This window comes from Candidatus Chryseopegocella kryptomonas (genome assembly GCF_001536065.1).
GTDB lineage: Bacteria > Bacteroidota > Ignavibacteria > Kryptoniales > Kryptoniaceae > Kryptonium > Kryptonium kryptomonas.
Genome location: NZ_CZVW01000014.1, coordinates 1 through 57,671, shown reverse-complemented (window position 1 = coordinate 57,671; position 57,671 = coordinate 1). Strand labels below are relative to the sequence as shown.

Genomic DNA, 57,671 nt, shown 5'->3' with positions numbered 1-57,671 from the left:
CTTTGGTATAAAGGGCATCTTTATCAAATTGGAGATCAAATTGGGAATCATCTTTTTTTGCTTTACAACAAAAAACTTGTCCCCAAACCGCCGAAGACGATGAGCGAATTAATTGAAATAGGGAAAAAATTAACAAAAGACATTGACGGGGATGGTAAAATAGATCAATATGGGCTCGTCTGGAATTATACTGAGCCATTTTTCTTTATTCCGTTTTTGACTGGTTTTGGTGGATGGGTTATGGATTCGCTTGGGAATCCGACATTAAACACTGAGGCGACGGTTAAAGCTTTAAATTTTGTAAGAGAATTGAGAGATAAATACAAAATTATCCCACGCGAATGCGATTATAACACTGCCGATGCTCTTTTCAAAGAAGGAAGGGCTGGAATGTTGATAAATGGACCGTGGTCAATTGGTGGGTATAAAAAAGCAGGTATTGATTTTGGCATCGCAAGAATTCCAAAAGTAGATGAAACGGGACTTTGGCCTGCTCCAATGGTTGCAATAAAAGGTTATTCAATCAATGTTAATGTTGATGAAGAGAAATTGCCTTATGTAGTTGACTTGTTTAAATATCTTGTGAGCCCCGAAGTTCAACTTGAACACACAAAAGTTCTTGGCACAATTCCAACGCATAAAATTGCACTTGAAAATGAAATTGTAAAAAATGATCCATTGATACAAGCGTCAATTTCGCAAATGGAAGTTGGAAAACCTATGCCCGTTGTCCCGGAGCTGAGAGCCATATGGGATGCTATGAGACCTTATTATCAAGCGGTTCTTGGTGGAACGATGAACGCAGAAAAAGCAGCCGAGGAGATGCAGAAACTTGCACTCAAAAAAATTGAGGAGATGAATGAATAGGAAAAATTTATTCATTCTCGTGTTTCTTCTTCCAGCAATTTTGATTATGTTTGGGGTCATCGTTTATCCGTTTATCTACAACATCATTTTATCGTTTTCAAATATGAGTTTAAGGCATTTTAGGGATTGGAGAATAGTTGGTTTAAGACAATATGTTAAGGTTTTTTCAGAAAACACATTTTATGTTGTCTTTTTAAAAACGCTAATATGGACTTTTGTAAATGTGACTTTTCATGTCGTGATAGGTGTTTTCCTTGCTTTGCTTTTGAATAGAAAATCATTAAAGTTCAAACCTGTTTTCAGAACTCTTTTAATTCTGCCGTGGGCAATTCCGCAGGTGATAACTGCCTTGACATGGCGAAGTATGTTTAATTATGAATACGGGGCGATTAACATTTTCATTGCGAAGTATCTTAATATGTCTCCTGTTGAATGGCTTTTGAGACCTTTTGAAGCTTTTACAGCATGTATAATAACGAATATATGGCTTGGATTTCCATTTATGATGGTCGTTGCTCTCGGTGGATTGCAAAGCATTCCGAATGAACTTTATGAAGCAGCTGATATAGATGGTGCATCAGCGTGGCAAAAATTTAAAAACATAACCGTCCCATTTTTGCGACCTGTTATGGCGCCAGCAATTACGCTTGGGATAATATGGACATTTAACAATTTGAATATCGTCTGGCTTGTTTCAAATGGCGGAGAACCAAGCGATCAAACTCACATACTTGTTTCCTATGTTTACAAAGCAGCGTTCAATCTTTACAGATATGGCTACGCAGCTGCTTTATCCGTTGTGATATTTTTTATCTTGCTTGTCATTGGGATTTACTTTTTGAAGAAAACTCGTGCGGTTGAATCTGTCTATTGAAAAATAATTTTAAATCCAAAAAATGGACAAAAACAGGGCGAAAAAAATTCTCGTTGATGCTTTGATTTATGTTTTTCTGATAGTTTTCACTCTCGTGGTTATTTATCCGATTTTAAATGTTATAAGCATTTCGCTAAGACCTGCGGATAAACTTCTTTCAACATCTTTAAGGATTGTTCCTGAAAATGCGAGTTTAAACTCCTATGTTCAACTTTTCACAAGGACTCCATTTTTAAGATGGCTTTTGAATTCAACTTTGATTTCAGCTGTTGTGATGTTAACAGGTGTGACGCTTGCTTCAACCGCTGGTTATGCTCTTTCAAGGTTTAGATTTTTGGGGAAGAAAGCGGTTATGATCGGAATTCTTATAACGCAGATGTTTCCAGCGACTATGCTTCTTTTACCGCTTTATATTATGCTCATCAAGCTTCATCTTTTAAACAGTTATCTCGGTGTGATAATAATTTACACATCAACTGCGCTTCCATTTTGTGTCTGGCAGATGAAAGGTTATTATGATACAATTCCTGTAAGTTTGGAAGAAGCAGCGATGATTGACGGTTGTAACCAATTTCAGGCATTTTACAAAGTTGTTTTTCCGCTTGCTTTGCCAGCGCTTGTTATAACTGCGTTGTTTTCTTTTATGTCCGCATGGGCTGAATATGTCGTAGCTGCACAAGTTTTGCAAGAACCAGAACTTTACACTCTTGCTATAGGTCTTAAACAATTTGAATCAAGCATGGCTACTGAATGGGGATTGTATGCTGCTGGTTCGTTGATTGTGAGCATTCCAGCGGTCTTGCTTTTCTTGTTCCTCAGCAGATATCTTATATCTGGCTTAACGCTCGGAAGCGTTAAAGGTTAAAACAAAAACTCAAATCGTTATGAAAGTTAAAATTAATGGTCTTGAAATTGATTATAACTTTTATCAGCGTGAATCAACACCAATTGTGGCTTTCGTCCATGGTTTCCCATTTAATCAAAAAATGTGGAATCCACAGGTTGAATTGTTAAAAGACAAATGCTCGGTTTTAACATACGATATTCGTGGTCTCGGAAAAAGTGAAGTTGGAGACGGTCAATATATGTTTGAAAATCTGGTTGATGATTTTATTGAGTTGTTGAGAGTTTTAAAAATTGAGAAAGTCATCGCCTGTGGTCTTTCAATGGGTGGTTATGTTATTTTACGTGCTTATGAAAAACAACCATCGCTTTTTCACTCATTGATATTGTGCGATACAAGAGCTGAAGCGGATGGAAATGAAGCAAAATTAAGAAGAAGTCAAATGCTTCACATCTTAAAATTTCACGGCAAGGAAAAATTTGCAGATGAATTCATCAAAACTGTTCTATCGCCGAAGACATTTGAAAGTAAAAAGGATGTCGTTGATTTTGTGAAAAATATGATTCTTGAAAATGATGAGAAAGGAATTGCGGGGAATTTGATAGCGCTTGCGACAAGAACTGACACAAGCGATGTTTTGAGCAAGATAGATGTTCCAGTTTTAATCATCGTCGGTGAAGACGACGCCTTAACTCCACCTTCGCTTGCTCAATCAATTCAGAGCAAGATAAAAACAAGCGAAATTGCCATAATTCCTGATGCAGGTCATTTGAGCAACATTGAGAATACCGATGCTTTTAACGAGAAAATTTTAAAGTTTTTGGGCAAAATTTGTCAAATTCTTTAATCACCATATCTTTGGCGCATTATCCTCGCAACTTGAACCATGTTTTGAAGCGAAGGTATAACTTCTTCCCAGTTTCTTGTTTTCAATCCACAGTCGGGATTAATCCAGATCAAATTTTTATCAATCAATTTAACTGACCTTTCTGCAATTTCAAGCATTTCTTCAACGCTTGGAATTCTCGGTGAATGTATGTCGTAAACTCCTGGACCAATGCCGTGATCGTAATTAAATTTTTCAAATGCGTCAAGAATTTCACCCTTACTTCTTGATGCCTCTATCAAGATAACATCCGAATCCATCGCATAGATGTATTCAATGATCTCGTTAAATTCGGAATAGCACATGTGAGTTTGAATTTGTGTTTCTGGTTTGACTTTTTCATTTGTCAATTTAAACGCATTCACAGCCCATTCAAGATATTCTTTTTGTTTTGATTTTTTAAGTGGCAATCCTTCTCTAAATGCTGGTTCATCAATTTGAATTATTTTTATCCCCGCTCTCTCAAGGTCAAGGACTTCTTCGCTAAGGGCAAGCGCAATTTGATAGGCGATCTCTTTCTTTGGGATGTCTTTTCTGTAAAATGACCAGTTTAAAATTGTAACGGGTCCTGTGAGCATTCCCTTAACTGGCTTTGAAGTTAGAGATTGAGCGTATGTTATTTCCTTAACTGTCATTGGCTCTGGTCTTGAAACATCTCCGTAAATTATCGGTGGTCTTACGCATCTTGTCCCGTATGATTGAACCCAGCCGTTTTTTGTAAATGCAAAGCCCTTCATTTTTTGTCCGAAAAATTCAACCATATCCGACCTTTCAAATTCGCCGTGAACGAACACATCAAGTCCAAGATTTTCTTGTATCTCTATCGCATTTTTAATTTGATTTTTGATAAAGTTTTCGTAATCATCCTGTGAAATTTTTCCAGATGTAAAGTCAGCTCTTGCTTTTCTTACTTCTTTCGTTTGTGGGAAACTTCCTATCGTTGTTGTCGGAAACTTTGGAAGCCCGAGAAGTGAAATTTGTTTCACATACCTTTCTTTGAAACTTTCTTTCCTGCCGATATTTTTCTCGTCTATTTGTGCTATCTTTTTGCGAACTTCCTCGTCTTTGAATTCATCTCTTAGAGCTTGAAGATTTTGCTTTGGAATAGGCAAACCTTCGTTGAAGATTTTTTTCAATGTTTTAAGCTCGTCAAGGCGTTCGTTTGCAAATGAGAGAAGTTCTATCAATCTTTCATCAAGATGACCTTTCTCAGGTTCAAGCGAGACAGGGAGATGGAAAAGTGGTGAAGAATTTGAGAGAATTAATCTGTCTTCATCAACGAATTTTAAAATCTGATTTACGAAGTCAACCGTTTTCGCAAAGTCAATTTTCCACGGATCACGCCCAGAGACAATTCCTGCTATAAGTTTTTTATCTTTCGGGAAACCATACTTTTTAAGGTTTTCAAAGTTTTCATCATTGATTGTGAAATCAAGCCCAATGCCTTGAACAGGGAGATTAAAGACAATGTTTTCGTAATTTGATAAACTCTCGTAGTAAGTATGGACGAAAATTTCAAGGTTTTTAATTCCGTCTGTTAAGTTTTTATATGCTTCAATCAAAACTTCAACATCACTTTCATCAATATCAAGCACAAGAGCGGGTTCATCAAGTTGAATTGCTTTAACTCCATTTGATTCAAGTTCTTTCAAAATTTGATTGTAAACTTTTGAAACTGAATTCACAAGCTCTTTAAATTTATCACTTTCTCTTGCTTTAACCATATGAACGATGAGCGTTCCTTCCTGCTTTTGTGGGACTTTTCCAAGCCAGATGTAAGTAAATGGTCCGACGAGAACTGGCTTTGTTTCAATGCCGAGTTTTTCTTTTGCGAATTTATATGAATCAAGCGGACGATTTTTTAAAAGCTTAAATTCGTTTTCAAATTCTGGGACAATGTAATGATAATTTGTATCAAACCATTTTGTCATTTCACATGCAATTGCGGTTTTGCTTCCACGAGCCATCGCAAAGTATGTGTCAAGATCGTAACTATTTCCAAATCTTTTCGGTATTACGCCAAGCATTGTTGAAATGTCAAGGATAAAGTCATAGAGTGAAAAATCATTTGAAGGTATATAGTCAAGTTCAGCTTCTTTCAAAGTTTTCAAACGCTGTATCTGGATTTCTTCGGTTTGTTTGAAGAGATCTTCTTTTGAAATTTGCCCAGCCCAATAACTTTCAACAACTTTCTTTAATTCTCTGTTTGGTCCAATTTTTGGATAACCGAAAGCGCTCGTCTTTATTGCCATTCCCTTTGCAATTTTTGTTTTTTAATTTCAATTATACAAAAAAAGTGTGAATTTACAAAACCATCGTCAAAAGAGCCATTCTTATCAAAAGACCGTTTTTTGTCTGTCTGAAATAAACCGCCCGTGGATCTGAATCAACATCTGGTGAAATCTCGTTTAAGCGTGGCAATGGATGCATGATTATTGCTTTCTCTTTCATCTTTGAAATCGTTTCTCTATCAATGAAATAATTTTTAACGGTTTCCTCGTAAATGTCAGCTTTATCCCCAAATCTTTCCCGTTCAATTCTTGTCACATAAATTACATCAACTTCTGATATAATTTTGTTGAGCTCACTTTCAAGCGTGAACCAGACATTGTGCCTTGTCAGGTAATCCTGGATATCTTCCCTAATTTGTAGAAAATCTGGAGCGATAAAATAAAGCATAACTCTTTCAAATTTTCCGAGCAAATATGCAAGCGATCTTACAGTTCTTCCCTGTTCAAGGTCGCCAACAAAAGCAATTTTTAAACCATCAATATAACCGAGTTCTTTATAAATCGTGTAAAGATCAAGAAGTGCCTGAGTTGGATGTTGTCCGCCTTTTCCATCGCCAGCGTTTATTATTGGAACTGATGAGACAAAAGATGCTCTTTTAGCAGCACCAACTTCCGTGTGTCTTAAAACAATGACATCGCAAAAGTTTGATACAACTCTAATTGTATCTTCAAGCGTTTCGCCACCGATGACAGAGGAAAATAAATGTGCTTGCTCCGTTGAAATTACTTTCCCGCCCAATCTATACATTGCGGATTCAAAAGAAAATCTTGTCCTCGTTGATGGCGCATAAAATAAAGAAGCCATAATTTTGTTTTGATAATCAAGCGTTCCACCACGTTCAAGTATTTTTTCCATTTGATCTGCGGTTTGGAAAAGTTCGTGAATTAATGGAAGTGTGAATTGCTGTGCTTCAATTACATGTTGGAGTTTAGCCATCGCTTTGAAAAATTTATTTTGATTTTACAATTTTTGTCCCAGCATTTCCGAAAACAGCATCTTTTAAATTTTCTGGCGATGTTATAATCGCACATTTACCACCGTTTTCAATGAAATCAATCACTGCTTCAATCTTCGGTCCCATACTTCCAGATGGGAAATGTCCTTCTTCATAAAATTTTTTCGCCTCATCAACCGTGATTATGTCAAGTGGTTTTTGATTTGGTTTCTTAAAGTTAAGATAAACTTTGTCTGTGTCTGTTGATATGATAAAATAATCAACTTCAAGATATTTTGCCAGAACCGCTGAAGCACGATCTTTATCAATTACAGCTTCAACGCCGATGTATTCACCATCTTTTTTTATGACTGGAATTCCACCGCCACCAACTGCTATCACAACCATGCCATTTTTTAAACATTCTTTTATGGCTTCTTTTTCAACTATGTCAATTGGCTTTGGAGATGGAACAACTCTTCTATAACCACGTCCTGCGTCTTCAATAATTTCCCAGCCGAGTTTTTTCTTTTTTTCTGCTTCTTCTTGTGTATAAAATGGTCCAACCGGTTTTGTTGGTTTTTTAAAAGCTGGATCATCTTCTCTTACAACAACCTGTGTGACAATAGTTATCACGGGATTTTTGACTCCATTGTTCCAGAGAGCTTTTTGAATTGAATTTTGAAGAATATAACCAATTTCACCCTGCGTTGATGCAACGCATACATCAAGAGGCATTGAATAAACTTGTCCGGATGCAAGTTCTGATCTTATAAGTTGTGCTCCAACTTGCGGACCGTTGCCGTGAGTGATGACGAGATTGAAACCTGCTTTTATTAGTTCCGCTATATAATGTGCTGTCTTTTGAGCGTTTTCAAATTGTTCTTCTATCGTTCCTCTTTGCCCAGCTCTTATGAGAGAGTTTCCTCCAATTGCAAGCAGTGCTGTTTTTTCTGGCATAGAAATTCAAAATTTTTTTGTCAAAAATAAAAATCGGGGGCATTTTTAGCCCCCGCAAAATTTGTTAAGTTTTTGAATTAATCTTTATCTTTCATCAGTTCATACATAATCGCCTTTTGAACATGAAGACGATTTTCCGCTTCGTCAAAGACGACGCTGTTTGGCGAATCAATTACATCGTTTGTGACTTCTTCACCGCGATGCGCCGGGAGGCAGTGCATAAATAAAGCATCTGGCTTTGCAAGTGAAAAAAGTTCTTTGTTAACTTGATATGGCTGGAAAATTTTTTTTCTGATTTCTGCTTCACTTTCCTGACCCATACTTGCCCATACATCGGTATAAACCACATCTGCATCTTTGACCGCTTCTTTTGGGTCATTTACAACGGTTATTTTTGCTCCCGTTTCTTTCGCATCTTCAAGCGCAAGCTCGTAGATTTCCTTTTTCGGCTCATAACCTTTTGGAGTAGCAGCCCAGAAATTAACACCAAGTTTCGCAGCTCCAAACATCAAAGAATGACAAACGTTATTTCCATCTCCGACGAAGACAACTTTTAAATTTTTTAAATCGCCTTTCTTTTCAAGAATTGTAAAATAATCAGCCATCGCTTGACATGGATGAAGAAGGTCTGTCAGACCGTTTATCACAGGAATTTTCACCGCCCGCGCAAGTTCAAGGACAATTTCATGCCCAAATGTTCTTATCATTATTCCATCAACCATTCTTTCAAGTGTTTTTCCAACATCATAAACAGATTCGCGCTTTCCCATTTGAATATCCGAAGGCGCAAGATAAATTGCATCTCCACCAAGCTGACGAATTCCAACTTCAAAACTAACCCTTGTTCTTAACGATGGCTTCTCAAAAATTAAAGCAAGAATTTTACCCTCAAGCGACTTTGAAAATTTTTTCGGATTTGATTTCATTTCCTTTGCAAGTTCAAAAATATGATAAACTTCATCAACGCTCAAATCGTGAATTGAAATAAAATCTTTATGTCTCATTTTGCCGAACCCAAAGTTTATTTTCGTTTAACCTTTGATTTCACAAATTCGCTCAAAATGTCATTTAAATCAGGTTTCCCAATTTCTTGAAGCTCGTATCTTACACGAACGCTTGGTTTGTTAAGTTTTAAAACGCGTCTCAAATCAATCGGTGTTCCGATTATAACCACATCCGCTGGTGTTTTGTTGATTGTTTTTTCAAGCTCCTTTATCTGTTCTTTTCCATATCCAACGGCTGGCAAAAGATTTCTTATTTGGGTGTATTTTTTGAATGTCTCTTTTATTGAACCAACAGCATAATCACGAGGGTCAACGAGCTCTTTAGCACCAAATTTTTTAGCAGCAAGAACAGCTGCACCATAACTCATCTCACCGTGTGTGAGTGTTGGACCGTCTTCAACAGCAAGAGCTCTTTTACCTCGTATCAAAGAACCATCTTCAACAAAAATCGGTGAAGCTGCTTCAACAATTATCGCTTTTGGATTTACATCTCTTATATTGTTTCTTACGGTTTCAACATCTTCAGGTCTTGCTGAATCAACTTTATTGATAACGACGACATCCGCAATTCTAAGGTTTGAACTTCCTGGATAATATGTTAACTCATGTCCAGGTCTATGCGGGTCTGTGACTACAATTGTAAGATCAGGTCTAAAAAATGGCATATCATTATTTCCACCGTCCCAGATTATGACATCCGCCTCTTTTTCTGCTTCTCGTAGTATTTTTTCATAATCAACCCCAGCATAAACAACTCCACCATTTACAATGTGTGGTTCATATTCTTCCATTTCTTCAATTGTGCAATTTTGCTTGTGCATATCTTCAATTGAAGCAAATCGTTGAACAACTTGTTTCCTTAAATCGCCATACGGCATTGGATGTCTTACGACGACAACTTTTAAACCCATTTCTCTTAACAATCTTGCGACTTTTCGCGATGTTTGACTTTTACCGCAACCTGTTCTTACTGCAACAACCGCAACAACTGGGACTTTGCTTTCAAGCATTGTTTGATTTAATCCGAGGAGTCGGAAACTTGCCCCGGCTGAAATAACTCTTGAAGCTCTTTCCATCACATATTGGTGCGATACATCTGAATAAGAGAAAACAACTTCATCAACTTTATATTTTTTTATGAGTTCTTCAAGTTTTTCTTCTGGATAAATTGGAATTCCATTCGGATAGAGTTTTCCTGCAAGCTCGGGTGGATATTTTCTGTTTTCAATGTTTGGGATTTGTGTTGCTGTGAAAGCGACAACTTCGTAATTTTCGTTATCACGATAATACATGTTGAAATTGTGGAAATCTCTTCCAGCTGCGCCCATTATGATCACGCGTTTTCTGGGCATAAAACCTCCATAATTTTATTTTGAAGTGATTGATTTAAAGCATAAAGTGAGCGTATAAATTGAGAAGGTTAAAGATGCAGGCTAAGTTTTGTGATCTTTTGGAATATGGCGGGTTAAATTCTGGATTTTGTTTTTTGGCTTTTGCATAAAACGAATTGAAATTTTTTGAAGCGAAAAAGTTGCTTGAAATCTTCGTAATTCTTAAATTACATTGAAAATTTAGCAAGAAAAGAGCTCAAAAACAAATTTGAAAAATTTTAAACAAAGGAGGTGTTCTTATGTTCAAGGATTCAATTGAATTAAAAAACTATCTTGCCGGAATTGTTGAATTTGATGGTGATGTGAATGTGATTGACCCGATTAAGTTGAGAGAGAAAGCAATTGATGAGCTTGTTTATAACGCTGTTTTTTAACCCTGATGAAAATTTAAAAATGGAGATACGCAAATTAATCAACAAAATTGCCCGAAAACTTGGGGCTGTCCCCGCTTCTATACAGCATTTCTATGAAGCAATGGGAAGAGGCGAAGTCGGCGGATTTACAGTTCCAGCAGTGAATATACGAGGTTTAACTTATGATGTCGCGAGAGCATATGTTAGAGCGGTGAAAAAACATAATGTTGGTGCATTTATATTTGAAATTGCAAAATCAGAAATTGGTTATACTTTCCAGCGCCCGAGCGAATACTCTGCCTGCGTTCTTGCAGCGTGTATAAAAGAAGGTTATCAAGGTCCTGTTTTCATTCAAGGTGATCATGTTCAGGTCAATGCTAAAAAATATGCGGAAGACCCGCAGAAAGAAATTAATTCATTAAAAGCTCTTGTAAAAGAGGAAATTGAGGCGGAATTTTACAACATTGATATTGATAGTTCAACGCTTGTAGATTTGAGCAAACCGACGCTTGATGAACAGCAGAGACCAAATTATGAGGTCGCAGCCGAAATGACGGAATATATTCGCAAGCTTCAACCCGAAGGAATTGAGATTTCCGTAGGTGGTGAAATAGGTGAGGTTGGTGGTAAAAACAGCACGCCCGAAGAATTGCGCGCTTATATGGCAGGATATCTTAAACTTCTCTCCGAAAAAGGGAATTACAAAGGAATAAGCAAGATAAGCGTCCAAACTGGGACGACACACGGTGGAATCCCACTTCCAGATGGAACAATCGCACAAGTGAAAATTGATTTTGAAACTCTGAGAGTTCTTTCCGAAGTTGCAAGAAAAGAATATGGGCTTTCTGGGGCGGTTCAGCACGGAGCTTCAACATTGCCAGAGGAATTGTTTGACAAATTCCCACAAGTTGGGACAGCAGAAATTCATCTTGCAACGGAATTTCAAAATATGATTTATTCAATGTTGCCGGATGATTTCAAACGTGAAGTTTATGAGTTCTTGAAGAAAGAGTTTAAAGATGAATGGAAATCCGGAGATACGGAGGAGCAGTTTATCTACAAGACGAGAAAGAAAGGATTTGGTCCGTTTAAGAAAGAATTTTGGGATTTGCCACAATCTTTGAAAGATGAAATTGGCAATGCGCTTGAAAAGAAATTTAGCTTGCTTTTGCAAAAATTGAATGTTGTGAATACATACGATCTCGTTCGCAAGTATGTAAAAGTTTAAAAATTTTTCAGCGACCCGATCTCATTTCGGGTCGCTTTTTCAAAATATCTCCAACCAAGTTTAATGACCGAAATTAAATGAAACGATTTTTTCTTTTCCATTTTTTTCTCTTCTTGGTTTATCACACAATCTGTTTCGCACAAAAATTCAGCATAAAATTTTTTGATGGTGAAAATTCCAAAGTTATAAACTATGAATTGAAGCGTCCTAAAATTGCGCTTGTGTTAAGCGGTGGTGGTGCAAGAGGTTTAAGCCATATCGGTGTTTTGAAAGTTTTTGAAAAATATAATATCCCGATTGATTGCATAATCGGAACAAGTATGGGAAGCATTGTTGGAGGTTTGTATTGCGCTGGTTTAAGGGCTGATGAAATTGAAAAACTCGCACTTGAAACAAACTGGAACGATATCCTCTCTTTAGGTGAGGAAGAAAATAGAGCAAATCTCTTTCTTGAAAGAAAATATCTCGTTGAAAAAAGTTTTATCTATTTTCGTTTCAAGGGTTTTAAACCGCTTATCCCTTCTTATGTGACATCGGGGCAAAAGATAAATGAATCTCTTTTAAAAATTTTCTTTAAAACTCCATTTCATTTTGAAACCGACTACGAAAATTTAAATCCGAAATTTTATTCAGTTGCGACAGACCTTGTAAGTGGTCGGAGAGTGGTTTTCTCAAAGGGAAATTTAATTTACACGATAAGAGCAAGTGCAACCATTCCACTTGTTTTTCAACCTGTTATGATGGATTCGCTTGTCCTTGTTGATGGTGGGCTGATTTCAAATATACCTGCTGATATTGCAAGGGAATTGGGTTATGATGTTGTAATAACTGTTGATGCGACAAGCCCGCTTCGCACACCAGATGAAATTCAACTTCCTTGGAACACAGCAGATCAGATCGTCGGAATTATGATGCAACTTTCAAATAAATTTCAACTTGAAAAATCAGACATCGTTTTAAAACCAGACCTTGAAAATATAAGTTCGGCTGATTTTGACAAAGCAAAATTAATCATTCAAAAAGGTGAAGAGATTGCAGAAGAAAAAATTGAAGAAGTTATTTCGCTCATTGAGTCAAAATATCAATTGTTAAGCGACGCTGAAATTGGAGAAATTGAGAATTACAAATTGAAAGTTTATGGCGATGGATTACCAGCGGATTTTCTTGCTTCGTTTTATGAAGATAAATTTTCAATTGATGACTTTGCCTTGAAAATGGCTCTTCTTTTGTCAACTGGCGAATATAAAAAAGTTGATGTTGAAATTCGTAAAGACGATGAGCATAGCGAGATAAAAATTGAGACGGAACTTAACCCAGAGATAAAAATTGTCAATGTTTTTCCGCAGTCAATTGAAAATTTCAAGATTAAGTTTGAAGTGCCAACGAAAATCTTTCGCAATTTTTTTATCAGCGATTCGTGTTTTACTTTCATTCCAAAGGGAAAAATTTTGTTTTCGGAGAGAAATGTTTTTGATTTATCTCGTGAAATTTTGAGAATTTTTCATTCAAATGGTTTTCCTTTCGTCAAGGTGAAAAATGTTATTTTTAACGAAGGAAGTGGAATTCTTAACATTTACACATTGGATGGGTTTGTCTCTGATGTAAAAATTTATGGGAACAAGAAGACGAGAAAATCAATCATATTGAGAGATGTTTATTTTAAGCGTGGGGATGTCTTGACTCAAAAAAGCGTAATTGAGACGATTCAAAATCTCTGGGCGACAAATTTGTTCTCTCAAATTAGATTTAATTACAAGGTAAATGACAGCGTTGAGGTTGAACTTGATTTGAATGAATCCGTATCACAATTTTTGAGATTTGGTTTTAGAATTGATAATGAGCGTGGGACTCAAATTTTCTCCGATTTTAGGGATGAGAATACATTTGGATTGAACGACAATTTTGGGGCGACTTTTCAAGGTGGTATGAGAAATTCTTTATTAAAACTTGAATACAGGGTTGATCGCTTTCTTCAGACGATGCTAACTTATGGAGTTGGTTTATTTCATTCGGAGAGAAAGGTTTACACATATGGGACTAATTTCGGTGAGCGTGGTTTTTCAACAAAAAATGAGGGTGAAATAAAATTTATAGAGGCGGGTGCTGAAATATCTGTTGGCGGACAATTTGAAAAACTTGGGAATACGCTTTTGAAGTATCAAATTGAAAAAGCACTTGTCAAAAATGTCTCACGAATTAATTTTAAAGATGAGGAAAATTTGCTTGCAAAGTTGCAGTTGGGCATTTCAATTGATTCAAGGGACAGGGCTTATTTCCCAAGTCGTGGGGTTTATCTTAACACATATTATGAGATGGCTCAAAAGTTTCTCGGTTCTGATGTCTCTTATTCAAAAATTTTCTTCGCTTATGAAAATTACAACACATATTTCAAATACGGGACTTTGAAATTTAAATTTTTGTTCGGTCTTTGTGATGAATCAACACCTCTTTCACAACAGTTTTTCCTTGGTTCTGTTACGGGTTTAAATTCTTTTGCGGGGATGAGGGAAGATGAAATTTACGGGAGGCAGGTCATACTTGGTGGCATTGAGGTTAGATTCAGGAATCCGATTAAAATTTTGTTTAATAATTTTATCTCACTTCGCTATGATTTTGGCTCGGCTTGGGAGAAACTTGAAGCGATAAGATGGAAAGATTTGAGGCAGGGTTTAGGTTTTGAACTTGGCTTTGAGACGCCAATCGGTGCTTTAAGAATTAAACTTGGGAAAAGTTTTATTTTTAGAACCGTAAAGCAGGAGACATTGCTCTGGGGTCAGACGGTGTTTCATTTTTCGCTTGGATTTGAATAAAAAAGCAAGACCTCTTGACAAATTAATCAAAATTGATTATCTTCAATTCAGAAATTGTAAAAATAACAGGAGATGCCCATGGGCAGAAAGGTTTTCTACATTGATACCGAAAATTTAAGTTTAAGCGAAGTCAGAAACATTCAGTTGAAATTTCTCGGTCTTATTACACTTATAATAATTTTCAGTTTGGGCTTTCTATTTGTTTTAAACTACTTTACAGGCGATATACTTGGCTTTGGAAGGGTCAGGGCTGAAAAATTACAGCGTGAGAACAATCTTTTAAAAGAGCAATTGAGAGTTTTAAAGGAAAAATTCCAGCAAATTGAAAGCATTGTTGCTAAACTTCTTGAGCAAGATAGGGAATTACGCCTTGCAGTTGACCTTAAACCGATTGATGAAGATATAAAAAAGGTTGCGATTGGTGGAGTTGAAGAAAAATATGAGTTTAATTTTTTCTGATGAAGAAGCGGAAAAACTTCTTGCGGAGTCATTTTCAAAACTTAACAAACTTGAAAGGGAAGTAAGATTACAGCAAAAAAGTTATGAGGAGATTTACAGGCAATATAAAATCAATCAGGAAAAGTTTAAACATATCCCAGCGATTTTGCCTTTAAAAGGTGGATTGACATCAAAATTTGGTTACAGGAAACATCCAATTCTTGGGATATGGGCTATGCATGAAGGGATTGATCTTGTTGTTGATGTTGGAACGCCAGTTTATGCAACTGGTGATGGTGTCGTAAGTTATGTTGGATATCGTGGTAGATATGGTTTGATAGTTGAAATTGATCACGGGTTTGGGTATGTGACATTGTATGCACATCTTTCAAGGGCACTTGTAAGAGAGGGTCAAAAGGTTAAGCGTGGTGATAAAATTGCATTAAGTGGTGCAACTGGGCTTGTCACTGCTCCGCATCTTCATTATGAGGTTTGGAAAGATGGAATTCCGCAAAATCCGATAAATTATTTCTTTGAAGATGTTGATCCAGCAAAATATAAAGAACTTGTTCAGGAATTAAACAACAAATCAAACGGAGGTTGATAAAACATGTTGTGGACTCCAGAACTTATTCGTTATCTTGAGGGCGCTCCATGGCCTGCAACGAAGCAGGAACTCATTGAATATGCAAAGAGAATTGGTGCTCCGCCTGAGGTAATTCAAAACCTTGAAGAACTTGAGGATTCGGACGAAGAATATAACGGAATTGAAGATATCTGGCCAGATTATTCACCTGAGGATGAGGATGATTTCCTTTATGGTGAGGAAGACGAATATTGATAATTTGCCCCGACTTCGGTCGGGGTTTTTATTCTAATTTAAATCAGGTGGAGATGGCAAAATTTATTTTTGTTCTTTTGATTTTTTGGTCTTCTTTCGCAGTTTCAAATGAAGTTGAAGACAAGGGAAATTTTGAACTTAAAAAGATAGAGTTTAAGGGAAACAAAAATTTATCTGAAAAAGAACTCCTCTCGGTTCTCATCTCCCGCCCAAGTCCAGCAAAGTTTTGGCAATTCCTTTATAAAATCAATCAACGTCTGGGTGAAAAAGCAGAATACCTTGAGAAAATCAAAGTTATAAACGACCTTATCAATTTGCGAAATTTTTACTTTGATAACGGATTTTTTGATGTCAAGATTGATACATTGATTCAATATGACTCCAAAAATAAAACCGCAATTTTGACATTTCTTATCGTTGAAAACCAGCCGTATAAAATTGAAAAATTTGAATTTACTGGGCTTGAACAAATTCCCGACACTTTGCGTAAGCAGGCGTTAAACTGTAAATATCTTAAAATCGGAAATAGATACAGAAGACAGGATGTTGAATCCGAAATTCAACGCATTTTAAATTTGCTCTACGATAACGGTTATCCAAATGCTTATGTTGACAGGACAAAGATTAGAGTTTTGATTGATTCAACGCAAAAGGTTCTTTCAATTTTTGTCCCTTTTAACCCGGATGGAAGGTTTGTGATAAGTGATGTGAGAATTTTTTTTGAAGATACTTTGAGGATGAAAATTTCTGAAAGTTTGATAAGGCGTGAGCTTGAATTCAAAGTCGGAGAGTTTTATAACAGGAGCTTAATTTTAAGAAGCGAGACAAATCTTTCTCAAACGGGTTTGTTTGAAAGTGTTAAGATAAATTTTGATCAAGTTGCTGGGAATGATTCAATTGGTCTTGCTCGTGTAAATGTTTCTATAATGCCAAGAAACAAGCAAGATATTTCGCCTGCGATTTATTTTAGCGACGAGAGAAATGCTTTTAATGTTGGTGTTTCGCTTGATTATCAGAATAGAAATTTTCTCGGTGGAGGAAGAAATTTTTCGTCAAGTTTAAGGTTTCAAATTCAAAGTTTAAGCTTTGAGAAAGTTCCAACTTTAACGGATACGACGAGCGCAGGATTAATTGAGACGAACTTAAAATTAAATCAACCATATCTACTTGGGAGGAAAATTCCCGGCGAGTTTAGTTTTTCGCTTATGATTGATAAACAAAAAAGTTATTTGATTAACATCGCAAGAAACAGAGTGAGATTTATTTACAGACCGAGCGAGGAATATGCCAGTTTTTTTGATTGGGATGTTGAAAGTGTGAATATAAAATTTCAAACCTATGTTGATTCAACGCTTGCGAGATTGTATCAAAGACAATTAAACTCAATTTTGACTTTCACATTTCAAATTGACAGGACAGATGATATAATTTATCCAAGGCGTGGGTTTTCACATACATTTTCATTTGAAGAAGGCGGAATTGTCCCATTTTTGATGGCTCAAGCTGGTGTTAAAGTTTTGCCTTTTTCGGAGTATTACAAATTCACATGGCTTTATAGAAGATTTTTCAACTTGAATAATTCTGTTTTTGCTTTTAAATTAAAATTAGGCATTGCTAATGAATATGTGATAAAATCAACGAGGAAATTTGATTTGTCTCCGATACCGATAAATAGAAGATTTTTTGCAGGTGGAAGTGCCAGCGTTCGTGGTTGGAGAGTAAGAGAGCTTGGCAATGTCCCGAATCCAGCGTTTGGTGGAAATGTTTTGATAGAGTTGAATTTTGAAGATAGAGTAATTTTTTGGAGAAATTTCGGTGGTGTCATTTTCATTGATTCGGGGAATTTGTGGGATGATTTAAAATATGTTAAATTTAAGCAGATGGCAGTTGCTGGCGGATTTGGTTTCAGATATTTGACTTTTTTTGGTGGTTTTAGATTTGATTTTGGTTTCAAAGTTTATGACCCGATGGCTCAAGAAAGATGGATTTTTAAGAAGACGGCGAAAAGAATTTTAAAAGATATGGTCTTTCACATTGGCGTAGGTCAAACATTTTAAAAAATTTTCCAGAAAGATGGCTTGGTCAAATGTAATCGGTCAGGATAGAGTAAAGCAAATTTTGAGAAATGCAATTTTAAACGGTAAAGTAGCACATGCATATTTGTTTTATGGACCTGAAGGGGTTGGAAAAGATGCGATGGCGATTGAATTTGCAAAGGCGTTGAATTGTGAGCGAAATAAAGGTGAAGCTTGTGATGAATGTAAAACTTGCCGTGGCATAGGGGAATTGAGTCATCCAAATGTTAAGTTAATTTTTAAACTTCCACTTGGTAAAAATGAAACGAAAGATGACTCACCTATTGAAAAACTTGATGAATCAGAGATAAAATTAATTCAGGAGCAGGTCAGGTTAAAGGCGCAAAATCCATATCACAAGATCACAATTCCGAGGGCAAACAGCATAAAGATTAACAGCATAAGAGAGATCAAAATGGAAGTTTCGCACAGTTTGCTTATCCCGGGATGGCGTGTTATAATTGTTTCCGAAGCAGATGCGATGACGGAGCAAGCAGCGAACGCTTTTTTGAAAACACTTGAAGAACCAAGCCCGAAAACAGTTATAATTCTCACAACCGCAAATAAAGATAAACTCCTCCCAACTATAATTTCACGATGTCAACTTGTTAGATTTTCCTATCTTTCCGATGATGAAATTGCAAATGCTCTTATTGAAAGATATGAATTAACACCTGCAAGAGCTCGTTTGATCGCACGGCTTGCGAATGGAAGTTTTGGCAAAGCAATTGAACTTCTTGATGTGACGGTTAAAGATAAAAGAATTAAACCGATTGATTTCCTTGCAACGATCGCATCGGGTAAAATTGTTAAGATGTTAATTGAGATAGAAAAGATTGTGACTGATTATGAGCGAAGTGAGATTGAAAATTTTTTGCACATAATTTTGACATGGTTCAGGGATGCGTTGATGCTTAAAATTGGGCTTGAGGATAAAATTATCAATGTTGATATGGTTGAAAGATTGCGGAAATTTATCGCAAGTTATGGTGAAATTGATTATCAAAAGGCGATTGCTCTTGTTGAGAGAGCGATTTCACAGGTTGAAAAAAATTTGCAGTTGAATTTAATTTTGATAAATCTTTCAATTGATCTTTTTGACCTTATGAGCGAGGCTTATGTAAAAACAAAACAAACTGGCAAAGTGCAATGGACAGGAAAATAGATTCACCTTTCTGGCTTGATGAAAGCTGGGAATCATTTGAAAGTGGGTGGGAGAAACTGAATAAATCGTTTGTTGCGGGCGCTGAAGCCGAAGGACTTGAAATTGAAGAAGCAAAACTGCCGTGTGAATCGTGCTTTAAAAAACCATTTGATCCAGAACTTGCAAAAATTGAGCATACTTTGAATCTCGTTGAAGTTGAATTTAAAAGCTTAAGACGGGATTTCTTTATAAATGAGTCAAATTTTGATTTAAAGCCCGGAGATTATGTCCTTGTTGAGGCAATTCGTGGAATTGACCTTGGAAAAGTTCATTTAGTTGGGGAAAAAGTTCATAACAAACGAAAGTTTTTAGGCATTGTTGGGCAGATTATGAGAAAAGTAATTCGTCCCGCAAATGAAGATGATTTGAAAAAGTTAAAAAAAAATCGTGAAGATGAAGTTAAAGCATACTATATATTTAAGCAAAGGTTGAAAGTTTTCGGTCTTGAAATGAAGTTAATTGATGTTGAATATCAGTTTGACAGGAACAGGTTAACGTTTTATTTCACTGCGGATGGAAGGATTGATTTCAGGGCTTTTGTCAGAGACCTTGCAAAAATTTTCAAGACAAGAATTGAACTTTGGCAGATTGGTGTAAGGGATGAAGCGAGGAAGGTCGGTGGAATTGGAAGTTGTGGAAGAGCGCTTTGTTGTAGCACATGGCTTGAGAAATTCAACAAGGTCACATTGTTTCACGCTAAATTTCAAAATTTACCGCTTAACCCAATTAAACTTTCAGGTCAGTGTGGGCGTTTGAAATGCTGTCTTTTGTTTGAGATGGAAACATATCTTGAAGCTTTGAAAAATTTCCCGCCAATTGATTATGAAATTCAAACAGAAAGAGGGATTGGGAAAATTGAGAAATTTGACATCTTTAAAAATTATGTCTATGTCCATTATGGGAATGACATCTGGGAAAGATATACGCTTGATGAGATAAAAAAATATGTTCCTGAGGATGCTTTCAACAAGAACCGAGAAATTTTCCCGAATGGGTTGCTTTAAAATTTTTGTCTTATTAAATTCTTAACGAAAAACAAAAAGAAAAGACAACCTTGAACAAGAACTTCAAAAGAATACTTGTCACGGCAGCTCTTCCATACGCAAATGGACCCATTCACCTTGGGCATCTTGCTGGTGCTTATCTTCCAGCTGATATTTATGTTCGCTATCAAAGATTAAAAGGCAGGGATGTAATTTACATTTGCGGTTCTGATGAGCATGGTGTCCCGATAACGATCACTGCTGAAAAAGAGGGCGTAACCCCGCAACAGGTTGTTGATAAATATCATTTTATGAACAAGGAAAGCTTTGAAAAGTTTGGAATGAGTTTTGACAATTACTCAAGGACATCCCTTCCAATTCATCATCAAACAGCGCAGGAGTTTTTCCTTGACCTTTACAAGAAGGGAATTTTGAAAGAGAAAACAACGAAACAGCTTTATTGTGAGAAAGATAAAATGTTTCTTGCGGATAGATATGTTGAGGGAACTTGTCCTGTGTGTGGTTCTCCAGGTGCTCGTGGAGATCAATGCGAAAAATGTGGTAGCTGGCTTGAGCAGACAGATTTAATTGATCCGAAATGCAAAATTTGTGGTTCAACTCCTGTGATAAAAGATACATCGCATTGGTATCTTCCGCTTGGTGAGTTTCAAAAACGGCTTGAAGATTGGATGAGCACTAAAACTGATTGGAAAGAGAATGTTAAGCAGTATGTTTATTCCTGGTTCAAAGAGGGACTTCAAGATAGAGCTGTGACAAGAGATTTACATTGGGGAGTTAAAGTTCCGATCCCAGGAGCGGAAGGGAAAGTTATTTATGTCTGGTTTGATGCTTTGCTTGGTTATATTTCATCAACGAAAGAATGGGCTCAAAAGATTGGGCAACCTGAAAAATGGCGTGAATACTGGCAAAGTCAGGATACAAGATTAATCCATTTCATCGGAAAAGATAACATTGTCTTCCATTGTATTGTTTTTCCAGCAATGCTTATGGCGTGGAACGATGGACGAGAAAGTGAAATTTATGTTCTTCCCGATAATGTCCCAGCAAATGAATTTTTGAATCTTGAAGGTAAAAAGCTTTCAACAAGCAGAAATTATGCAGTGTGGCTTAATGAATATCTTCAAAAATTTGATCCCGACCCATTAAGATACGCACTTGCAAGTATCCTTCCTGAGACGAAAGATACGGACTTTTCTTGGAAAGAATTTCAAGCACGAAACAACAATGAACTTGCTGATATACTTGGTAATTTTGTTAACAGGACATTGACTTTTGTAAAGAAGAACTTTAACAACAGTGTGCCCGAAAGATTTGAACTTGAAGAGATTGACAGAGAACTCATTGCGAAGTTGAAAGAGTATGCGGATAAAATTTCTGAAAATTATGAAAACTTCAGAATAAGAGATGGTGTTTTTGAGACGATGAACCTTGCAAGATTTGCGAACAAATACTTTAATGACACTGAACCATGGAGGATGATAAAGGAGAATCCAAAACGAGCGTCAACAACAATTAATTTGTGTCTGCAAACGGTAAGAGCGCTTGCAATTTTATTTGAGCCAGTTCTTCCTTTTTCAGCGAGAAAAATTTGGGAGATGTTGAATTTAAAGGATGACATTGTAAAAGCTGGGTGGGATAGTGCTTATGAACTTAAACTTGAAGCTGGACATCAACTTGGTGAGCCGAAAATTTTATTTAGAAAAATTGAGGATCACGAGATTGAAGAGGAAATAAGAAAGTTGAAAATTGCATCTGGTGAAATTGCTGAGGAGAAAATTGAGTTTAAACCGCAGATAACTATTGAAGAGTTTGAGAAAATTGATCTGAGAGTTGCGCATGTTGTTGAATGTGAAAGAGTTAAAAATTCGGAAAAGCTTTTGAAGTTGAAGGTTAAAATTGGTAATGAAGAAAGACAAATTGTCGCTGGGATCGGGAAACATTATAATCCTGAAGAACTTGTTGGTAAGCGAGTTGTTGTTGTTGCGAATTTGAAGCCAGCAAAGTTGATGGGGATTGAATCTCAAGGTATGCTTCTTGCAGCTGTTAAAGATGATAAGTTAACAATTATAACCACGCTTGATGAAATTGACAGTGGAAGTCAAGTAAGGTAAATCCCGAACTTTTGGTTCGGGATTTTTCATTTAAAAATAAAAAAGGAGAAAGAGAAATGATCACCGAAAAGGAAAAAGCACTTAAAAACGGCGCAAGGTCAATTTATGACATGGCGCTTGAAACATTTGACAGAGCAGCAGACCTTTTAAATCTTGAATGGGACATCCGCGAACATATCAAGTATCCAGAGAGAATTTTAATTGTTAATTTCCCGGTTCGTATGGACAATGGGCGAGTTCAACATTTTGAGGGTTATCGCGTTCAATACAGCACGGCGCGCGGTCCAGCAAAGGGTGGTATAAGGTATCACCCAAATGTTACGCTTGATGAAGTTAAAGCGCTTGCATTCTGGATGACATGGAAATGCGCAATTGTTAACATTCCATTTGGTGGCGGTAAAGGTGGAGTTGTCTGCAACCCGAAGGAAATGTCTCAAGGTGAGCTTGAAAGATTGACAAGACGATACACTGCGGAAATTTTGCCATTGATTGGTCCAGAAAAAGACATCCCAGCTCCGGATGTTTATACAAATCCGCAGGTTATGGCTTGGATTATGGACACATACAGCATGATGAAAGGTTATGCGGTTCCAGGTGTTGTCACGGGTAAACCTGTTTCTTTGGGTGGTTCGCTGGGTCGTGATCAGGCAACCGGTCGCGGTGTTTTCTACACAACTCAAAAAGCAGTTGAACATCTTGGATTGAAACTTGATGGCGCAAAAGTCGTTGTGCAAGGATTTGGAAATGCTGGTTCTGTTGCTGCAATGTTGTTTGAAAAAGCAGGTGCAAAAGTTATCGCTGTTAATGATTCAAAAGGTGGTGTTTACAATGGGAATGGACTTAACATAATGAAATTGATTGAGCACAAAAATAAAACCGGCTCAGTGATTGGGTTCCCAGATTCAGAGCCAATAAGTGCAGATGAATTGCTCGCTTTGCAGTGTGATATACTTGTTCCAGCTGCGCTTGAAAACGCAATTCACGAAGGAAACGCTGGAAAGATCAATGCGAAGATAGTTGCAGAAGCTGCAAATGGACCGACAACTCCCGAAGCAGATGCAATTCTTGAAGAAAAAGGCGTCTTTGTCATACCGGATATTCTCTGTAATGCTGGTGGCGTAACTGTCTCTTATTTTGAATGGGTTCAGGATGAACAACATTTGTTCTGGGATGAGGAACAAATTTACAGCATGCTTGAAAAGATTATGAAGAGGGCTTTTGATGAAGTTTTGAATATACACTTGAAGAATAAAGTTTCAATGAGGATGGCTGCGTATATGCTTGGAATTAGCAGGGTTGCTGAAGCTGTGCGACTTCGTGGTCTTTATCCATAATTAAAGAATTTTGCGGGGGCTTTGCCCCCGCTTTTTGATCTTTCAAATAAAAACAAATTTGCGAATGAAAATTCCCCGTTCTCTGCTTCTTTCGTTTTTTCTTATACAATTTTGTTATGCTCAAAATTTCAACTTTTCCGCTTACATCGGAAAAAATTTCCCGTCAAAGACATACCTGACAATTTCACAGGACATAAACAAAACTTTTTTGAGGTTTGATGATGTAAAATTAACGGATAAGTCCTTTGAATTTCCACTTTACTACGGCGTGAAACTTTCATACAATTTAAATTTCGTGAGCAAATTTTTATTTGCAGAGCTTGAATTCATTCACTCAAAAGTTTATTCAGATCCAGAACAAATTGTCAAAGCGACGGGAATTTACAGAGATTCACTTCTGGATTCTTACATCAGGTTTGGGGACATAGTTCAAAATTTTTCAATTTCTCACGGTTTAAATTATCTGCTTTTGAATTTCGGTTATAAGTTTCCAGCGCTGGCAAAGATTTATCCATATTTTAAGTTTGGTGCAGGGATTTCAATTCCGCATTTTGAGACGACGGTAGATTCTTTATCATTTGAGCGATATGAAGTTAATGATTTTGTCATTCAGCTTGCTGGTGGAGCGAATTTAAAACTTTACAAAAATTTTTTCGGATTTTTGGAGTTTAAATATACACAAGGTGAGATATTAAAAGCCGGGATTTTCGGCGGAACTGCTGATACGAATATAAAAATGTTTCACTTTGTTTTCGGGCTTGGTTATACTTTTTAAAAATTGAAAAAGCACTTTTGAGATAGATGGAGATCTGGCGAAAAAATCTTTACATTGTCTGGGTTGCGCAGTTTATCACGATGATGGGGATGAGTATGATAGTTCCGTTCCTTCCGTTTTTCATTCGTGAGCTCGGGGTAAGTGATGAAGCAAGTGTTGCGAGATGGAGTGGAATTGTCTTTTCAGGTCCATTTATAGTTTCGTTTTTTACAACGCCGATGTGGGGGACGCTCGGAGATAGATTCGGTAGAAAGTTAATAATGGTGCGTGCAATTTTTGGGCTTGGGGTTGCGCAATTTTTAATAAGTTTGTCTCAAAATGTTTATCAACTTTTTATTTTCAGGATAATTCAGGGTGCAATTAGTGGATTCATACCGTCAGCGCTTGCTTTTGTCTCGGCTGAATCACCTTATGAGAAAAAAGGATATGCAATCGGGGTGCTTCAAACAGCAACATCAACTGGACAACTTTTCGGACCGCTTTTTGGTGGAGTTCTTGCAGATTTAATTGGATATAGACACATTTTCCAGATTACGGGGATTTTATGTTTTATTTCTGGTTTTCTTTTAATTTTTGGAGCGAAGGAAATGAAGATGAATAATTTTTCAAATGGTGGGAATGAATTAAAAAATTTGCTCAAAAACTACCGTTATGCAATACTTGAAAACAGAAATGTCAGGTTTGGTTTAATGCTAATTTTTTTATCGCAGATGTCGGTTATGCTTGTTCAGCCGATTTTCGCTCTTTTTGTTGAAAGTATTTCGGGAGATGTTAAACACATTTCAAGCTTGTCGGGGTTTGCTTTTTCTGTTGCTGGTGCTTTTACTATTCTTTCGGCTCCATTCTGGGGAAAGAAAAACGATAAAGATATTTCTAAATTCGGGATACATGGTTATAAACGGAATTTAAAAATTTCATTTGCGGGCGCTGGTATTTCACTTTTGTTGCAAGGTTTGTCAGGTTCAATTTTTCTTGTGATTTTGTTCAGGGCATTTTTTGGATTTTTTCTCGGTGGGATGACGCCAGTTTTGTATTCATTTGTAAGCAGAAATGTTGATGAAGAAAGACAGGGTGGGGTGATGGGGATTGCATCAAGTTTTAATAAGTTTGTCTCAAAATGTTTATCAACTTTTTATTTTCAGGATAATTCAGGGTGCAATTAGTGGATTCATACCGTCAGCGCTTGCTTTTGTCTCGGCTGAATCACCTTATGAGAAAAAAGGATATGCAATCGGGGTGCTTCAAACAGCAACATCAACTGGACAACTTTTCGGACCGCTTTTTGGTGGAGTTCTTGCAGATTTAATTGGATATAGACACATTTTCCAGATTACGGGGATTTTATGTTTTATTTCTGGTTTTCTTTTAATTTTTGGAGCGAAGGAAATGAAGATGAATAATTTTTCAAATGGTGGGAATGAATTAAAAAATTTGCTCAAAAACTACCGTTATGCAATACTTGAAAACAGAAATGTCAGGTTTGGTTTAATGCTAATTTTTTTATCGCAGATGTCGGTTATGCTTGTTCAGCCGATTTTCGCTCTTTTTGTTGAAAGTATTTCGGGAGATGTTAAACACATTTCAAGCTTGTCGGGGTTTGCTTTTTCTGTTGCTGGTGCTTTTACTATTCTTTCGGCTCCATTCTGGGGAAAGAAAAACGATAAAGATATTTCTAAATTCGGGATACATGGTTATAAACGGAATTTAAAAATTTCATTTGCGGGCGCTGGTATTTCACTTTTGTTGCAAGGTTTGTCAGGTTCAATTTTTCTTGTGATTTTGTTCAGGGCATTTTTTGGATTTTTTCTCGGTGGGATGACGCCAGTTTTGTATTCATTTGTAAGCAGAAATGTTGATGAAGAAAGACAGGGTGGGGTGATGGGGATTGCATCAAGTTTTACAACATTGTCAAATGTCATCGGTCCAGGGCTTGGTGGATTAATTGCAGGCTTTTGGGGATTGAGAATTGGGTTTTATCTTAGTGGGGTAATTTCGCTTTTTGCTGTTGGGATTGTGCGATTGATAGGAAGGGATTGAATTTGTGTTTTAGGGTTTGTGTTTTTAAATTAAAAACAAAAAAAATTGCCCGGGTGGCGGAACTGGGAGACGCGCTACATTCAGGGTGTAGTGGGCTTAAAGCCCGTGCGGGTTCGAATCCCGCCCCGGGCACAGGTTGACAACAAAATGAATCTATCCAATGAACGAATCAATTGAAAGAACGGATGGAAAACCATCGGAAGTTGGCGTGTGGGATTATTTGTATGTGATTTACAAATGGAGAAAATTTATAGTTTTGAATGTTTTAATTTTGACTTTGATTGCTGTTATCGTAGCACTTCTTCTTCCAGTTCAGTATAAAGCAACCGCGACTGTTATGGCACCGCGAAAGAGCGATTTGTTTGGGGGACTTGATGCATTTAGCCAGTCAATTCGTGAATTTGCACCTTTTTTGAGAGGTTTGAGCGGTAATCAACCGCCACTTTTCACATATCTTGCGATTTTAAACAGCAGAACAGCGATGGAAAAAGTTGTAAATAAATTCAATCTGATGAAAGTTTATGCCATAAAAGATTCATCAATGGAAAAAGCGATAAAAAAACTTCGTGGTAATACTGATTTTGAAATTGATGAAAATGGTGTGCTTGTGATAAATGTTTACGATGAGGATAGAAAAAGAGCAGCTGATATGGCGAATTATTTTATTGAGGTTTTGAATGAAATTAACATAAAACTTAACATTGAAGAGGCAAGAAACAATAGAATTGTGCTTGAAAAGAGATATCTCCAGAATCTTGCGGATTTGAAAGCGGCTGAGGATACGCTTAAAAAGTTTCAGCAAAAATATGGAATTTATTATCTCCCCGAACAAACAAAAGCAGCAGTTGAAGCAGCGGCTGAACTTGAAGCTCAGATAATGGCTGAGGAAGTTAAACTTGGAATTTTGCAAAGGCAACTTGGAGAAGATGCTTCTGAGGTTAAACTTGCCAAAATTCAAATTGAAGAGATGCGAAAGAGATTAAATCAAATGAAAGAAGGAAACGATAAGTTGAAAAGTGAACTGAGTTTGTTTGTCCCGTTTAAAGATATGCCCGAGCTTGGATTACAGTATTTGCGTTTGTATCGTGATTATGAGATTCAGAATAAACTTCTTGAATTTATCGTTCCACTTTATGAACAGGCGAAAATTGAAGAGCAGAAAAATGTCCCAGTTGTTCAGGTGCTTGACTATGCAGTTCCGCCCGAGAAGAAAGCAAGACCGTTTAGAACATTGATTGTTTTGTCTGTTTTTTCTTCCGCTCTTGTTTTGTTTATCATAATTGCGTTTGTGAATGAATCTTTTTTAAACCGAAAGAGAATGCTTAACTCACTTGAAATCAAGACATATAACTTCGCAAGAAAGATCGCCGAACTGTATAAAATTTCTTAACACATTTTTCACTGTATGAAGCAAATGCAGGTTAATCAAATCTCAAACTCTCTCACTGGAAAACTTATCCTGAAAAACACGGTCATTAATTTTATCGGTCAGGTTCTCCCGATTCTTGCTGCGATAATTGGTGTCCCAGTTTTGATTAAGTTTCTCGGGGTTGAAAGATTTGGGATTTTATCTCTTTTGTGGATGGTTATGTGGTATTCAACGATGCTTGATCTTGGTCTTGGCAGAGCAACGACAAAATTTGTCTCGGAAGAAATTGCAAAGTCAAATTTTGAAAAAATTCCGAAAATATTCTGGACTTCTGCTTTGGTTCAATTTGGTATTGGAGTTTTAATTGGAATGGTTTTTTTCGCTTTAACTCCGATTGTGGTTGAAAAATTTTTAAAAATATCTCCATCAATTTTAGAAGAGACAAAGTTAGCATTTTATTTAATTTCTTTTTCTGCTCCGATAATACTTGTAAGCACTTCATTTCAAGGAGTTCTGGAAGCGTATCAAAGATTTGACCTTGTAAATGCTGTCATTGTGCCTGTTAAAATTGGTGTTTTAATTTTATCCATAGTCGGCGCACTTTTAAATCTCAAACTTTATGGAATAATTTTTCTTTTGATTTTGATGCGTGTTTTTATGATTCTTGTTTTGTTTTTTCTTGATGTAAAAATCAATCCTGAGATTAGAAAAGTTTTCAACTTTGACTTTAATCTGCTACCATCACTTTTTTCCTTTGGTGGCTGGGTCACGGTAGTTAACATTGTTAATCCAGTTTTAATTTATTCAGACAGGTTTTTAATTGGTGCGATTTTATCAACAAGTGTTCTTGCATATTACACTGCGCCGTTTGAGGTTGTGCAAAGGTTATGGGTAATTCCAGCAAGTTTTACGATGACCCTTTTCCCAGCTTTTAGTTTGTTGAGTGGTGGGAATCAAGATGAGAGGATAAGCAATTTATTTTCAAGAGCTGTTAAGTTAACATTTATCGCTTTATTCCCGATCGTCTTTGTCATTTCTTTTTTTTCATCTGAAATTTTGAATTTATGGCTCGGTCATGAATTTGCTTTAAAAAGTTCAAATATTTTCAAAATTCTTGCCTACGGAATTTTATTAAATTCAATTGCTGGATTTCCGATGATTTTGTTTCAAGGGATCGGTAAGCCAGATGTTATAGCAAAGGTTTATATTGCTGAGCTTGTTCTTTATATTCCGTTGCTTTCTTTGTTTATTTACAAGTTTGGAATTGTAGGAGCAGGGCTTGGCTGGATAATTAGGCAGGTCATTGACATTGTGATATTGTTTGGGTTGATATTCGGGAAAAAAACAATTCGTATGAAAGAGTTTATAAATGCGGAAATGCTTGAATTGGGATTGTTTTTTCTCCTTTCTATTTTGATTGTTATGTATGCTGATTCGTTAAGTTTGATTTTTAAGTTCATCTCTGCGGTCTCATTGTTGTGTGTTTTTATGTATGTTGTATGGTTCAGGGTTTTGAGTGGTGAGGAAAGAAATGCTGTTAAAGTTTTTGTGAAAATAAAAAAGTTTTAAGCAATGGATTATGCACCTGTTAGCGTGATAATTCCGTGTTATAATGGCAAAGATACAATTGAGAGAGCAATAAAGTCAGTTTATGATCAAACATGGAGACCTGCGGAGTTAATCGTTGTTGATGATGGAAGTGATAAAGAAACTGTTGAATTTTTAAGGGAATTAAAGCGAAAATACGGTGACTGGATGAAGTTGATTGAACTTGGGAAAAATTCAGGTGGACCAAGCATTCCAAGAAATGTTGGATGGGATAATGCGACTCAACCTTATGTTGCGTTTCTTGACCACGACGACGCATGGCATCCGAGAAAAATTGAAATTCAACTCAATTTTATGTTACAAAATCCAGAAATCGCAATGTCAGGTCATCGGGTTATGTTGCAAAACTCTTCCTTAACTAGCGATATCCTGAGCGATAACTTTGCTTTTGATATTATCAGTGGAAATCTAATACTATTTAGTAATTTAATTCCATCGTCCTCGGTAATTTTAAAACGTAATTTGCCTTGTAGATTTGATGGTAGGTTTAAATTTTGCGATGATTATCACCTTTGGATAAGGTTGGTTAAGAGTCGTTTTAAGGTAGTTTTAATAAACCTAATTTTAGCATTTTGGTTTAGGCCCTTTTACAGTCCTGGTGGAGCAAGTTCTAAGCTGTGGGCTATGGAAAAGGAAGAAATAAGCGTTTATATTGATTTGGGGAAACAAGGATATATCCCCAAACTTTATCTTCCGTTTTTAGTTTCTTTTTCGTTTTTGAAATTTTTAAGAAGAGTGATGGTCAGTTTGCGATGGAGATAACGCAGGAAAGTAAATATGTTCCAGTTGTGGATGTTCAAAGTGTTTTGTTGTTTTTTGCTTTGTTTTCGCCGTTTATAGGTATGTGGGTGAATTATTATGCGATGTGGATTTTGATGTTTGCTCTTGTTTTGATGTGGATTGTTCTTACGAAGAAAGAGGCAAATGCGGGTTTATTTTTTCTTTGGGGGCTTGAGTTTGAACCAGCGCCGGTTGATTTTGCTTTTGCAGGAGCGTGGTTTAAAAGAATTATTTCGGCTGATATAAAATGGTTTTCTCATCCATCTTTGCATCTACTTCTTGCGTATATATTTTTAAATTTGTTGCAAATTTTTTATTCAACATCAATCGCAAGAGCTGCATTTTTTGCTTTCGTTACCGTTTATACAATTTCCCTTGCTTTTTATTTTTCCGGATACATAAAGAGCGTTGAAATATGGAATGAGGTAAAAAAATTTTATTTGATGGCGGTTTATATTTCTGCGATTGTTCTTATCTTAATGATTTTGCTTATCTTTGTTCAAGGGCGACTGGGAAGACCTGCGGGATTTTTTAAAGACCCAAATGTTGCAGGTGCGTTTATAACTACTGGTGCTTTATATGCTATGAGTAAAATTTTATTCGGCAAAAGGGAGGAGATTTTAAAATTTACACTTCTATTTTTGTTTTTGTTTCTTTCCATTGTGTTAACTTTTTCGAGAGGTTCGCTTTTAAACTTGATTAGTGGAATTTTATTCCTTGGCTTTATATCAATAATTACAAAGAGAAGCAAAAGATTTTTCGTTGTTTTGATTGTTGCGTTTTTGATTGCGATTGTTTCGGTTCCAGTTATTCTTGAAGTTTTTAGACAGAGTTTTAGATTTAGAGGAGCGCAATGGTATGATATTTACGGCAGGGCTATGGCTTGGCGTGCGGGGATTGAACTTTTTAAATCATATCCGTTGGGAATTGGACCAGGGCAATTTGAAAATTATTCGCTTGATTATCAAAAGTCAATGGGTGGATGGATGTTAAGGTTAACTCCATCGGCTCATAATTTTTATCTGAGAGTTTTAACTGAAAATGGTTCAATTGGTTTTTTAACAATTATTTTTGCCTTGATTTTTGTGATTTTAACTTCATTTAAATTTTTGTTTAAAGCAAATAGAGATGAAAAATTTTCTGTTTTTTCTGATTTAGTTTGGATTTTGAGCTCAATTTTAGGAATTTTAGTTCAAAGTTTCGTAATTGACACATTACACTGGCGTCATTTCTGGATTCTTATTGGTTTTTTGCTTGGAATTTTAAATTTATACGAGTTCAAGAACAAAAATTAGATTTTAAACTTGCGAATTCTCTATGTTGTGACATCGGCTGGATTTGGAGGAGCTTCAATGCATGTCCTTCAACTTTTAAAATTTATGCGTTCGCTGGGGCACGAAGTTGCGCTTGTTTCTGCTCCGGATAGGCGATTGATAACGGAAGCAAAAAATGCCGGAGCTAAGGTTTTTGAAAATCCTTATTTTGTTCGTCGCTTTCACATTTTAAACGATGTAAAAGCTTTCATACCTGTTTACAAGGCGATCAGAGATTTTAAACCTGATATAATTCATGCTCATAGCACAAAAGCTGGAGTGATAGCGCGGTTCTGGTCTGCTGTTTTAGGGATTAAATCTGTGATTTTTACCGCTCATGGATGGGTTTTCACCGAAGGAAAAAAGTATATTGAGCGATGGATAACGGCGCAGGTTGAAAAATTAATGGCTAAATTTACTGCAAAAATAATATGTGTTTCTGAGTTTGATAAAAATCTCGCTTTAAAATTTAGCGTTGCACCTGAAAATAAGTTAATTACAATCCACAATGGCGTTGACCCGATGGCTTTTGCTGAAAGTTTAAAAAGCAAAAACTTAAAGAAAATTGATAATGAAATATGCATTACATTCGTTGGAAGATTAGCCCCGCCCAAAGATATTTTTTTGCTGATTGATGCAGTTCAATCAATTGATGGAATCAAGGTTTTGATTGTTGGCGATGGTGAGTTGAGAGATAAAGTTGAAAAATATATTTTGAAAAAGAATCTGGATACAAAGATAAAATTACTCGGTGAGAGAGCTGATGTTCCAGATATACTTGCTCAAAGCGATATATTTGTTCTGCCTTCAAGATGGGAGGGATTGCCATTGACGATTATAGAAGCAATGATGGCGAAATTGCCAGTTGTTGCTACCGCGGTTGGCGGTGTTCCGGAATTAGTTGATGATGGGATAACGGGGATTCTTGTCCCGCCGGCAGATGTTGAAGCATTGCGAGTTGCAATAAAAAAATTGATTGAATACCCAGATTTGAGGATCAAAATGGGTGAAAATGGTTATAAAAAGGCGGTGGAAAAATTTAAACTTGAAAATATGCTTGTGAAAACTTTAAATGTTTATTATGAGGTTTTAAATTCGCTTAAACAAAATGAAGTTCAAAATGTCAAAGTTAACTGAGCGGATAATTACGCTTGTAATTGACATCTTTGCTTTCGCAATCGCCTGGTTGTGCTATTATCTAATCAGAGTTGAAAGTGGATGGTTTCCTTATTATGTTAAGCCTGAATTTTTAATTCCGATGGTTGTGATAAGTGTTTACTGGCTTATTTTGTTTTGGCTGTTTGGACTTTATCAATCTTGGTATGCGAAGTCGCGACTTGATGAAGTTATAAGTATTTTAAAAACCGTCACTTTTGGTGTTTTATTTCTTTTCTTTGCCATTTTCATTGATGATATCTCAACAAATGCACCAGCAAACTCGCGGTTGTTAATTCTCATTTACTGGTTCTTGATGCTGTTTTTTACATCTGTTGGAAGAGTTGGAATAAGAACATTGCAAAGGAAACTCCTTGAAAAAGGAATAGGTGCAAGAAATACTTTAATAGTTGGGTTTAATGAAAAAGGGAAAGAAATTTTTGATCTGCTGAAAAAATATCCGGCGCTTGGATATAGAGTTGTCGGGTTTATCAGAACTGATAAAAGGAGAGGCGGTGAGTATGCTGGAGTGAAAGTTCTTGGGAATGTGGACGGAATTAACGAAATCATAAAGAAATATGATGTGAAAGAAATAATTTTTGCGCTTGATTCAAATGAACACGATAAACTTCTTGATTTAATTGGAAGATGCGATGAGGAAGTTAATTTCAAAATTGTGCCAGACCTTTACGATGCAATTAGTGGTTTAGCGAGGACTAATCAAATCTATGGATTCCCGCTTATTGAGATAATGCCTGAGTTGATGAAGCCGTGGGAAAAAGTAGCCAAAAGATTGATAGATATTGTGGTTTCGCTTGTCGTTCTCGTTGTTGGATTGCCATTATGGATTTTGATAGCAATTTTAATAAAACTTGATTCCCGTGGACCTATAATTTACAAACAAGAAAGAGTTGGTAAAGATGGAAAAATTTTCACACTTTACAAATTCCGTTCAATGTATGAAAACGCAGAGGCGATGACTGGACCGACTTGGGCAACTAAAAACGATCCAAGAGTTACACGCATTGGCAAAATTTTGAGAAAACTTCATCTTGATGAAATCCCGCAATTTTTCAATGTTTTGAAAGGTGATATGAGTTTAATCGGACCACGACCTGAAAGACCTATGTTTGTTGAAAAACTTTCAAAAGAAATTCCGCTTTATAAGAGAAGATTGAAAGTTAAACCTGGCATAACGGGTTGGGCTCAGGTGAAGTATAAATACGATGAATCAATTGAAGATGTGAAGAAGAAACTTCAATATGATCTTTTTTACATTGAGAATATGTCTTTGCGTATGGATTTGAAGATAATAGCATACACAATTTTGCATGTTTTGTCGGGCAAAGGACAAGCTTAACAATTTAAAAATAAACAAAGGAAATAATGCAAGTTCCAATTTTTACACCGGTGAGACAGTATCTGAATTTGAAAGAAGAAATTGACAAAGCAATTCAAAAAGTTTTAAACGCTGGGAATTTTATCCTTGGGGAAGAAGTCAGAGAATTTGAGTCAAAAGTTGCTGAATATCTTGGTGTCAAACATGCAATCGGCGTTGCATCTGGAACTGACGCATTGCAAATTGCTTTGATGGCGATTGATTTAAAGCCAGGTGATGAAGTTATAACAACACCATTTACTTTTGTTGCAACAGCTGAAACAATTGCCTTGCTTGGTGGGAAGCCGATTTATGTTGACATTGACGAAAAAACTTACAATATAAATCCAGATTTAATTGAGGAAAAGATAACTGAAAAAACGAAAGCAATCATCCCGGTTCATCTTTACGGTCAGTCGGCGGAGATGGATAAAATTATGGATATTGCACGACGTTACAATCTTTATGTGATTGAGGATTCAGCGCAAGCTTTGGGTGCTGAATATAAAAATAGAAAAGTTTGCACATTTGGAGATATCGCCTGCATAAGCTTTTTCCCGACGAAAAATCTGGGTGCTTTTGGAGATGCTGGAATGATTGTGACAAATAACGATGAACTTGCGGAGAAAATCAAAATGATAAGAGTTCACGGCTCAAAGATAAGATACAAGCACGAAATTCTTGGAGTTAACAGTCGGCTTGACACTTTACAAGCAAGTATTCTTCTTGTCAAATTGAAATATCTTGACAGATGGAATGAGAGAAGAGCTGAAATTGCAAAAAAATATAACGATGCTTTCCAAAATTTAGACGGAATAATAACTCCTTACTGCGAACCATACAACAAACATATTTATCATCAATATACGATAAGAACTGAACAAAGGGATGCGCTTGCACAATTTTTAAAGGAAAGAGGGATTCAAACAGCGGTTCATTATCCGATTCCACTTCATCTTCAAAAAGCGTTTTCATATTTTGGTTATAAACCCGGAGATTTCCCCGTCGCAGAGCAATGTTCAAAAGAAGTTCTTTCACTTCCGATGTTTCCTGAACTAACTGATGAAGAAGTTGATTATGTTGTTAAAAGTGTGAATGAATTTTTCAAAATTAACAAAGATTAGTTTATGCGTGTTCTTGTAATCATACCAACATATAATGAGGCGGAAAATATAAAAAGTTTAATCCCCGAGGTTCTTGCGCAGGGTGAAAAGCTTGGCTCATCTGTTAGGATTGAAGTTCTTGTTGTTGATGATAATTCTCCTGATGGGACAGCACAGATTGTGAAAGAATTTCAGAAAGTTTACGAAGACAAAGTTCATTTGATTGAAAGACCCGGAAAACTCGGGCTTGGGACTGCTTATGTTGAGGGTTTTAAATATGCCTTGAAAAATGGTTATGATTATGTTTTTGAAATGGATGCGGATTTTTCTCACGATCCAAAGGAAATACCGAAAATTTTAAATGGAGCTCTTGACAGTTATGACATAGTCATCGGTTCAAGATACTCGCACGGGGTTTCTGTTTTGAACTGGCCGATGAGTAGAGTTCTTTTAAGTTACTTTGCAAATTTATACGCAAGGAAAATGACTGGAGTTCCGATTATGGATTTGACAAGTGGTTTCAAGTGCATTTCAAGAAGAGTTCTTGAGAAAATTGATCTTGATGGGATTAGATCAAATGGTTATGCTTTTCAGATAGAGTTGACAGTTAAAGCGTATTACAAAGGGTTGAAGATAAAAGAGCATCCGATAATTTTTGTTGAGAGAAGAAGCGGGGTTTCAAAGATGAGCAAAAAAATTGTCTTTGAGGCTGCTTTGATGGTTCTTCGTCTTTCTGCTTATAGATTTTTGAAACTTTTCAAGAGAAGAAAAAATGGGAGTTGATCTTTCAATAATTATCGTCAATTACAATGTGAAGGAATTTCTTGAAAATGCTCTTATTTCAATTAAAAAAGCGATTGAAGGTATAAACGCAGAGATATTTGTTGTTGACAACGCAAGCGAAGATGGAAGCGTTGAAATGATAAAGCAAAAATTTCCAGATGTTAATTTAATTGCAAACTCCGAAAATCTCGGCTTTGCAAAAGCAAATAATCAAGCGTTAAAACTTGCCAAAGGAAAATATATCCTTCTTATAAATCCTGACACAATCGTTCAAGAGGATACATTTAGAGTTTTGCTCTCGTTTCTTGAATCGCATCCAGAGTGTGGGATGGTTGGATGTAAAGTTTTAAACCCTGATGGAACGCTTCAACTTGCTTGCAGGCGAAGTTTTCCAACCCCGTGGGTTGCGTTTACAAAAATGATTGGCTTGTCAAGTTTGTTTCCGAAAAGCAAAATTTTCGCAAAGTATAACTTAACCTATCTTGACCCTGATGAAGTTGCTGAAGTTGATGCGGTGAGTGGTTCGTTTATGATGATAAGAAGAGAAGTTTATGAAAAAGTCGGCGGACTTGATGAGGATTTCTTTATGTATGGAGAAGATATTGATTGGTGTTATAGGATAAAAAAAGCAGGTTGGAAAATTTATTATGTCCCGTTTACGCAGATAATTCATTTCAAAGGTGAAAGCACAAAGAGAAGCAATATAGATGAAATTCGTGTCTTTTACGAGGCGATGAAAATTTTTGTGAGAAAGCATTATAAAGAGTTTGCTTTGCTTGGCGTAATTTTGAGAGTTGGAATTTTTTTAAGGGGTTTGGTTGCTTTGCTTGGAAAATTTATTAAAAATTACTGGGATATGCTCGTTGACCTTGTGATAGTTTTATTTTCTTTCCTTGCTGGTGAATTCATAAGGTTTGGTCAAATTTTTGCACTTCCGAAATATGCTTATCCTGAAGTTTTAATTGTTCCGCCTTTGATAACAATTTTTTCATTATACGCTTTCGGAGTTTACACAAATAGAAAATTTTCAATTGGTTATTCTGTTATCGCTGTCTGGTTTTCGGCTCTTGTTTTGTCTTCTTTGACTTTTTTCCTGAAAGAATACGCTTTTAGCAGAATGATTGTTCTTATGATGACTTTGTTGAACACATTTTTAATTCCGCTGTGGAGATTGTTGTTAAGAATTCTTGGAAAGATTCCGTTTGTGAATATAAGTATCGTTGCAAAGCGAGTTTTAATCGTTGGGACGGGAGCAAATGTTTCTTCTTTGATCAAAAAATTAAAGAATAGAACGAGCGAAAATATAAAAGTTGTTGGTGTGGTTGATTATGATTTGAGAAGAGTCGGCGAGAAAATTGATGGAGTTGAGATCATCGGAAGTATTAGTTCAATTGAAAAGATAATTCGTGAGAGAAAAATAAATGATGTCATTTTTTTAAGCGATGAAGTGCCTTATTCGCAGATACTTTCTGTGATAAGTCGTGTGAGGGATAGAAGCGTTAATTTCAAACTTGCTTTGGTTGGTTCAGATTTGATTTTGAGCAAGGCAAGTATTGACACGCTTGATGATATTCCAGTTCTTGATATTGATTACAATGTGAATAAATTTTTGAACCGATTTGCGAAGAGAGTTTTTGATATAATTTTCACAATTCCGCTTTTGATTTTTGTGTATCCTTTGGTATATTTAAAAAAATTTTCACGCAAGAAAGTTGGAAATTTTGATGAGAAAATTTTGCTTTTGCCGAAGGTGTTAAGTGGAAAGTTGAGTTTGGTCGGTCGTCCGCTTGATTCGCCAGATGAAAAAAATTATCTTGGAAAAAAAGGTTTGACAGGAATAGTTCAAATCTCTGATCACGAGAATCTATCTGAAGAGGAGATTGAAAGGTTGAATATATTTTATGCTCGGAATCAATCGCTTGCACTTGACATTGAGATTTTAATCAGGACTCTTATAAACTTGATCAAAAATAAAGGTCATTTTTAGGATGTCAAAATTTGTTCTTGATTTTGAGAAGCCGATAGTTGAACTTGAACAGAAAATTGAGGAAATGCGCAAGTTTGCAAATAGCGGTGGAGTTGATTTGAGCGATGAGATAAGAAAACTTGAAGAAAAGGTTGAGGAGTTGAAGAAAAACATTTATTCAAACTTAACACGATGGCAGAAGGTTCAAATCGCAAGGCATCCCGATAGACCTTATCCTTTGGATTACATTTATCTTATGATGAGTGATTTTGTTGAACTTCACGGTGATAGATATTTCGGTGATGATAAAGCGATGATAGGTGGTTTTGCGAAGTTGGGTGATTACACTGTGGTTGTAATTGGAACGCAAAAAGGTCGGGACACGAAGTCAAATCTTTATAGAAATTTCGGTATGCCACATCCCGAGGGATATAGAAAAGCATTGAGATTAATGAAACTTGCGGAGAAATTTAACAAGCCAGTTATAACTTTGATTGACACTCCGGGCGCATACCCAGGCATCGGAGCAGAGGAAAGAGGACAGGCGGAGGCAATTGCAAGAAATCTCTTTGAAATGGCAAAACTTGAAGTTCCGATAATCGTTGTGATAATTGGTGAGGGAGCAAGCGGTGGAGCGCTTGGAATTGGAGTCGGCGATCGTGTTCTTATGTTGGAACATGCTTGGTATTCCGTAATTGCTCCAGAGTCGTGTTCAAGTATCTTGTGGAGAAGCTGGGATTATAAGGAGCAAGCAGCGGAGCAACTTAAACTTACGGCTCAAGATCTCATAAAACTTGGTGTGATTGATAGAATTGTCCCCGAACCTCTTGGAGGAGCGCATCGGGATCATAAAGAAGCAGCGAGAATTTTAAAAGAAATTTTACTTGAAGAACTTGACACACTTACGAAGATAAAGCCCAAAAAACTGGTTGAGATGAGAATTCAAAAATACAGAAAAATGGGGTTCTGGGAAGAATGATAAAGCACGTTTTTAAAATTAGGGTAAGATATTCAGACACGGATCAGATGAGGTTTGTCTATCATGCGAAGTTTTTTGAGTATTTTGAATGGGCGAGGACAGAGCTTTTGAGAGATTATGGTTTGCCGTATAGCGAGATTGAAAGAATGGGTTATCTCATCCCTGTTCTTGAAGCGTATGCAAAATTTAAAAAGCCAGCTTACTATGATGACTTGTTAAGGATTGAAACATATATGAAAGAAATTCCAAACTTAAAATTTCGGCTTGAATATGAAGTTTATCGTGATATTGATGACGAGTTAATCGCCGAGGGATACACTGAACATGTTTTTCTTGATGCGAAGACATACAGACCTGTGAAACCGCCGGATGTTTTTATGAATTTTGTCATTGAACAGTTTAAATCTTGTAAAAACAAAAAATGTTAAGTTATGTTTGATAAAGAGCTTTTGAAAATTCTCGCATGCCCGAAGTGCAAAGGTGATTTAAAGTATGTTGAAGAGCCAGAATCACTTGTCTGTGAAAAATGTGATAAAGTTTATGAGATAAGAGACGGAATTCCGATTCTGCTTGTTGATGAAGAAAATGAGGATTGAAAATGGGCATAAAATACGAAGACGAGATTGTTGAGATAGTCAAAAGGGCGCTTGTTGAAGATATAGGTTATGGAGATATAACGACGATTTCTGTAATTGGTGATGAATATATTGAAGCAAGTGGTGAGTTTCTCGTTAAAAGTGATGGAATAATTGCGGGGCTTGATGTCGTGTGGCTTGTTTTTAAAACAATTGATCCGGGTTTAAATTTTGTTCCTTATGTCAGCGATGGTGATGAAGTTAAAAATGGAGATATTGTCGGCGTTGTGAGCGGTGATGTTAGAAGCATATTGAGTGCGGAGAGAACTGCTTTGAATTTTCTTCAAAGGATGAGCGGGATTGCAACTTTAACGAATAAGTTTGTCAAGGCGGTGGATGGAACGAAAGCGAAAATTACAGACACAAGAAAGACAGCGCCGGGACTTCGCTTGATTGATAAAATTGCAGTTGAAGTTGGCGGTGGTGTAAATCATAGATTTGGGCTTTATGATATGATTTTGATAAAAGATAATCACATAGCAGTCGCAGGAGGAATTGAAAAGGCGATTGAAAGATGTTTGAAGTATGTCAAAGAGAAAAATGTGGATGTAAAAATTGAGGTTGAAGCACAAAATCTTGATGATGTGCAAAAAGTTTTGAAAATTGGTGGAGTTGATAGAATTTTGCTTGACAATTTCAAAATTGATGATTTGAAAAAAGCTGTTGATTTGATCTCTGGTAAATTTGAAGTTGAAGCTTCGGGCGGGATTACGCTTGAAAATGTCCGCCAAGTTGCGGAAACTGGCGTTGATTACATCTCAATAGGAATGTTAACTCATTCACCAAAAGCACTTGATATTTCGCTTGAAATAAAAATTTAACAGATATGGAGATTATTTCAGATTTTCTTGTCATTGGAAGTGGAATTGCTGGTTTGTTTTATGCTTTGAAAGTTGCAGATTACGGTCAAGTTGTTATAATCACAAAGAAAGAGAGAGCTGAATCAAATACAAATTACGCCCAAGGGGGAATTGCTTCTGTTTTCTCGCCAGATGATTCATACGAGCTTCACATTCAGGATACATTGAATGCGGGAGCGGGACTTTGCAAGCGTGAAGCAGTTGAAATTATGGTCCGTGAAGGACCGAAAAAAGTTGAAGAACTTATCCAAATCGGGGTTGAATTTACGAGGACTCAAAATGGAAAACTTGATCTTGGGATGGAAGGCGGACATTCAAGGAAAAGAATTGTTCACGCAAAGGATTTAACAGGGCGTGAGATTGAAAGGGCATTGATTGAAAAAGTTTTAAGCCATCCAAATGTGAAAATTTTTGAGCATCATGTTGCGATTGATTTAATAACAGAACATCATCTTGTTGGAATTGAAAAAGGGAAAAAACTTGATAATATACATTGCTGGGGAGTTTATGCACTTGATGTTAAAACTGGAGTTGTTAAGAAGTTTCTTTCAAAAGTGACGATGCTTGCTACCGGCGGTCTGGGTCAGGTTTATCTACATACGACAAATCCTTTGATAGCAACTGGAGATGGTGTGGCTATGGCTTATAGAGCAGGGGCGAAGATCGCAAATATGGAATTTATTCAATTTCATCCGACAACACTTTATAATTCTGGCTCACCTGCTTTTTTGATCTCGGAAGCTGTTCGTGGATTTGGTGGAATTTTACGCACGAAAAAAGGTGAAGATTTTATGAAAAAATACGACCCACGGGGCTCGCTTGCTCCAAGAGACATCGTTGCAAGAGCAATTGATACGGAATTAAAAAAATCAGGAGATGAATATGTCTATCTTGACTTGACTCACCTTGACCCTGACAAGGTAAAAGATAGATTTCCGCACATTTACGAGAAATGTCTTGAATTTAAAATTGACATTACGAAAGAGCCAATCCCTGTTGTTCCAGCTGCTCATTATTCCTGCGGTGGAGTTTTGACAGATCTTTGGGGAAGGAGTTCAATAGTTGGCTTGTATGCCGCTGGTGAGGTTGCGATGACCGGAGTTCACGGGGCAAATCGCCTTGCTAGTAATTCACTTCTTGAAGCGCTTGTTTTTTCTGAAAGAGCTGCGATTGATTCGGTTAGATTTGTAAATGAAAACTTTTTCAAATTTCCAGAAATTCCAGATTGGGTTGATACTGGAATTTTCAATATGGAAGAATGGGTCTTGATCTCACACGATAAAAAGGAAATTCAGCAATTGATGTGGGACTATGTTGGAATAGTTAGGTCAACATTGCGACTTGAAAGAGCAAAAAGAAGAATTGAGTTGATTGCAAATGAAGTTGAAGAATTTTATAAAAAGACGAAAGTTACAGCTGAAATTCTTGAGTTGAGGAATCTTGCAACCGTTGCTCTTCTTATAATTCGTTCTGCTTTAATGAGAAAAGAAAGTCGCGGACTGCACTTTAACACCGATTATCCATACAGAGACGATGAAAATTGGTTGAGGGACACGATAATTCAGGATATAAGGATTTGAAACGATTTCTTTTTATCTGCCTTTTTTGTTAAATTTGATTGAAGTTAAAAAATATCTTTTTCAAAATGTCCAATCACAAGGAAAATGAAATACTGCTCATACATTGCGTTGAAATTTATGAAGAGAGAATTTTTGTCAATACAAAGTTATAAGCGTTAATTTTATGGCTTCAAAAATTAAATTTGGCGTTATCGTTTTTCCGGGCTCTAATTGTGATTATGACACTTATTATGTTTTAAAGGAGGTTTTCAAGCAAGATGTTAAGTTCATATGGCATAAAGATAGTTCTGTTGGAGATGTTGATGTTGTAATTTTGCCGGGTGGATTTTCTTATGGTGATTATTTGAGACCCGGAGCTATTGCAAGGTTTTCGCCTGTGATGAAAGATGTTATAAATTTTGCTAATCGTGGTGGAAAAGTTATCGGCATTTGCAACGGATTTCAAATTTTAGTTGAAGCAGGGCTTTTACCGGGCGCTTTGTTGAGAAATTCATCTTTGAGATTTATTTGCAAATATATTTATGTCCGAGTTGAAAATAAAAATACGCCATTTACTTGCCTTTGCGAGGAAGGCGAAGTTTTAAAACTTCCAATCGCTCACGGTGATGGAAATTATTATGTTGATGAAGATACATTGAAAAGATTAATTGAGGACGAACAAGTTGTTTTTAGATACTGCGATAAGGATGGAAATATAACGGATGAAGCAAATCCAAATGGTTCTGTTTACAATATCGCTGGGATTGTTAATGAGACGGGCAATATACTTGGTATGATGCCTCATCCGGAGCGTTGTTCAGAGTCAGCGCTTGGATGCACGGATGGAGCGAAAATTTTTAATTCGTTAATTTATTCTCTTGCACTTGCAGAAGAATTTGTGATGAACAAGTAAAAGAAAAACAGTTAAAAAATTAAAAAGAGGTGAGTAAAATGTTCGGTCTTGGATGGCAGGAATTACTTTTAATTTTGATTGTGTTGCTGATTTTGTTTGGAGGCAAGCGTCTTCCAGAGCTTGCTCGTGGTTTGGGAAGCGGAATAAAGGAGTTTAAAAAAGCTTTGAGAGAGGATGAAACTACATCGCAGAATGAGAAGCCCAAAGAAATTGAGCAAAAGACGGAGAAAAAAGATTAAATAATTTACATCGTCGGGAGGTGTCTCTATGTTTGAAAACATCGGATTTGGAGAATTACTTGTAATTGCTTTGTTCATTTTGATATTTTTTGGACCGAAGAAGATTCCTGATATAGCAAGAACTTTGGGAAAAGCAGTTCGTGAATTTAGAAAAGCAATGCAAGATGTCCAGAGCGAAATTCAAAGCGTGACAGGGATTGATTTAAATTCTGAAATAAATCAGATCAGTTCCGAAGTCAAGGAGTTAGCTGATAAACCGATTGAGAGGGCGAATGAACTTGATGATTTAAAATTTGTGAAGCAAGAAGAACAAATTGTTGAAAAATCAGAGCAAATAATTGAGAGAAATGAATTATCAAAGGGACGGAACAATTCGGCTGGTAAAAAAACGAAGATGAGATCATCGTCAAGAGTTAAAGTTAAATCTCGCTCGGGTGTGAAAACAAAGTCAAAAGAAAGATGAAGGTTAAAAAATTTGATGTTTTGACCTATGATGAGATAAGAGAAAAACTCACATCGGGGGAATTGACCTGTGAATCTCTTGTCAAAAGTTATCTGGGTAAGATAAAAGAGTTTAGGAGGTTAAATGCTTTTATCAGTGTTTTTGAAGAAAAAGCAATTCAAAGGGCTATTGAGATAGATGAGAAGATAAAGTCCGGGGATGCTGAGAAACTGGCGGGGATGGTCATTGCGGTTAAGGATAACATTTGCATTAAAGATGAAAAATGCACATGTGCGTCAAAAATACTTGAGAATTTTATTTCGCTTTACAACGCAACCGCTGTTGAAAGATTGTTAAAAGAGGATGCAATCATAATCGGTAAGACAAACCTTGATGAATTTGCGATGGGTTCATCAACTGAGAATTCTTACTTTGGACCCACGCTTAATCCTTATGATGAAGAACGTGTTCCAGGAGGTTCAAGCGGTGGGAGTGCAGTTGCGGTTGCAGTTGGACTTTCAACGACTGCGCTTGGCTCTGATACGGGTGGCTCAATTAGACAACCAGCTTCTTTTTGCGGTGTTTATGGTTTGAAGCCAACTTATGGAAGAGTTTCAAGATTTGGTCTTGTTGCGTTTGCTTCTTCGTTTGATGTAATAGGTCCATTTGGAAATTCAACAAAAGATGTAGCTCTTGTTCTTCAAGTTATCGCTGGTCGTGATGAATTTGATTCAACATCGGCGGATGTTCCAGTTCCGGATTATTTGAGTTTTCTTGATAAAGATGTTAAGGGTTTAAAAGTTGGCATACCGCAGGAGTATTTTTCACAGGGGCTTGATGATGAAATAAGGGAAGCGATTGAAAGAAGAATTGATTTTTTGAGAGAAAGTGGCGCAATTGTTGAAAAAATCTCGCTTCCGCACACTGATTACAACATTCCAACTTATTACATACTTGTAACTGCGGAAGCATCCTCAAACCTTGCACGTTATGATGGAGCAAGATACGGGTTCAGAGCAGAAGGTGTGAAAACTTTATATGAAATGTATGTTAAATCAAGAAGTCAAGGTTTTGGAGCCGAGGTTAAAAGAAGGATAATGCTCGGGACATATGTTTTATCTGCTGGATATTATGAAGCATATTATAGGAAAGCTCAAAAAGTGAGAAGATTGATAAAAGAGGACTTTGATAAAGCATTTGAGAAGGTTGATGTGATAATAACTCCGACATCGCCAACTACAGCTTTTAGGATTGGTGAAAAAGTTGACGATCCGCTTCAAATGTATCTATCGGATATTTACACGGTCTCTGTAAATCTTGCTGGTGTTCCGGCGATAAATGTTCCAGCTGGTTTTGATAGCAAAGGATTGCCGATTGGAATGCAAATTATTGGCAATCAGTTTGATGAAGGGACGATTTTGAGGGTTTCGGATTTTTTGGAGAAAAATTACGATAAAAAGGTGAATAATGATTAACGAATTGAAGTTAATGTTTGAGGATAAAGCAATAGCTGAAAAATAAAAAGAAAGTTGCCATATATGTTTTCGCTTGCAGAAGCCGAGATCTCAAAAGGTAGTAAAATTGGAATGGAAATTGGAACAATAAGAGAACAGATTTTAATTGCTTTACTGATTTATAAATTTGGAACTGACAATGTGGAAATTGCTGGTATAAATTCTCCTGACTTTGATCTCAAATTATTTGGGTTTCCTGTCTCAATCAAAACAAAAACAGGTGCTATTCCTAAAAGAATTATACGCCTTTCCGGAAGTGGAGTAAAATTAATTTGGACTGTTGATTGGAATAAAGTTGATGAATTTTTTAATTCATACGAACCGAAAAGCGAATTATTACTCGTTGAAGTTGTATGGGAGAAAAATGGTGGTTTTTATTATTTCCCACTTGAAACTCAAAAAGAAATTTTTGAAAGTTTAGGCAGAGAAAAATACATTTTTAAGCATCGCAAGGGAACTAATCCAAGAGGTGTAGAGATAAGTAATTTAGGTCTGATTGAACTTGCAAACCATTACCGGACAAGAAAAATTGAAATAAATTGGCAAAGACCTGAAAAAAAGATTGATCCATATGAACCTTTTAGGAGGTGGATTGAATTATGGGAAAGAGATTAGGGACAAAAACGAGTTCATTTGGCTCGCCCGGTAGAATAAACCACGATTCTTCAATTTTCTATGCGCGAAAACTTTTTCAGGACTTACCAAAAGAAGAAAATGTTGAATATGTGGAGAATAAAATTCCCGACGAATACTTAAACAAAATCTTTTGTAAATCAAGCGAAAAAATGGAAGAAATTCCTGATAATTCCGTTCATCTTGTTGTGACATCTCCGCCTTACAATGTTGGAAAAGAGTATGACGATGATTTAACATTAAACGAATACAGGGAATTTTTGAAAAGAGTTTTTTCGGAAGTAAAGAGAGTTCTTGTTCCTGGCGGGCGACTGGCGATAAACATAGCAAATCTCGGAAGGAAACCATATTTACCGCTTCACATTTATGTAATTGAAGATATGCTTTCACTTGGATTTTTGATGCGGGGCGAAATTATTTGGAATAAGGCAGGAGGCGGAAGCCCATCAACTGCTTGGGGCTCGTGGCTTTCGCCTAAAAACCCAACTCTTCGCGACCAACACGAGTATATCCTTGTTTTTTCAAAATCTTCATTGACAAGACCTAATCCGTTTGAGAGAGAAAGCACAATTTCAAGAGAGGAATTTCTTGAATTTACAAAGAGTGTATGGACATTTCCACCTGAATCTGCTAAGAAAGTCGGGCATCCAGCTCCTTTTCCCGTTGAACTTCCTTACCGACTTATTCAACTTTACACTTTTAAAGACGAAGTTGTTCTTGACCCATTTATGGGGAGCGGGCAAACGGCAATTGCAGCTCTTATGGCAAACCGAAAATATATTGGGTATGAGATAAACAAAAATTATGTAAAACTTGCGGAGCGAAGAATTAAGGAATTTTATGCAAGTTTTCAGGATAAACTTTTGTAAAAATAAAATTCAAGAGAAAAATGGCAATACTTGTTGACAAAAGCACACGGCTTGTGGTTCAGGGAATAACCGGTGGTGAAGGTTCTTTCCACACAAGGCAAATGATTGAATATGGAACAAATGTCGTCGCTGGCGTTGTCCCGGGGAAAGGCGGAACTTTCTTTGATGGTAAAATTCCAATTTTTAACACTGTTCGTGAAGCGGTTGAAAAAGAAGGTGCAAACACATCAATTATTTTCGTTCCCGCACCATTTGCACCAGATGCTATAATTGAAGCAGCGGATGCTGGAATTAAATTAATCGTCTGCATTACAGAAGGAATTCCTGCAAAAGATATGATTCAGGTTTATGAGTATTTGAAACATACGCAATCTCGCTTAATTGGTCCGAATTGTCCGGGTGTAATTTCACCAGGCAAAGCGAAAGTTGGTATAATGCCGGGATTTATTCATAAAGAGGGAAATATCGGAATTGTTTCAAGGAGCGGAACACTGACTTATGAGGCGGTGAAACAATTAACAGAGCTTGGGTTTGGACAATCAACTTGTGTTGGAATTGGTGGTGATCCTGTTATTGGTTCAAAATTTACGGACATTATAAAACTTTTTAACGAAGACCCGGAAACAGAAGCGATCGTAATGATAGGTGAAATTGGTGGAACGGCTGAGGAAGAAGCAGCGGAATTTGTTAAGAACAATGTTGATAAACCTGTTTTTGGTTTCATTGCTGGTAGAACTGCACCTCCCGGAAGAAGAATGGGTCATGCTGGCGCAATTATTTCGGGTGGAAGAGGAACTGCCCAGGAAAAAATGAAAGCGTTATCCGAAGCAGGAATTTATGTGATTGAAAATCCAGCTGTTATAGGTGAGACGGTTAAAAAAGTTTTGGGTGAAAAACCGAAGAAAAAAGTTTTCATTATGTCGTCTTCAAAAGCAAAAAAATCAAAAACCGCAAAATCAAAGAAATCAAAAGTTTCAAAACAAAGTAAAAACAAAAAAAGGAGATAAACCTTGGAAAGAACGCTTGCAATCCTCAAACCCGACTGCGTCAGAAAAAATTTAATCGGAAAAGTTATTGCACATATTGAAGAAGCTGGATTTAAAATCGTTGCTATGAAAATGCTTCGCTTAACACCAGAGCAAGCATCGGCGTTTTATTATGTTCATCGTGAAAAGTCGTTTTATAATGACCTTGTGAAGTTTATGAGTTCAGATAGAGTTGTTGCTCTCGTTCTTGAAAAAGAAAATGCAGTTGAAGATTTCAGAAAATTAATCGGTGCAACCGACCCAAAAGAAGCAGATGAAGGAACGATAAGAAGGTTATATGCAGACAGCAAACAGGAAAATATAGTTCACGGCTCAGATTCCGTTGAAAACGCTAAAATTGAAATAGCATTCTTTTTCTCCCAGAGTGAGTTAATCGCAAATGGAGTTGATTGATAAATTAAATCACGCACAAAGATGAAAAAATTGATTATGTTAAACCTTTTGATTTTCTCTTTGCTTTTTTCGCAAGAAAAGAGAGTTAAAATTGGCGCTGAAGTTTTCCTTGAAAAGCACCTTGACTTGATAAGGGGTAAGAGAATTGGAATTGTGACGAATCATACTGGGATTTTGCCAAACGGAAGACATATAGTTGATGTTTTAAACGAAATTCCAGATGTAAAGATAATTGCACTTTTTGGACCTGAACATGGGATAAGAGGTGAAGTCCCTGACGGAAAAAGCATTTCACACGGGGTTGATACGAAAACGGGTATAAAAGTGTATTCGCTTTATGGTGAAGTTAAAAAGCCAACGCCAGAGATGTTGAAAGATATTGATGTTTTGATTTTTGATATTCAAGATGTTGGAGCGAGATTTTACACTTACATTTCAACTATGAGCTATTGTATGGAAGCGTGTGCGGAGCAAGGGAAAAAATTTATCGTTTTTGACAGACCAAATCCAATTCGTGGTGTTTATGTTGATGGTTCGGTGCTTGAGCCAAAGTTTAAATCATTTGTTGGGCTTCATCCAATACCTGTTTCACACGGAATGACGGTCGGCGAACTTGCGAAAATGTTTAATGAAGAGGGATGGCTTGAAAATGGAGTTAAAGCTGATTTATTCATTGTAAAGATGGAAAATTATTCAAGAAGAATGTGGTTTGATCAAACGGGATTGCCGTGGATTAAGCCATCTCCGAATATGATGACTTTGAAAACTGCAATAGTTTATACAGCAACTTGTTTCATTGAAGGGACAAATGTTTCAGAAGGCAGAGGAACGGAGCATCCTTTTGAATGGATCGGTGCGCCGTGGATTGATGGAAAAAAACTCGCTGATGAACTTAACAGTTACAATCTTCCGGGCGTAAAATTTGAACCAATTGAATTTGTTCCAGTTGATATTGAAAAAGTAACCGTTGATCCAAAATACGAAGGTGAAAGATGTGGAGGTGTTTATTTGAATGTTTATGATCGTGAAAAATTTGAGCCGGTTAAAACAGCTGTTTATATACTTTACACATTGAAAAAGTTATATCCGAATGAGTTCAAATGGCGAACCGCAGGGCAGGATAGATTATGGGGAACAGACAAAGTTAGATTGATGATTGACGAAGGGAAAAAGCCGGAAGAAATTATAAAATCGTGGAAGGACGGACTTGAAAAATTTTTGAAAATACGGCAAAAGTATTTGCTGTATAATTAAATTTGGAATTTTTGATGAAAAGAAGGAAACCAGAGACGATACTTGAAGAACTTGAAAAATTTGTTCGTGATCTTGGAATAACTTTGAGATATGAAAGAGGCGATTTTGAAGGTGGATATTGTGTTTTGAAGGAGCAGAAAATGATCGTGATAAATAAAATTGCAAACACGCAGAAGAGAATTTCGCTTCTTGCACAAAGCATAGTTGAAATGGGAATTGATGAAGGTTTAATGAGTCAAACGGTTAAAGAGATAATTGAAGATGAGCTTGCAAAATTAAAAATCGCAAAGGAATGAAGATTCTCATAATTCACGGAGTAAATTTGAACATTCTCGGGAAGCGAGAGCCGGAAATTTACGGGACTTTGACGCTTGATGAGATAAATGAAATTTTGAAAAAAGAATTTCCAGATGTTGAGTTTGAGTTTTTTCAGTCAAATTTTGAAGGTGAAATAGTTAACAAGTTAAACTCTTTGATTGATTCCGACTTTGATGGTGTCCTGATAAATCCGGGCGCTTTTACTCACTATTCTTATGCGATAAGGGATGCGATATCTTCTTTAAAAATACCAGTTGTTGAAGTGCATTTATCAAACATTCAGTCAAGAGCAGAGCGTGGGGAGAAATTCAGAGCAAAAAGCGTCATCTCTCCAGTTTGTAAGGGTTATATTGCAGGTTTTGGATATTTGAGTTATATTTTGGGTGTAGAAGCAATTGTCAAATCAAAACAGTAAAATTTATGAGATCTGCTGAAATAATTTTCATCGTTGAGGAAGATATTGAGGGTGGATATACAGCAAGAGCGTTTGATTATCCTATCTTCACAGAAGCAGACACAATTGAAGAGTTGAAGGAAAAAATTAAAGATGCGATAAGATGCCATTTTGACGATGAAGAAGAGATACCAAAGATTGTTAGATTGCATATCGTTAAAGATGAGATTTTGCATCTATGAGCAAAATCCCGAGAGATGTATCCGGAAGGCAACTTGCCAGGCTTTTAAGCAAGTATGGATATAAAATAACAAGAGAGACAGGAAGCCATATTAGATTAGTTTCAAGATATCATTCAAACGAGCACAAAATTACGATACCAGACCATAAGTCGTTAAAAATTGGGACTTTAAATTCAATTTTGAATGAAGTTGCAAACTACTTAAAGATTCCCAAGGATGAGCTTTTGAAGAATTTATTTTGATTGTCAAATCGTTGCAGGTTTTGGATATTTGAGTTATATTTTGGGTGTAGAAGCAATTATCAAATCAACCCAGATAGGAAAATGATAAAAGCGGTTATATTTGACCTTGATAATACGCTTGTTGATTTTATGACGATGAAAAGACAGGCGATTGATGCAGCAATAAGTGCGATGATTGATGCGGGTTTGAAAATTTCTTATGAAGAGGCGAAGCAGAGGATTGATAGAATTTACGCTGAAAAGGGGATTGAGTATCAGCAGGTTTTTGATGACCTTTTGAAGGAAATTTACGGAAGGATTGATTATAAAATTCTTTCCGCAGGGGTTGTCGCATACAGGCGTGCTCGTGAAGCTGCTCTTGTCCCGTATCCACATGTTTATATGACATTGACGACGCTTCTTAAAATGGGTTTGAAACTTGCCGTCATTTCGGATGCCCCAGCTCGTGAGGCATGGTTGAGATTGTGTTATTTAAATTTTCACCACATCTTTGACCATGTTATAACTTTTGATGATACAGGGGAAAGGAAACCGAGCCCGGTTCCATTTTTGAAGGCGCTTGAACTTCTTGGAGTTGAACCACACGAGGCGATAATGGTTGGAGATTGGGCTGAAAGAGATGTCGTCGGGGCGAAAAAAGTTGGAATGAAGACCGCTTTTGCAAGATATGGAGACACATTTAACACGCAAAATCCAGAGGCAGATTATGAGTTGAACGATATTATTGAACTCATTGACATAATCAAAAAAGAAAATGGTTGGCTATGATAATTGGAGTTGGAGTTGATATAGTTGAAATTGAAAGATTTAAGAACTTAACAGAGAAATGGGGGGAACATTTTTTGCAAAAGATTTTCACACAGCGTGAAATAGATTATTGCCTTTCAAAGAAAAACTTCCATCAGCACCTTGCCGGAAGATTTGCAGCAAAAGAAGCAATAAGCAAAGCAATCTCAACCGGATGGAGTGGAATTTTCAGATGGAAAGATGTTGAGATTTTAAATGATGAAAATGGGAAGCCAGTTGTTGTCCTTTATAATCAGCTTAAAGAACAGTTCAAATCTTGTTTTTTCCATATCTCAATTTCACATTCTTTAAATTACGCTGTCTCTTTTGCTCTTGTTGAAAAGAATTAATCTAAACCAAAAAGGATCTAAACTATGCCAGTTGTGAAGCCATTTTCAACAATTGCCGAAATGTTTGATGTCATCACAAGGCATTTTATTGATTCTGAAAAACCAGCTTATCTTTACAAAGTTGCTGGCGTTTATAAGCCACTTTCTTATAAGGAACTAAGAGAAATGGTTGAACTTACAGCGTGCGGACTTGCTGCGCTTGGATTGAAAAAGGGAGATAAAGTTGGAATAATCTCGGAAAATAGAATTGAATGGATAATTGTTGATTTTGCGATGACAACAACGGGAATAATAGATGTCCCGGTTTATCCGACTTTAACTGCAAAACAAATTGAGTATATTTTTAACAATGCGGGTGTAAAAGCAACTTTTGTTTCAAATCAAGTTCAACTTTCAAAAGTTGAAAAAATTTATGACAATGTTAAATCGCTTGACAAAGTTATAATTTTCACAGAGAAAGGAATAACTGCGCCGGAGTATCTTTTAAGTTTAAAAGAACTTATGGAGCTTGGGCGAGATTTTAGGGAGAAAAATCCAGATTATTGGATAAACATGATTCGTGAAATTAAGCCGGAAGATATTTTAACGATAATTTACACATCTGGGACAACGGGCGAGCCGAAGGGAGTCGTTTTAACACATAAAAATCTTGTTTCAAACATTTTAAGTGCAACGCAAGTTGTTCCGATGACGCCTGAGGATACATTTTTATCATATCTACCGTTTTCACATTCATTTGAAAGGATGGCGGGGTTTTATGCAGCGTTTGCCTGCGGTGGGATTGTTGCACTTGCGGAAAGCATTGATACAATCGCACAAAATCTTCTTGAGGTTAAACCAACTGTTATGACAAGCGTTCCCAGATTGTTTGAGCGACTTTACAACAGGATAATAAAAGGAGTTGAATCAGGACCTGCATTGAGAAAGAAAATTTTTTATTGGGCTCTTGATGTTGGGAAGAAATATGTTCAAGCAAGCAAAAAAGGGAATGTCCCGGCGTGGCTTAAAGCTCAATATGCGCTTGCGGATAAACTTGTCTTCTCAAAGTTAAAAGAGAGGACAGGAGGAAGGATAAAATTTTTCGTTTCTGGTGGAGCTGCTCTTGCAAAGGAACTTGGTGAATTTTTTGAAGCTCTTGGAATTAAGATAATTGAAGGATATGGTTTGACGGAAACATCGCCTGTTTTGACTGTTAATCGGCTTGATGATTATAAATTTGGGACGGTTGGGAAACCAATTCCCGGGGTTGAGATAAAAATTGCAGAAGATGGGGAAATTCTCGCACGTGGACCAAATGTTATGCTCGGTTATTACAACAATCCTGAAGCAACCGCTGAAGCAATTGACAAGGATGGATGGTTTCACACGGGCGATATTGGCTACTTTGATGAAGATGGCTTTCTTGTTATCACAGATAGGAAAAAACATATCTTTGTCAGCTCCGGTGGTAAGAACATTGCCCCTCAACCTATTGAAAGTTTGCTCGTTCAATCAAATTACATTGATCAAGCAGTTGTAATTGGTGAAGGTAAGCCATTTTTGACAGCTTTAATTGTTCCTGATTTTGAAGCAATAAATGATTACGCAAAGCAACAGGGAATTCAGTTTCAGGATGAAAAAGAGTTATTGCACAGGGATGAAATTTATAGATTGTTTGAAAGAGAGATTAAAAAAGTTAACAAAGAGCTTGCACAACACGAGCATATAAGGAATTTCCGTTTGCTTGAAAAACCATTTACGATTGAAGATGGAGAATTGACACCAACATTAAAAGTTAAGAGGAAAGTTGTTGAGCAAAAGTATAAAGAACTAATTGAGAAAATGTATGAGGAACTTGGCGTTTGAGATAGCGATGGTGATTTTGTTTTCTGGTTTTATTTTTTCGCAAGGGCAAAAATATGTCAAGATTAATGTTTTGTCCAATTGGGATGGTAAATCCGATAAATTTTTTCTTGGTGTAAAATTTTCAATTGATAAGGGCTGGTATATTTACTGGCGAAATCCCGGAGATGCTGGGCTTCCACCTGAAATTAAATTAACACTGCCGAATTATCTAAAAGCTGGTGATGTTCAATTTCCATTGCCACGGAAGATCGTCCACAGTGATATTATTTCGTATGGATATTACGATGAAGTGATTTTGTTAATTCCAATTCAATTTGTTTCAAAAGTTGATGTTAAAAAATTAGACTTGATAAAAGTTGATTTGAGCTGGCTCGTTTGCAGTGAAAGTTGTGTTCCGGGCAAAGCGACAGTTGAATATAAAATCAAACCATCAAGCAAATCTGAAAAATCTGAGATTGAGAAATACAAATCTTTTTTGCCGAAAAAATTTGAGGAGTCAGGACTTAGGGTTAAAGATTTTAAAGTTGAGAAGAAGGGGAGCGTGAATTATGTCAAGATTCAACTTTCGGGCAAGGATGCAAAAAAAGTAGTTGATTTTTATCCGGATGTTTCCGATAAATTTATCATTGATTTAAGAAGTGTAAAGGTCAAAGATGGTGTAATTGAGTTAATGGCTAGTTCAACAAGTTCAAATGAGACGATGAACTTTTTGAGTGGTATTATCGTCGTAAATAACGAAGGTTATGAAATCAATTTAAACTTAACAAAAACAAAATGAGGTGGTGAAATGAATTTGATTCAAGCAATTGGAGTTGGGGCTTTAATTTTGGCGATGGCAATTTTCTCTGGGGAAGATAAAAAAGTTGAAGTTGGAAGCGTTGTTCCAGATTTTAGTTTAAATGATTTGAATGGGAAAGTTGTTAAGTTGTCTGATTTTAAGGGTAAAATTGTTGTTCTTGAGTGGACAAATCCGAACTGTCCATTTGTTCAGCGTGTTTATAGAGAGAAGATAATGACGACGGTTCAGAAGGAATTTACAGAGAAAGGCGTTGTTTGGTTGCTTGTTAATTCAACAAATCCGAAACATCGTGATTATAGGGAGCCAGCAGAGTTGAAGAAAATTTACGAAGAATGGGGTGCTGTGTATACTGCATATTTGATGGATCCAGATGGAAAAGTTGGTAAAATGTTTGATGCGAAGACGACACCACATATGTTTGTAATCGGCAAAGATGGAAAACTTCTTTACAGTGGAGCAATTGATGATGATCCGAGAGGCGAAAAGAAGGAAAAAGTAAATTATGTTAGAAATGTTTTGAATGAAATTTTAAGTGGGAAACCAGTTAGCGTTTCTGTGACAAAGCCATACGGTTGCTCTGTTAAGTATGCGGAGAATTAAAAAATTTGACTTTTTTAGTTTGGGAAATTATATTATAATTGCAAACATAAAGAGCGCGAGTAGTTCAGTTGGTAGAACACCAGCTTCCCAAGCTGGGTGTCGCGGGTTCGAGTCCCGTCTCGCGCTCTTTAAAAATTTTATGGCGCGTTCGTCTAGTGGTCTAGGACACCGCCCTCTCAAGGCGGAGATCGCGGGTTCGAATCCCGCACGCGCTACTAGCTCTTGACAAGTTAAAAAATTTTTATTATATTCCTTCTGAAAACGCTTTATTAAAGGCGCACCTTGACATAGATTGAAAGAAAAAAATTATTTCAGAAAGCACCTGCCGAAAAAGGAAAAGTTAAGTAAAACAAAAATCAGGAGGTGCGCTGAATCGTAAAATTGCTAATTCCTGCCTTTGATTCATTTCAATAAAATTGGCGTCTTCTTAGTTAAACATCTTTTTAAAACTCATACGGAGGTTAAGCTATGAAAAAATCTCTGTTAGTTTTATTTGCTATTCTTTTAGTTAGCACAGTTGCTTTTGCACAGCTTGGTGCAATAAGAGGTAGAATTACAGATGCCCAAACAGGGGAGCCATTGCCTGGGGCAAATATCTTCCTACTTAACACTGTTTACGGCGCAGCAAGCGATGCTGCGGGATTCTACATTATAAGAAACATCGTTCCCGGAAATTACACTTTGGTAGCAAAATATGTGGGTTATCAAGAATTTAGACAAAGTGTAAGGGTTACGCCCGGGGACACAGTTACAGTTAACATCAGATTATCACCAGGGCTTATAACAGTAAGCCCGATTGTTGTCACTGCGATTGGAACAGAAGAGGAGCGCGCTAAACTCGGGACTTCTGTTTCAAGCGTTACTGGTGAGACGGTTTTGAGAACTGGTTATACAAATGTTATTTCATCTATTGCTGTAAAGGCGCCTGGTGTATTTACTATTGAAACTGTTGGCGATCCAGGTGCAGCGACAAGAATTGTCCTTCGTGGTCCGAGATCACTTCAAACGGCAAATGAGCCATTAATAGTTGTTGATGGTGTTCCGATATGGAACTCAACTTTTGGAGCAAGCGTTGGCAATGTTTCAACGATTTCAAGAAATGTTGATATAAACCCGGAGGATATTGAATCAATTGAAATTATGAAGGGACCAGCAGCAGCTGCTATCTGGGGAGCAAGAGCTGCAAATGGTGTTATAGTTATAAAGACAAAGTCAGGTACATTCTCATCGCAGAGAAAAGTTAGATTATCTTTGAAAGGGAGAATCCATTCAAGTGAGCTTTTGAGACCATTCCCGTTGCAAAGGGAATTTGGTCAAGGGCAATATGGTAACTTCGTATTTAACTCCGCTCTCAGTTGGGGTGATAGAATAGCAGATAGACCAGGTGGACCGGATTCACTGCAAATTCCAACTCATCCATATTCAAGGATAATTGTTAAAAGATCAAAAGATACCTATGACCATGCGACAGAGCTTTTCCGCAAACCAATCACATGGAATGGTTCAATTGAAGTAAGTGGTGGTGATGAATGGGGTAACTTTTATTTGAACGCAGAGCGCCTTGAGGAGCAAGGAATCATCCTTGCAAACAGCGATTTCAAGAGAACTTCCATAAGAGCGAATGTTTCAAGAAGATTTGCTGAAAATATAAACGCCAGGGTTAACGCAGCGTATGTTAGGACATCAACACATCGTGTTCAGCAGGGTTCAAATATAAGTGGTCTCTTGCTTGGTGCTTATAGAACGCCACCAGATTTTGATAATAGACCTTATCTATCCCATCTATCCCATCTTGAACCATAAATCACACCCATTTGATAACCAGTAACAGCTCTTGAGCTTGGGTCAACGAAACCAGCAAGCCCAACTGATTCAATCCCAGGTGCAAGTTCAACAACTTTATTCCTGTTTTGCGACCAGTTAATTGTTGTCGTCCAGGAGAAACCACCAAATCTAAGCCATTCAGCAATTATTTGCAACTCGGTTCCTTTATTTTCAATCTTCGCCGTATTTGCCCATCTCGTTGAATATCCACTTGACGGTGGAACTGCAACATTGAGGATAGCATCTTTGGTGTTATTTACATATCTTGTTGCGCTTATGCCTAACCTATCGTTGAGGAATTTAAGATCAAATCCAAATTCTGTCTCAGTTGTCAATTCAGGTTTAAGATAAGGATTGCCAAATTGTGCAGATTGAACAGCACCACCACCATAGTAAATCGCGTTTATCACAGGACCCCAACCGTTTCCAAAGCTTGCATTGACATAATATGTTTTTGTTACATAAGCTGGTGGTCTTACACCAGCAACACCAACAGCTGCACGAACTTTACCAAAGCTCAGCAAAGTTTGATTTCTTAACACAGGAAGTTTTGTAAATTCCCACGCAACGCTTGCGGATGGGAAGAAATATGTCATATCAACACTTGTTCCATAGGTTGAAGCACTCTCATTTCTTCCACTCAAACGAATGTAAAGTTGATCAAGAACATCAAAACCAAGTTCACCATAAAATGCACCAGTTCTTACTATCGTCTTACTTTCATTAGGTAAATAATCAAGTGTGTTCAAAATGTAATCCGGTGCTTCTGGGATTATAAATCTTGTTCCCTGGATGTATGTATCATCTGTTTGCTCGTGATCAAGATGGAAGCCAAGTAAAGCCGATGCTGAAAGGAGTGAGCCAAGTTGATATTTGAATCTTAACATCAAATCTGTGTTAATCTGGAACTGTGAGATTACATCACGAATAATTCTTCCTGTTGGAACTGCTGCGTCTTGAACTGGCCAAACTTGATTCCTGCGGTCTGTGTAATAATCAGCCCCAATACGATAAGTGATCCCAAACCACTTGAATGGATCATAACTTATCTCAGCACTTCCAAAAATTCTATCAGTGTAGAAGAAAGATGGGTTCTTATAAATTGTGAAGAACGGATTGTTATAACCTGCTGTTCTGTTCGGATCCGCCTCCGAATTTCTGTATGACCTGTGCTGATTCGGTATCCTTGCTCCAGTCGTTGGTGAAACATAAGTTACA

57 protein-coding genes and 3 tRNA genes (1 of these 60 running past the window's edge) are annotated in these 57,671 nt (G+C 36.7%); 54 read left to right on the top strand and 6 right to left on the bottom strand.

Annotated features, from left to right (window positions below; all coding sequences use genetic code 11):
* The 4 genes in view from AWW83_RS10035 to AWW83_RS06895 are tightly spaced (at most 22 nt apart) and all read left to right on the top strand, a layout consistent with a single transcriptional unit that may run on beyond the window.
* Positions 1-867 carry the 3' portion of an extracellular solute-binding protein gene (locus tag AWW83_RS10035; RefSeq protein ID WP_234697269.1) on the top strand. 381 nt of this gene lie to the left of the window's left edge, so the window shows 867 of its 1,248 coding nt (coding positions 382-1,248); the start codon falls outside the window, past its left edge; the stop codon is at positions 865-867.
* Positions 860-1,741 (top strand): carbohydrate ABC transporter permease, encoded by an 882-nt coding sequence (locus AWW83_RS10030; RefSeq protein ID WP_234697268.1) that lies wholly within the window; start codon positions 860-862, stop codon positions 1,739-1,741. The genes AWW83_RS10035 and AWW83_RS10030 overlap by 8 nt, the downstream gene beginning before the upstream one ends.
* A 22-nt stretch (positions 1,742-1,763) precedes the next feature.
* Complete coding sequence (locus AWW83_RS06900) at positions 1,764-2,606, top strand: sugar ABC transporter permease (protein ID WP_092350270.1); 843 nt, start codon at positions 1,764-1,766, stop codon at positions 2,604-2,606.
* Positions 2,607-2,625: 19 nt separating this feature from the next.
* The gene (locus AWW83_RS06895; RefSeq protein ID WP_092350268.1) at positions 2,626-3,432 is read left to right on the top strand and encodes an alpha/beta fold hydrolase; all 807 of its coding nucleotides are present in this window, start codon (positions 2,626-2,628) and stop codon (positions 3,430-3,432) included.
* Here AWW83_RS06895 and metE read toward each other — a convergent pair.
* The 5 genes from metE to AWW83_RS06870 form a co-directional block, all read right to left on the bottom strand.
* Positions 3,429-5,723 (bottom strand): 5-methyltetrahydropteroyltriglutamate--homocysteine S-methyltransferase, encoded by a 2,295-nt coding sequence (gene metE, locus AWW83_RS06890; RefSeq protein ID WP_092350266.1) that lies wholly within the window; start codon positions 5,721-5,723, stop codon positions 3,429-3,431. The two genes, AWW83_RS06895 and metE, sit on opposite strands and share 4 nt — an antisense overlap.
* A gap of 52 nt (positions 5,724-5,775) precedes the next feature.
* A complete protein-coding gene (pyrB, locus tag AWW83_RS06885) occupies positions 5,776-6,699 on the bottom strand; it encodes an aspartate carbamoyltransferase (protein ID WP_092350264.1) in 924 nt (307 codons plus the stop codon).
* Between the two features lie 13 nt (positions 6,700-6,712).
* Positions 6,713-7,657: a carbamate kinase gene (gene arcC / locus AWW83_RS06880; RefSeq protein WP_092350262.1), complete on the bottom strand. Its 945-nt coding sequence runs from the start codon at positions 7,655-7,657 to the stop codon at positions 6,713-6,715.
* 77 nt (positions 7,658-7,734) lie between these two features.
* Positions 7,735-8,661, bottom strand: a complete 927-nt coding sequence (gene argF / locus AWW83_RS06875) for an ornithine carbamoyltransferase (RefSeq protein WP_092350260.1) — start codon at positions 8,659-8,661, stop codon at positions 7,735-7,737.
* 17 nt (positions 8,662-8,678) lie between these two features.
* Complete coding sequence (locus AWW83_RS06870; RefSeq protein ID WP_092350258.1) at positions 8,679-10,013, bottom strand: cyclic 2,3-diphosphoglycerate synthase; 1,335 nt, start codon at positions 10,011-10,013, stop codon at positions 8,679-8,681.
* A 278-nt stretch (positions 10,014-10,291) separates the two neighbouring features.
* On the opposite strand from AWW83_RS06870, the gene AWW83_RS10195 reads away from it, so the two are divergent.
* The 50 genes from AWW83_RS10195 (at position 10,292) to AWW83_RS06625 (ending at position 56,432) form a co-directional block, all read left to right on the top strand.
* Positions 10,292-10,426, top strand: coding sequence for a hypothetical protein (locus tag AWW83_RS10195; protein ID WP_320409426.1), 135 nt, complete (start codon positions 10,292-10,294; stop codon positions 10,424-10,426).
* Between the two features lie 19 nt (positions 10,427-10,445).
* Positions 10,446-11,633 carry a class II fructose-bisphosphate aldolase gene (locus AWW83_RS06865; RefSeq protein WP_320409425.1) on the top strand — a complete coding sequence of 396 codons (1,188 nt, stop codon included), beginning with the start codon at positions 10,446-10,448 and terminating at the stop codon, positions 11,631-11,633.
* A gap of 77 nt (positions 11,634-11,710) precedes the next feature.
* Positions 11,711-14,443 (top strand): patatin-like phospholipase family protein, encoded by a 2,733-nt coding sequence (locus AWW83_RS06860; protein WP_092350256.1) that lies wholly within the window; start codon positions 11,711-11,713, stop codon positions 14,441-14,443.
* Between the two features lie 78 nt (positions 14,444-14,521).
* Positions 14,522-14,902 carry a hypothetical protein gene (locus AWW83_RS06855; protein WP_092350254.1) on the top strand — a complete coding sequence of 127 codons (381 nt, stop codon included), beginning with the start codon at positions 14,522-14,524 and terminating at the stop codon, positions 14,900-14,902.
* On the top strand, positions 14,865-15,485 hold the full coding sequence (locus AWW83_RS06850; RefSeq protein WP_143713914.1) for a M23 family metallopeptidase: 621 nt from the start codon (positions 14,865-14,867) through the stop codon (positions 15,483-15,485). The genes AWW83_RS06855 and AWW83_RS06850 overlap by 38 nt, the downstream gene beginning before the upstream one ends.
* 6 nt (positions 15,486-15,491) lie before the next feature.
* Positions 15,492-15,722, top strand: coding sequence for a DUF2795 domain-containing protein (locus tag AWW83_RS06845; RefSeq protein WP_092350250.1), 231 nt, complete (start codon positions 15,492-15,494; stop codon positions 15,720-15,722).
* Between the two features lie 53 nt (positions 15,723-15,775).
* On the top strand, positions 15,776-17,779 hold the full coding sequence (locus AWW83_RS06840; protein WP_092350248.1) for a BamA/OMP85 family outer membrane protein: 2,004 nt from the start codon (positions 15,776-15,778) through the stop codon (positions 17,777-17,779).
* 16 nt (positions 17,780-17,795) lie between these two features.
* Entirely contained in the window at positions 17,796-18,962 is a 1,167-nt protein-coding gene (gene holB / locus AWW83_RS06835; RefSeq protein ID WP_092350246.1) for a DNA polymerase III subunit delta', read from the top strand.
* Positions 18,947-20,005, top strand: coding sequence for a PSP1 domain-containing protein (locus tag AWW83_RS06830; protein WP_092350244.1), 1,059 nt, complete (start codon positions 18,947-18,949; stop codon positions 20,003-20,005). Before holB ends, AWW83_RS06830 begins: the two co-directional genes overlap by 16 nt.
* 50 nt (positions 20,006-20,055) lie before the next feature.
* Positions 20,056-22,116 carry a methionine--tRNA ligase gene (metG, locus tag AWW83_RS06825; protein ID WP_092350242.1) on the top strand — a complete coding sequence of 687 codons (2,061 nt, stop codon included), beginning with the start codon at positions 20,056-20,058 and terminating at the stop codon, positions 22,114-22,116.
* Between the two features lie 56 nt (positions 22,117-22,172).
* Positions 22,173-23,450 carry a Glu/Leu/Phe/Val family dehydrogenase gene (locus AWW83_RS06820; RefSeq protein ID WP_092350240.1) on the top strand — a complete coding sequence of 426 codons (1,278 nt, stop codon included), beginning with the start codon at positions 22,173-22,175 and terminating at the stop codon, positions 23,448-23,450.
* A gap of 64 nt (positions 23,451-23,514) precedes the next feature.
* Entirely contained in the window at positions 23,515-24,225 is a 711-nt protein-coding gene (locus tag AWW83_RS06815) for an outer membrane beta-barrel protein (protein WP_092350238.1), read from the top strand.
* A gap of 26 nt (positions 24,226-24,251) precedes the next feature.
* Positions 24,252-25,388, top strand: a complete 1,137-nt coding sequence (locus tag AWW83_RS06810; RefSeq protein ID WP_092350236.1) for an MFS transporter — start codon at positions 24,252-24,254, stop codon at positions 25,386-25,388.
* Positions 25,312-26,262: an MFS transporter gene (locus AWW83_RS06805; RefSeq protein ID WP_092350234.1), complete on the top strand. Its 951-nt coding sequence runs from the start codon at positions 25,312-25,314 to the stop codon at positions 26,260-26,262. The genes AWW83_RS06810 and AWW83_RS06805 overlap by 77 nt, the downstream gene beginning before the upstream one ends.
* 47 nt (positions 26,263-26,309) lie before the next feature.
* Positions 26,310-26,394: transfer RNA gene (locus tag AWW83_RS06800), tRNA-Leu, on the top strand.
* Positions 26,395-26,422: 28 nt separating this feature from the next.
* A complete protein-coding gene (locus AWW83_RS06795) occupies positions 26,423-27,652 on the top strand; it encodes a GumC family protein (protein ID WP_092350232.1) in 1,230 nt (409 codons plus the stop codon).
* A 24-nt stretch (positions 27,653-27,676) separates the two neighbouring features.
* On the top strand, positions 27,677-29,200 hold the full coding sequence (locus tag AWW83_RS06790) for a flippase (protein WP_159421132.1): 1,524 nt from the start codon (positions 27,677-27,679) through the stop codon (positions 29,198-29,200).
* A gap of 3 nt (positions 29,201-29,203) precedes the next feature.
* Positions 29,204-30,001 carry a glycosyltransferase family 2 protein gene (locus tag AWW83_RS06785; protein ID WP_092350228.1) on the top strand — a complete coding sequence of 266 codons (798 nt, stop codon included), beginning with the start codon at positions 29,204-29,206 and terminating at the stop codon, positions 29,999-30,001.
* Positions 29,992-31,314: an O-antigen ligase family protein gene (locus AWW83_RS06780; RefSeq protein WP_092350226.1), complete on the top strand. Its 1,323-nt coding sequence runs from the start codon at positions 29,992-29,994 to the stop codon at positions 31,312-31,314. The genes AWW83_RS06785 and AWW83_RS06780 overlap by 10 nt, the downstream gene beginning before the upstream one ends.
* Before the next feature lie 9 nt (positions 31,315-31,323).
* The gene (locus AWW83_RS06775; RefSeq protein WP_092350224.1) at positions 31,324-32,469 is read left to right on the top strand and encodes a glycosyltransferase family 4 protein; all 1,146 of its coding nucleotides are present in this window, start codon (positions 31,324-31,326) and stop codon (positions 32,467-32,469) included.
* Positions 32,453-33,847 carry an undecaprenyl-phosphate glucose phosphotransferase gene (locus AWW83_RS06770; RefSeq protein ID WP_092350222.1) on the top strand — a complete coding sequence of 465 codons (1,395 nt, stop codon included), beginning with the start codon at positions 32,453-32,455 and terminating at the stop codon, positions 33,845-33,847. The genes AWW83_RS06775 and AWW83_RS06770 overlap by 17 nt, the downstream gene beginning before the upstream one ends.
* Before the next feature lie 26 nt (positions 33,848-33,873).
* Positions 33,874-34,989 carry a DegT/DnrJ/EryC1/StrS family aminotransferase gene (locus AWW83_RS06765; RefSeq protein ID WP_092350220.1) on the top strand — a complete coding sequence of 372 codons (1,116 nt, stop codon included), beginning with the start codon at positions 33,874-33,876 and terminating at the stop codon, positions 34,987-34,989.
* A gap of 3 nt (positions 34,990-34,992) precedes the next feature.
* Complete coding sequence (locus AWW83_RS06760) at positions 34,993-35,751, top strand: polyprenol monophosphomannose synthase (RefSeq protein WP_092350218.1); 759 nt, start codon at positions 34,993-34,995, stop codon at positions 35,749-35,751.
* On the top strand, positions 35,741-37,738 hold the full coding sequence (locus AWW83_RS06755; RefSeq protein ID WP_092350216.1) for a glycosyltransferase: 1,998 nt from the start codon (positions 35,741-35,743) through the stop codon (positions 37,736-37,738). The genes AWW83_RS06760 and AWW83_RS06755 overlap by 11 nt, the downstream gene beginning before the upstream one ends.
* Before the next feature lies 1 nt (position 37,739).
* Positions 37,740-38,696 carry an acetyl-CoA carboxylase carboxyltransferase subunit alpha gene (locus AWW83_RS06750; protein WP_092350214.1) on the top strand — a complete coding sequence of 319 codons (957 nt, stop codon included), beginning with the start codon at positions 37,740-37,742 and terminating at the stop codon, positions 38,694-38,696.
* The gene (locus AWW83_RS06745) at positions 38,693-39,124 is read left to right on the top strand and encodes an acyl-CoA thioesterase (RefSeq protein ID WP_092350212.1); all 432 of its coding nucleotides are present in this window, start codon (positions 38,693-38,695) and stop codon (positions 39,122-39,124) included. The genes AWW83_RS06750 and AWW83_RS06745 overlap by 4 nt, the downstream gene beginning before the upstream one ends.
* Before the next feature lie 3 nt (positions 39,125-39,127).
* Positions 39,128-39,292 (top strand): Trm112 family protein, encoded by a 165-nt coding sequence (locus AWW83_RS06740; RefSeq protein WP_072211151.1) that lies wholly within the window; start codon positions 39,128-39,130, stop codon positions 39,290-39,292.
* Positions 39,293-39,294: 2 nt separating this feature from the next.
* Positions 39,295-40,152: a carboxylating nicotinate-nucleotide diphosphorylase gene (gene nadC / locus AWW83_RS06735; RefSeq protein WP_092350210.1), complete on the top strand. Its 858-nt coding sequence runs from the start codon at positions 39,295-39,297 to the stop codon at positions 40,150-40,152.
* Positions 40,153-40,157: 5 nt separating this feature from the next.
* The gene (gene nadB, locus AWW83_RS06730) at positions 40,158-41,771 is read left to right on the top strand and encodes an L-aspartate oxidase (protein ID WP_092350208.1); all 1,614 of its coding nucleotides are present in this window, start codon (positions 40,158-40,160) and stop codon (positions 41,769-41,771) included.
* Between the two features lie 163 nt (positions 41,772-41,934).
* Complete coding sequence (purQ, locus tag AWW83_RS06725) at positions 41,935-42,663, top strand: phosphoribosylformylglycinamidine synthase subunit PurQ (protein ID WP_320409424.1); 729 nt, start codon at positions 41,935-41,937, stop codon at positions 42,661-42,663.
* 38 nt (positions 42,664-42,701) lie between these two features.
* On the top strand, positions 42,702-42,902 hold the full coding sequence (locus AWW83_RS06720; protein ID WP_092350206.1) for a twin-arginine translocase TatA/TatE family subunit: 201 nt from the start codon (positions 42,702-42,704) through the stop codon (positions 42,900-42,902).
* 28 nt (positions 42,903-42,930) lie between these two features.
* On the top strand, positions 42,931-43,365 hold the full coding sequence (locus tag AWW83_RS06715; protein WP_092350204.1) for a Sec-independent protein translocase subunit TatA/TatB: 435 nt from the start codon (positions 42,931-42,933) through the stop codon (positions 43,363-43,365).
* Entirely contained in the window at positions 43,362-44,819 is a 1,458-nt protein-coding gene (gene gatA, locus AWW83_RS06710) for an Asp-tRNA(Asn)/Glu-tRNA(Gln) amidotransferase subunit GatA (protein WP_092350202.1), read from the top strand. The genes AWW83_RS06715 and gatA overlap by 4 nt, the downstream gene beginning before the upstream one ends.
* A 63-nt stretch (positions 44,820-44,882) precedes the next feature.
* The gene (locus AWW83_RS06705) at positions 44,883-45,473 is read left to right on the top strand and encodes a ThaI family type II restriction endonuclease (RefSeq protein ID WP_092350200.1); all 591 of its coding nucleotides are present in this window, start codon (positions 44,883-44,885) and stop codon (positions 45,471-45,473) included.
* On the top strand, positions 45,458-46,360 hold the full coding sequence (locus AWW83_RS06700; RefSeq protein WP_092350198.1) for a DNA-methyltransferase: 903 nt from the start codon (positions 45,458-45,460) through the stop codon (positions 46,358-46,360). Before AWW83_RS06705 ends, AWW83_RS06700 begins: the two co-directional genes overlap by 16 nt.
* Positions 46,361-46,380: 20 nt before the next feature.
* Complete coding sequence (sucD, locus tag AWW83_RS06695) at positions 46,381-47,367, top strand: succinate--CoA ligase subunit alpha (protein WP_092350196.1); 987 nt, start codon at positions 46,381-46,383, stop codon at positions 47,365-47,367.
* Positions 47,368-47,370: 3 nt separating this feature from the next.
* On the top strand, positions 47,371-47,799 hold the full coding sequence (ndk, locus tag AWW83_RS06690; RefSeq protein ID WP_092350194.1) for a nucleoside-diphosphate kinase: 429 nt from the start codon (positions 47,371-47,373) through the stop codon (positions 47,797-47,799).
* A 21-nt stretch (positions 47,800-47,820) separates the two neighbouring features.
* Positions 47,821-49,053 (top strand): exo-beta-N-acetylmuramidase NamZ family protein, encoded by a 1,233-nt coding sequence (locus AWW83_RS06685; RefSeq protein ID WP_200753995.1) that lies wholly within the window; start codon positions 47,821-47,823, stop codon positions 49,051-49,053.
* 14 nt (positions 49,054-49,067) lie between these two features.
* A complete protein-coding gene (locus AWW83_RS06680) occupies positions 49,068-49,349 on the top strand; it encodes a hypothetical protein (RefSeq protein WP_143713912.1) in 282 nt (93 codons plus the stop codon).
* Entirely contained in the window at positions 49,346-49,786 is a 441-nt protein-coding gene (aroQ, locus tag AWW83_RS06675) for a type II 3-dehydroquinate dehydratase (RefSeq protein ID WP_092350188.1), read from the top strand. Before AWW83_RS06680 ends, aroQ begins: the two co-directional genes overlap by 4 nt.
* Before the next feature lie 5 nt (positions 49,787-49,791).
* Positions 49,792-50,007, top strand: coding sequence for a type II toxin-antitoxin system HicB family antitoxin (locus AWW83_RS06670; RefSeq protein WP_092350186.1), 216 nt, complete (start codon positions 49,792-49,794; stop codon positions 50,005-50,007).
* Positions 50,004-50,249, top strand: a complete 246-nt coding sequence (locus AWW83_RS06665; protein ID WP_092350184.1) for a type II toxin-antitoxin system HicA family toxin — start codon at positions 50,004-50,006, stop codon at positions 50,247-50,249. Before AWW83_RS06670 ends, AWW83_RS06665 begins: the two co-directional genes overlap by 4 nt.
* Positions 50,250-50,330: 81 nt before the next feature.
* A complete protein-coding gene (locus AWW83_RS06660; protein ID WP_092350182.1) occupies positions 50,331-51,017 on the top strand; it encodes a TIGR02253 family HAD-type hydrolase in 687 nt (228 codons plus the stop codon).
* Positions 51,014-51,385 carry a holo-ACP synthase gene (gene acpS, locus AWW83_RS06655; RefSeq protein WP_092350180.1) on the top strand — a complete coding sequence of 124 codons (372 nt, stop codon included), beginning with the start codon at positions 51,014-51,016 and terminating at the stop codon, positions 51,383-51,385. The genes AWW83_RS06660 and acpS overlap by 4 nt, the downstream gene beginning before the upstream one ends.
* Before the next feature lie 24 nt (positions 51,386-51,409).
* Positions 51,410-53,230, top strand: a complete 1,821-nt coding sequence (locus tag AWW83_RS06650) for an AMP-dependent synthetase/ligase (protein ID WP_092350178.1) — start codon at positions 51,410-51,412, stop codon at positions 53,228-53,230.
* Positions 53,211-54,008 carry a protein-disulfide reductase DsbD domain-containing protein gene (locus AWW83_RS06645; protein WP_092350176.1) on the top strand — a complete coding sequence of 266 codons (798 nt, stop codon included), beginning with the start codon at positions 53,211-53,213 and terminating at the stop codon, positions 54,006-54,008. Before AWW83_RS06650 ends, AWW83_RS06645 begins: the two co-directional genes overlap by 20 nt.
* Positions 54,009-54,017: 9 nt before the next feature.
* Entirely contained in the window at positions 54,018-54,629 is a 612-nt protein-coding gene (locus tag AWW83_RS06640) for a thioredoxin family protein (RefSeq protein ID WP_092350174.1), read from the top strand.
* A gap of 53 nt (positions 54,630-54,682) precedes the next feature.
* Positions 54,683-54,755, top strand: a tRNA-Gly gene (locus AWW83_RS06635).
* Positions 54,756-54,770: 15 nt separating this feature from the next.
* Positions 54,771-54,844 (top strand) — tRNA-Glu (locus AWW83_RS06630).
* A 253-nt stretch (positions 54,845-55,097) separates the two neighbouring features.
* Complete coding sequence (locus tag AWW83_RS06625) at positions 55,098-56,432, top strand: carboxypeptidase-like regulatory domain-containing protein (RefSeq protein WP_092350172.1); 1,335 nt, start codon at positions 55,098-55,100, stop codon at positions 56,430-56,432.
* On the opposite strand, the gene AWW83_RS06620 is transcribed toward AWW83_RS06625, so the two are convergent.
* Positions 56,399-57,671, bottom strand: a 1,273-nt coding sequence (locus AWW83_RS06620; protein WP_143713911.1) for a TonB-dependent receptor domain-containing protein, incomplete at its 5' end; no start/stop codon positions are given. The two genes, AWW83_RS06625 and AWW83_RS06620, sit on opposite strands and share 34 nt — an antisense overlap.

Bases quoted from the DNA above. Each gene is read 5' to 3' on its own strand.
- sucD (WP_092350196.1), top strand. From the start codon at position 46,381: ATGGCAATACTTGTTGACAAAAGCACACGGCTTGTGGTTCAGGGAATA.
- AWW83_RS06705 (WP_092350200.1), top strand. From the start codon at position 44,883: ATGTTTTCGCTTGCAGAAGCCGAGATCTCAAAAGGTAGTAAAATTGGA.
- AWW83_RS06750 (WP_092350214.1), top strand. From the start codon at position 37,740: ATGTCAAAATTTGTTCTTGATTTTGAGAAGCCGATAGTTGAACTTGAA.
- AWW83_RS06720 (WP_092350206.1), top strand. From the start codon at position 42,702: ATGTTCGGTCTTGGATGGCAGGAATTACTTTTAATTTTGATTGTGTTG.
- AWW83_RS06830 (WP_092350244.1), top strand. From the start codon at position 18,947: ATGGACAGGAAAATAGATTCACCTTTCTGGCTTGATGAAAGCTGGGAA.
- AWW83_RS06670 (WP_092350186.1), top strand. From the start codon at position 49,792: ATGAGATCTGCTGAAATAATTTTCATCGTTGAGGAAGATATTGAGGGT.
- AWW83_RS06770 (WP_092350222.1), top strand. From the start codon at position 32,453: ATGTCAAAGTTAACTGAGCGGATAATTACGCTTGTAATTGACATCTTT.
- AWW83_RS06790 (WP_159421132.1), top strand. From the start codon at position 27,677: ATGCAGGTTAATCAAATCTCAAACTCTCTCACTGGAAAACTTATCCTG.
- AWW83_RS06685 (WP_200753995.1), top strand. From the start codon at position 47,821: ATGAAAAAATTGATTATGTTAAACCTTTTGATTTTCTCTTTGCTTTTT.
- AWW83_RS06900 (WP_092350270.1), top strand. From the start codon at position 1,764: ATGGACAAAAACAGGGCGAAAAAAATTCTCGTTGATGCTTTGATTTAT.
- AWW83_RS06760 (WP_092350218.1), top strand. From the start codon at position 34,993: ATGCGTGTTCTTGTAATCATACCAACATATAATGAGGCGGAAAATATA.
- AWW83_RS06840 (WP_092350248.1), top strand. From the start codon at position 15,776: ATGGCAAAATTTATTTTTGTTCTTTTGATTTTTTGGTCTTCTTTCGCA.
- acpS (WP_092350180.1), top strand. From the start codon at position 51,014: ATGATAATTGGAGTTGGAGTTGATATAGTTGAAATTGAAAGATTTAAG.
- AWW83_RS06680 (WP_143713912.1), top strand. From the start codon at position 49,068: ATGAAAAGAAGGAAACCAGAGACGATACTTGAAGAACTTGAAAAATTT.
- AWW83_RS06895 (WP_092350268.1), top strand. From the start codon at position 2,626: ATGAAAGTTAAAATTAATGGTCTTGAAATTGATTATAACTTTTATCAG.
- nadC (WP_092350210.1), top strand. From the start codon at position 39,295: ATGGGCATAAAATACGAAGACGAGATTGTTGAGATAGTCAAAAGGGCG.
- arcC (WP_092350262.1), bottom strand. From the start codon at position 7,657: ATGCCAGAAAAAACAGCACTGCTTGCAATTGGAGGAAACTCTCTCATA.
- pyrB (WP_092350264.1), bottom strand. From the start codon at position 6,699: ATGGCTAAACTCCAACATGTAATTGAAGCACAGCAATTCACACTTCCA.
- AWW83_RS06650 (WP_092350178.1), top strand. From the start codon at position 51,410: ATGCCAGTTGTGAAGCCATTTTCAACAATTGCCGAAATGTTTGATGTC.
- AWW83_RS06860 (WP_092350256.1), top strand. From the start codon at position 11,711: ATGAAACGATTTTTTCTTTTCCATTTTTTTCTCTTCTTGGTTTATCAC.
- AWW83_RS06665 (WP_092350184.1), top strand. From the start codon at position 50,004: ATGAGCAAAATCCCGAGAGATGTATCCGGAAGGCAACTTGCCAGGCTT.
- AWW83_RS10030 (WP_234697268.1), top strand. From the start codon at position 860: ATGAATAGGAAAAATTTATTCATTCTCGTGTTTCTTCTTCCAGCAATT.
- aroQ (WP_092350188.1), top strand. From the start codon at position 49,346: ATGAAGATTCTCATAATTCACGGAGTAAATTTGAACATTCTCGGGAAG.
- AWW83_RS06740 (WP_072211151.1), top strand. From the start codon at position 39,128: ATGTTTGATAAAGAGCTTTTGAAAATTCTCGCATGCCCGAAGTGCAAA.
- AWW83_RS06755 (WP_092350216.1), top strand. From the start codon at position 35,741: ATGGGAGTTGATCTTTCAATAATTATCGTCAATTACAATGTGAAGGAA.
- AWW83_RS06845 (WP_092350250.1), top strand. From the start codon at position 15,492: ATGTTGTGGACTCCAGAACTTATTCGTTATCTTGAGGGCGCTCCATGG.
- AWW83_RS06815 (WP_092350238.1), top strand. From the start codon at position 23,515: ATGAAAATTCCCCGTTCTCTGCTTCTTTCGTTTTTTCTTATACAATTT.
- AWW83_RS06640 (WP_092350174.1), top strand. From the start codon at position 54,018: ATGAATTTGATTCAAGCAATTGGAGTTGGGGCTTTAATTTTGGCGATG.
- AWW83_RS06865 (WP_320409425.1), top strand. From the start codon at position 10,446: ATGGAGATACGCAAATTAATCAACAAAATTGCCCGAAAACTTGGGGCT.
- AWW83_RS06870 (WP_092350258.1), bottom strand. From the start codon at position 10,013: ATGCCCAGAAAACGCGTGATCATAATGGGCGCAGCTGGAAGAGATTTC.
- AWW83_RS06765 (WP_092350220.1), top strand. From the start codon at position 33,874: ATGCAAGTTCCAATTTTTACACCGGTGAGACAGTATCTGAATTTGAAA.
- AWW83_RS06645 (WP_092350176.1), top strand. From the start codon at position 53,211: ATGAGGAACTTGGCGTTTGAGATAGCGATGGTGATTTTGTTTTCTGGT.
- purQ (WP_320409424.1), top strand. From the start codon at position 41,935: ATGGCTTCAAAAATTAAATTTGGCGTTATCGTTTTTCCGGGCTCTAAT.
- AWW83_RS06625 (WP_092350172.1), top strand. From the start codon at position 55,098: ATGAAAAAATCTCTGTTAGTTTTATTTGCTATTCTTTTAGTTAGCACA.
- AWW83_RS06745 (WP_092350212.1), top strand. From the start codon at position 38,693: ATGATAAAGCACGTTTTTAAAATTAGGGTAAGATATTCAGACACGGAT.
- argF (WP_092350260.1), bottom strand. From the start codon at position 8,661: ATGAGACATAAAGATTTTATTTCAATTCACGATTTGAGCGTTGATGAA.
- AWW83_RS06810 (WP_092350236.1), top strand. From the start codon at position 24,252: ATGGAGATCTGGCGAAAAAATCTTTACATTGTCTGGGTTGCGCAGTTT.
- AWW83_RS06715 (WP_092350204.1), top strand. From the start codon at position 42,931: ATGTTTGAAAACATCGGATTTGGAGAATTACTTGTAATTGCTTTGTTC.
- metE (WP_092350266.1), bottom strand. From the start codon at position 5,723: ATGGCAATAAAGACGAGCGCTTTCGGTTATCCAAAAATTGGACCAAAC.
- AWW83_RS10195 (WP_320409426.1), top strand. From the start codon at position 10,292: ATGTTCAAGGATTCAATTGAATTAAAAAACTATCTTGCCGGAATTGTT.
- nadB (WP_092350208.1), top strand. From the start codon at position 40,158: ATGGAGATTATTTCAGATTTTCTTGTCATTGGAAGTGGAATTGCTGGT.
- AWW83_RS06780 (WP_092350226.1), top strand. From the start codon at position 29,992: ATGGAGATAACGCAGGAAAGTAAATATGTTCCAGTTGTGGATGTTCAA.
- AWW83_RS06660 (WP_092350182.1), top strand. From the start codon at position 50,331: ATGATAAAAGCGGTTATATTTGACCTTGATAATACGCTTGTTGATTTT.
- holB (WP_092350246.1), top strand. From the start codon at position 17,796: ATGGCTTGGTCAAATGTAATCGGTCAGGATAGAGTAAAGCAAATTTTG.
- gatA (WP_092350202.1), top strand. From the start codon at position 43,362: ATGAAGGTTAAAAAATTTGATGTTTTGACCTATGATGAGATAAGAGAA.
- AWW83_RS06820 (WP_092350240.1), top strand. From the start codon at position 22,173: ATGATCACCGAAAAGGAAAAAGCACTTAAAAACGGCGCAAGGTCAATT.
- AWW83_RS06785 (WP_092350228.1), top strand. From the start codon at position 29,204: ATGGATTATGCACCTGTTAGCGTGATAATTCCGTGTTATAATGGCAAA.
- AWW83_RS06855 (WP_092350254.1), top strand. From the start codon at position 14,522: ATGGGCAGAAAGGTTTTCTACATTGATACCGAAAATTTAAGTTTAAGC.
- AWW83_RS06795 (WP_092350232.1), top strand. From the start codon at position 26,423: ATGAACGAATCAATTGAAAGAACGGATGGAAAACCATCGGAAGTTGGC.
- AWW83_RS06700 (WP_092350198.1), top strand. From the start codon at position 45,458: ATGGGAAAGAGATTAGGGACAAAAACGAGTTCATTTGGCTCGCCCGGT.